Annotated in this window: 46 protein-coding genes (2 of these 46 only partly in view); 28 read left to right on the forward strand and 18 right to left on the reverse strand. The window is 44.9% G+C overall.

From position 1 onward, the window contains the following. Nucleotides 1–516, forward strand: the 3' portion of a protein-coding gene (locus tag R7P74_RS10935) for a carbonic anhydrase (protein ID WP_054702580.1). Its footprint begins 204 nt before the window's first position; the window shows 516 of its 720 coding nt (coding positions 205–720); the start codon falls outside the window, past its left edge; its stop codon occupies nucleotides 514–516. Nucleotides 517–588: 72 nt separating this feature from the next. On the opposite strand, the gene R7P74_RS10940 is transcribed toward R7P74_RS10935, so the two are convergent. Beyond that, complete coding sequence (locus tag R7P74_RS10940) at nucleotides 589–1,692, reverse strand: mechanosensitive ion channel family protein (RefSeq protein ID WP_213914758.1); 1,104 nt, start codon at nucleotides 1,690–1,692, stop codon at nucleotides 589–591. 301 nt (nucleotides 1,693–1,993) lie between these two features. On the opposite strand from R7P74_RS10940, the gene R7P74_RS10945 reads away from it, so the two are divergent. Further along, a complete protein-coding gene (locus R7P74_RS10945; protein ID WP_005375109.1) occupies nucleotides 1,994–2,341 on the forward strand; it encodes a helix-turn-helix domain-containing protein in 348 nt (115 codons plus the stop codon). Between the two features lie 90 nt (nucleotides 2,342–2,431). Here R7P74_RS10945 and lldD read toward each other — a convergent pair whose 3' ends face one another. Beyond that, a complete protein-coding gene (gene lldD / locus R7P74_RS10950) occupies nucleotides 2,432–3,571 on the reverse strand; it encodes an FMN-dependent L-lactate dehydrogenase LldD (RefSeq protein ID WP_005383962.1) in 1,140 nt (379 codons plus the stop codon). A 315-nt stretch (nucleotides 3,572–3,886) separates the two neighbouring features. Then, the gene (locus R7P74_RS10955; protein ID WP_033906714.1) at nucleotides 3,887–5,578 is read right to left on the reverse strand and encodes an L-lactate permease; all 1,692 of its coding nucleotides are present in this window, start codon (nucleotides 5,576–5,578) and stop codon (nucleotides 3,887–3,889) included. Between the two features lie 162 nt (nucleotides 5,579–5,740). On the opposite strand from R7P74_RS10955, the gene R7P74_RS10960 reads away from it, so the two are divergent. Beyond that, entirely contained in the window at nucleotides 5,741–6,640 is a 900-nt protein-coding gene (locus R7P74_RS10960) for a LysR family transcriptional regulator (RefSeq protein ID WP_005375112.1), read from the forward strand. A 120-nt stretch (nucleotides 6,641–6,760) separates the two neighbouring features. Then, the gene (locus tag R7P74_RS10965; RefSeq protein WP_318122839.1) at nucleotides 6,761–8,794 is read left to right on the forward strand and encodes a prolyl oligopeptidase family serine peptidase; all 2,034 of its coding nucleotides are present in this window, start codon (nucleotides 6,761–6,763) and stop codon (nucleotides 8,792–8,794) included. A 242-nt stretch (nucleotides 8,795–9,036) separates the two neighbouring features. Here R7P74_RS10965 and R7P74_RS10970 read toward each other — a convergent pair whose 3' ends face one another. Next, nucleotides 9,037–10,668 (reverse strand): ABC transporter ATP-binding protein, encoded by a 1,632-nt coding sequence (locus tag R7P74_RS10970; protein ID WP_151515315.1) that lies wholly within the window; start codon nucleotides 10,666–10,668, stop codon nucleotides 9,037–9,039. A gap of 85 nt (nucleotides 10,669–10,753) precedes the next feature. Further along, nucleotides 10,754–11,251: a hypothetical protein gene (locus tag R7P74_RS10975; protein WP_005375116.1), complete on the reverse strand. Its 498-nt coding sequence runs from the start codon at nucleotides 11,249–11,251 to the stop codon at nucleotides 10,754–10,756. Nucleotides 11,252–11,438: 187 nt separating this feature from the next. On the opposite strand from R7P74_RS10975, the gene R7P74_RS10980 reads away from it, so the two are divergent. The 3 genes from R7P74_RS10980 (at nucleotide 11,439) to R7P74_RS10990 (ending at nucleotide 17,100) form a co-directional block, all read left to right on the forward strand. Beyond that, nucleotides 11,439–13,799, forward strand: a complete 2,361-nt coding sequence (locus tag R7P74_RS10980; protein ID WP_054574916.1) for a Lon protease family protein — start codon at nucleotides 11,439–11,441, stop codon at nucleotides 13,797–13,799. A gap of 293 nt (nucleotides 13,800–14,092) precedes the next feature. Beyond that, nucleotides 14,093–15,721, forward strand: a complete 1,629-nt coding sequence (locus tag R7P74_RS10985) for a methyl-accepting chemotaxis protein (protein WP_005375120.1) — start codon at nucleotides 14,093–14,095, stop codon at nucleotides 15,719–15,721. Nucleotides 15,722–16,119: 398 nt separating this feature from the next. Beyond that, complete coding sequence (locus R7P74_RS10990) at nucleotides 16,120–17,100, forward strand: porin (RefSeq protein WP_025768571.1); 981 nt, start codon at nucleotides 16,120–16,122, stop codon at nucleotides 17,098–17,100. Between the two features lie 122 nt (nucleotides 17,101–17,222). Here R7P74_RS10990 and R7P74_RS10995 read toward each other — a convergent pair whose 3' ends face one another. After that, nucleotides 17,223–17,969, reverse strand: coding sequence for a flagellar brake protein (locus R7P74_RS10995; RefSeq protein ID WP_042521645.1), 747 nt, complete (start codon nucleotides 17,967–17,969; stop codon nucleotides 17,223–17,225). A gap of 127 nt (nucleotides 17,970–18,096) precedes the next feature. Here R7P74_RS10995 and R7P74_RS11000 point away from each other — a divergent pair, with 127 nt between their 5' ends. After that, nucleotides 18,097–18,384, forward strand: a complete 288-nt coding sequence (locus tag R7P74_RS11000) for a GNAT family N-acetyltransferase (protein ID WP_225473182.1) — start codon at nucleotides 18,097–18,099, stop codon at nucleotides 18,382–18,384. Further along, nucleotides 18,381–19,358, forward strand: coding sequence for an ecdysteroid 22-kinase family protein (locus tag R7P74_RS11005; RefSeq protein ID WP_225473311.1), 978 nt, complete (start codon nucleotides 18,381–18,383; stop codon nucleotides 19,356–19,358). The genes R7P74_RS11000 and R7P74_RS11005 overlap by 4 nt, the downstream gene beginning before the upstream one ends. A 46-nt stretch (nucleotides 19,359–19,404) precedes the next feature. Here R7P74_RS11005 and R7P74_RS11010 read toward each other — a convergent pair whose 3' ends face one another. After that, a complete protein-coding gene (locus R7P74_RS11010) occupies nucleotides 19,405–19,905 on the reverse strand; it encodes a GNAT family N-acetyltransferase (RefSeq protein ID WP_225473183.1) in 501 nt (166 codons plus the stop codon). A gap of 394 nt (nucleotides 19,906–20,299) precedes the next feature. Between R7P74_RS11010 and napG the strand changes: the two genes are divergently transcribed. The 4 genes from napG to R7P74_RS11030 all read left to right on the forward strand — a co-directional run bounded on the left by napG (nucleotide 20,300) and on the right by R7P74_RS11030 (nucleotide 23,793). After that, complete coding sequence (gene napG / locus R7P74_RS11015; protein WP_151515318.1) at nucleotides 20,300–21,070, forward strand: ferredoxin-type protein NapG; 771 nt, start codon at nucleotides 20,300–20,302, stop codon at nucleotides 21,068–21,070. Further along, entirely contained in the window at nucleotides 21,070–21,924 is an 855-nt protein-coding gene (gene napH, locus R7P74_RS11020; RefSeq protein ID WP_225473184.1) for a quinol dehydrogenase ferredoxin subunit NapH, read from the forward strand. Before napG ends, napH begins: the two co-directional genes overlap by 1 nt. Before the next feature lie 199 nt (nucleotides 21,925–22,123). Continuing rightward, nucleotides 22,124–23,305: an MFS transporter gene (locus tag R7P74_RS11025; RefSeq protein ID WP_005375129.1), complete on the forward strand. Its 1,182-nt coding sequence runs from the start codon at nucleotides 22,124–22,126 to the stop codon at nucleotides 23,303–23,305. 206 nt (nucleotides 23,306–23,511) lie between these two features. Further along, nucleotides 23,512–23,793, forward strand: coding sequence for a YrhK family protein (locus tag R7P74_RS11030; protein WP_025768568.1), 282 nt, complete (start codon nucleotides 23,512–23,514; stop codon nucleotides 23,791–23,793). Between the two features lie 122 nt (nucleotides 23,794–23,915). Here R7P74_RS11030 and R7P74_RS11035 read toward each other — a convergent pair whose 3' ends face one another. From R7P74_RS11035 to deoD, 9 genes are all read right to left on the reverse strand, one after another. Further along, the gene (locus R7P74_RS11035; protein ID WP_138939430.1) at nucleotides 23,916–24,755 is read right to left on the reverse strand and encodes an energy-coupling factor transporter transmembrane component T family protein; all 840 of its coding nucleotides are present in this window, start codon (nucleotides 24,753–24,755) and stop codon (nucleotides 23,916–23,918) included. After that, nucleotides 24,752–26,491: an ABC transporter ATP-binding protein gene (locus R7P74_RS11040; RefSeq protein WP_318122840.1), complete on the reverse strand. Its 1,740-nt coding sequence runs from the start codon at nucleotides 26,489–26,491 to the stop codon at nucleotides 24,752–24,754. The genes R7P74_RS11035 and R7P74_RS11040 overlap by 4 nt, the downstream gene beginning before the upstream one ends. Nucleotides 26,492–26,497: 6 nt before the next feature. Beyond that, on the reverse strand, nucleotides 26,498–27,046 hold the full coding sequence (locus tag R7P74_RS11045) for an ECF-type riboflavin transporter substrate-binding protein (RefSeq protein WP_005375133.1): 549 nt from the start codon (nucleotides 27,044–27,046) through the stop codon (nucleotides 26,498–26,500). Between the two features lie 335 nt (nucleotides 27,047–27,381). Then, nucleotides 27,382–28,512, reverse strand: a complete 1,131-nt coding sequence (locus R7P74_RS11050) for an HlyD family secretion protein (RefSeq protein WP_005375134.1) — start codon at nucleotides 28,510–28,512, stop codon at nucleotides 27,382–27,384. After that, nucleotides 28,512–28,892, reverse strand: a complete 381-nt coding sequence (locus R7P74_RS11055) for a DUF3302 domain-containing protein (protein WP_005375135.1) — start codon at nucleotides 28,890–28,892, stop codon at nucleotides 28,512–28,514. The genes R7P74_RS11050 and R7P74_RS11055 overlap by 1 nt, the downstream gene beginning before the upstream one ends. Before the next feature lie 244 nt (nucleotides 28,893–29,136). Then, a complete protein-coding gene (locus tag R7P74_RS11060; protein WP_053307917.1) occupies nucleotides 29,137–30,720 on the reverse strand; it encodes a GGDEF domain-containing protein in 1,584 nt (527 codons plus the stop codon). Beyond that, nucleotides 30,704–32,188 (reverse strand): hypothetical protein, encoded by a 1,485-nt coding sequence (locus tag R7P74_RS11065; protein ID WP_213871255.1) that lies wholly within the window; start codon nucleotides 32,186–32,188, stop codon nucleotides 30,704–30,706. The genes R7P74_RS11060 and R7P74_RS11065 overlap by 17 nt, the downstream gene beginning before the upstream one ends. 166 nt (nucleotides 32,189–32,354) lie before the next feature. Further along, a complete protein-coding gene (locus R7P74_RS11070; protein WP_005383936.1) occupies nucleotides 32,355–33,824 on the reverse strand; it encodes a hypothetical protein in 1,470 nt (489 codons plus the stop codon). 70 nt (nucleotides 33,825–33,894) lie between these two features. Then, entirely contained in the window at nucleotides 33,895–34,605 is a 711-nt protein-coding gene (gene deoD / locus R7P74_RS11075) for a purine-nucleoside phosphorylase (protein WP_005375140.1), read from the reverse strand. A gap of 398 nt (nucleotides 34,606–35,003) precedes the next feature. Between deoD and R7P74_RS11080 the strand changes: the two genes are divergently transcribed. Genes R7P74_RS11080 through R7P74_RS11095 form a run of 4 tightly spaced genes read left to right on the forward strand, consistent with a single transcriptional unit; the run spans nucleotide 35,004 to nucleotide 39,115 of the window. Next, nucleotides 35,004–35,954 carry a YbgA family protein gene (locus tag R7P74_RS11080; RefSeq protein WP_138939428.1) on the forward strand — a complete coding sequence of 317 codons (951 nt, stop codon included), beginning with the start codon at nucleotides 35,004–35,006 and terminating at the stop codon, nucleotides 35,952–35,954. Further along, nucleotides 35,944–36,744, forward strand: coding sequence for a MerR family transcriptional regulator (locus tag R7P74_RS11085; RefSeq protein WP_033906723.1), 801 nt, complete (start codon nucleotides 35,944–35,946; stop codon nucleotides 36,742–36,744). The genes R7P74_RS11080 and R7P74_RS11085 overlap by 11 nt, the downstream gene beginning before the upstream one ends. 22 nt (nucleotides 36,745–36,766) lie before the next feature. Beyond that, on the forward strand, nucleotides 36,767–38,182 hold the full coding sequence (gene phrB, locus R7P74_RS11090) for a deoxyribodipyrimidine photo-lyase (RefSeq protein ID WP_318122841.1): 1,416 nt from the start codon (nucleotides 36,767–36,769) through the stop codon (nucleotides 38,180–38,182). Between the two features lie 6 nt (nucleotides 38,183–38,188). Next, entirely contained in the window at nucleotides 38,189–39,115 is a 927-nt protein-coding gene (locus tag R7P74_RS11095) for a L,D-transpeptidase family protein (protein ID WP_005383933.1), read from the forward strand. A gap of 26 nt (nucleotides 39,116–39,141) precedes the next feature. Here R7P74_RS11095 and R7P74_RS11100 read toward each other — a convergent pair whose 3' ends face one another. Continuing rightward, nucleotides 39,142–39,396, reverse strand: a complete 255-nt coding sequence (locus tag R7P74_RS11100; RefSeq protein WP_005375145.1) for an Lpp/OprI family alanine-zipper lipoprotein — start codon at nucleotides 39,394–39,396, stop codon at nucleotides 39,142–39,144. 550 nt (nucleotides 39,397–39,946) lie between these two features. On the opposite strand from R7P74_RS11100, the gene R7P74_RS11105 reads away from it, so the two are divergent. From R7P74_RS11105 to R7P74_RS11130, 6 genes are all read left to right on the forward strand, one after another. Then, the gene (locus R7P74_RS11105; protein ID WP_318122842.1) at nucleotides 39,947–41,290 is read left to right on the forward strand and encodes a DEAD/DEAH box helicase; all 1,344 of its coding nucleotides are present in this window, start codon (nucleotides 39,947–39,949) and stop codon (nucleotides 41,288–41,290) included. A 324-nt stretch (nucleotides 41,291–41,614) separates the two neighbouring features. Next, complete coding sequence (locus R7P74_RS11110; RefSeq protein WP_318122843.1) at nucleotides 41,615–43,612, forward strand: prolyl oligopeptidase family serine peptidase; 1,998 nt, start codon at nucleotides 41,615–41,617, stop codon at nucleotides 43,610–43,612. Then, nucleotides 43,613–45,754, forward strand: coding sequence for a TonB-dependent hemoglobin/transferrin/lactoferrin family receptor (locus R7P74_RS11115; protein ID WP_318122844.1), 2,142 nt, complete (start codon nucleotides 43,613–43,615; stop codon nucleotides 45,752–45,754). A 9-nt stretch (nucleotides 45,755–45,763) separates the two neighbouring features. Further along, nucleotides 45,764–48,016 carry a proprotein convertase P-domain-containing protein gene (locus R7P74_RS11120; protein WP_318122845.1) on the forward strand — a complete coding sequence of 751 codons (2,253 nt, stop codon included), beginning with the start codon at nucleotides 45,764–45,766 and terminating at the stop codon, nucleotides 48,014–48,016. A gap of 25 nt (nucleotides 48,017–48,041) precedes the next feature. After that, complete coding sequence (locus tag R7P74_RS11125; protein ID WP_213969291.1) at nucleotides 48,042–49,493, forward strand: Lcl domain-containing protein; 1,452 nt, start codon at nucleotides 48,042–48,044, stop codon at nucleotides 49,491–49,493. 1 nt (nucleotide 49,494) lies between these two features. Next, nucleotides 49,495–50,070 carry an Lcl C-terminal domain-containing protein gene (locus R7P74_RS11130; RefSeq protein ID WP_053307911.1) on the forward strand — a complete coding sequence of 192 codons (576 nt, stop codon included), beginning with the start codon at nucleotides 49,495–49,497 and terminating at the stop codon, nucleotides 50,068–50,070. Between the two features lie 108 nt (nucleotides 50,071–50,178). Here the strand turns inward: R7P74_RS11130 and R7P74_RS11135 are convergent, their stop codons facing one another. Beyond that, nucleotides 50,179–51,822, reverse strand: coding sequence for a methyl-accepting chemotaxis protein (locus R7P74_RS11135; protein ID WP_213969292.1), 1,644 nt, complete (start codon nucleotides 51,820–51,822; stop codon nucleotides 50,179–50,181). Nucleotides 51,823–52,153: 331 nt separating this feature from the next. On the opposite strand from R7P74_RS11135, the gene R7P74_RS11140 reads away from it, so the two are divergent. The 5 genes from R7P74_RS11140 to R7P74_RS11160 all read left to right on the forward strand — a co-directional run. Beyond that, nucleotides 52,154–52,975 (forward strand): phosphate ABC transporter substrate-binding protein, encoded by an 822-nt coding sequence (locus R7P74_RS11140; RefSeq protein WP_318122846.1) that lies wholly within the window; start codon nucleotides 52,154–52,156, stop codon nucleotides 52,973–52,975. Nucleotides 52,976–53,075: 100 nt separating this feature from the next. Continuing rightward, nucleotides 53,076–54,008, forward strand: a complete 933-nt coding sequence (gene pstC, locus R7P74_RS11145; RefSeq protein ID WP_005375154.1) for a phosphate ABC transporter permease subunit PstC — start codon at nucleotides 53,076–53,078, stop codon at nucleotides 54,006–54,008. Between the two features lie 22 nt (nucleotides 54,009–54,030). After that, a complete protein-coding gene (pstA, locus tag R7P74_RS11150; RefSeq protein WP_005383923.1) occupies nucleotides 54,031–54,894 on the forward strand; it encodes a phosphate ABC transporter permease PstA in 864 nt (287 codons plus the stop codon). A gap of 60 nt (nucleotides 54,895–54,954) precedes the next feature. Beyond that, on the forward strand, nucleotides 54,955–55,704 hold the full coding sequence (gene pstB / locus R7P74_RS11155; protein ID WP_005375156.1) for a phosphate ABC transporter ATP-binding protein PstB: 750 nt from the start codon (nucleotides 54,955–54,957) through the stop codon (nucleotides 55,702–55,704). A gap of 328 nt (nucleotides 55,705–56,032) precedes the next feature. Beyond that, nucleotides 56,033–57,671, forward strand: partial view of a sensor domain-containing diguanylate cyclase gene (locus R7P74_RS11160; RefSeq protein WP_005383921.1) — the 5' portion only. It continues 458 nt past the right edge of the window; the window shows 1,639 of its 2,097 coding nt (coding positions 1–1,639); the start codon lies at nucleotides 56,033–56,035; its stop codon lies off the right edge, out of view.

A 57,671-nucleotide genomic window follows, 5' to 3' on the forward strand; every position in this document is an offset into this window, starting at 1 on the left:
GGTAAGGCAATTTCACTGCTGAACAACGGTCACACTTTACAGACTGGTTTAGAAGGTAAAAACACACTCACCATTGATGGTAAAGAGTTTACGTTGAAACAGTTCCACTTCCATACGCCATCTGAAAACCATGTGGATGGTAAAGAATACCCACTAGAAGTACACTTTGTGCATGCCGACAAAGTAGGTCATCTAGCTGTTGTCGCGGTGTTCTTTAAACTGGGTGACGCGAACCCAGATTTAGCTAAGATGCTAGCTAACATTCCAACTAAAGATCAAGATGTTACCATCAAGGTTCCATTTGATGCGGATGCCCTTATCCCAAGTGATAAAGACTACTACCGCTTTAACGGCTCACTAACGACACCACCATGCTCTGAAGGTGTGCGTTGGTTGGTGATGAAAGAAGCACAAACTATTTCTCCTGAGCAGATAAAATCTTTTTCGGAAGTCATGGGGAAAAACAATCGCCCAATCCAACCGCTGAATGCACGTATGGTGTTAACGCAACAATAACCACTTCATGCGAAGAAAAATAAAAAGCCCGCTTAAACACAGCGGGCTTGATTATTTGGGTATTGGTGAGAACTAGAAGTCGTGATCTTCTTGCTCTTCCGCTTTTACCATTTGTATAGGATCAAGCTTAAGCGTCTGAGTAGGGAACGCGATATCTGCATCGTGTTCTTTAATGATGTTGATTACCTTAAGCAGTATGTCCTGCTTAACCTCATGGTATCTCACCCAATTCACGGTTTTAGTAAAGGTATAGATAAAGAAGTGCAACGATGATGGACCGAATGTATCGAAGTTGACGATAAGTGTTTGGCGTGCATCAATGTCTTTGTGATTTTTCAGCATTTCTTTTACCGCGGTGATAATTTGCGGCATTTTTTCTGCATCGTCGTAACGAAGTCCAATTTTTTCGTAGATACGTCGGTTCAGCATGCGAGATGGGTTTTCTACGACAATGCTGCTAAACACTGAGTTTGGTACATACAGTGGACGCTTATCGAAAGTTCGGATAATGGTCATGCGCCAGCCAATGCGTTCTACTGTCCCCTCTATTTGTCGGTCTGGAGAACGGATCCAATCGCCAACTTTAAATGGACGATCGAAGTAGATCATAAGACCTCCAAAAAAGTTAGACAGCAAATCCTTCGCCGCTAAACCGACGATCAAACCACCAACACCACCGAAGGTAAGTAGGCCCGATAGTGACAGACCAAATGCCTGCATTACGGTTAGAATTCCGACGGTAATAAAGAACAGGCGCGCGACCTTAGCTATCGCTTGTACTGTTGTTTCATCTCGGTTCTTTTGTTCGAGAACATGCTCTTCAACATTGGTAATGAGCCGCATAACGGTCCATACGAAGATGCTGATGATTAAAATCAGTTTCAGCGTACTTAACCAGTTTATTTTATCGTTGAGCTCGCTCTCTAATATGATGCCGATAGAGACGGTTGCTGGCCAACACCAAATGAGTGTACTGACTGGCGCTTTTAGCGCATCAAGCAACATGTCATCCCAGTGGAAGGGCGTTTTCTCTACGAGCGCAGCGAGGCGAGAGCGGATCAGCCGCCAAGCTATCCAAGCTATAAAGCTAGCGAGCGTAATGAAAAGGACGCTTCCACTCCAATTTTGATGAGACGTTTCAATGTAGCTTTGTAATTCGGTAAACCACTGTGGCATATGTAACTTATTTCTAGTGAACCATGGAAGGAAAGGTAGCAGATATTACTCCTTCACCCCAGTGATTTCCTTTAAATCATTTACTTATGTCTAAACCGCCCGAGATGGACTTTTCCTTCCAATGACAAGATAGTTACCTTTACGTTTTGCTGAGCGACCGCCGCATGCACGTTCAGAGGTATGCTAACAATGATTGAGGGTTGATATTTGGACGATCAATTATAACTTCTCTGACTTATCGCTAACATTTATCTTAAGTAAGTGTGAGAGTGTATTGGCTCTTGAATTAGCGGAGGCAGATATGGAATTTACAGAGCTGGATCGAAACGCGCTCTACGACATCTGGATGTCACAAAAAGCCAAAATGCACATCACTCAAATGGAAATGGCGAAGCGCCTTGGTTTGAGTCTACACGAGTTTTCTGGCTTGTTACGTGGTAATTCTCCACTGACGCTAGGTTTTGTAAAACAGCTATGCGAGCAGCTACATGTACGTCCTGGTCAGGTGATTCCGTCTTTGACGGAGCGTGATCTATCTGCATCTGGTACCGTTTATTTACAAAATCGTGTGACGGTGGATGGCGATATCAGTAACGTGTTTATCGACGGAAACCAAGTCGTGATCGAGTACGTTCACCAAGTTAGCTAGCTTGCTCGTCAAATTATCGGGTTGAAGAGCAATAAAAAACGAGCCACTGTTGGCTCGTTTTTTCGTTTCTGTTTTGCTCGCTTGCAAAGATTATGGGATTTTCACTAGCGAATCGCGTGAAAGATCCGCGATAGACTTCGCGCCAGTAAGCGTCATAGCTACACGCATTTCTTTGTCGTACAGATCCAGTAGGTTTTCAACGCCTGCGCCGCCTTGTGCAGCCAATGCGTACACAAATGAACGACCAAGCAGTGTGCAGTCTGCGCCCAGCGCGAGCATACGAACCACATCAAGACCAGTACGGATACCTGAGTCAACAAAGATCTTAAGATCGCCTTTTACCGCATCTGCAATGCTTGGTAGTGCTTTAGCACTTGAAAGTACGCCATCTAACTGACGACCACCATGGTTAGATACCACAATGCCATCCGCGCCGAAACGTACCGCATCTTTCGCATCTTCTTCGTCGAGGATGCCTTTGATGACCATAGGGCCATCCCAAAAGTCACGAATCCACTCAAGGTCTTTCCAGGAGATAGACGGGTCGAAGTTTGCGCCTAACCAGCCGATGTAATCTTCTAGTTTTGTTGGTTCGCCGCGATACGTTGAGATGTTACCTAAGTCGTGCGGTTTACCAAGTAGACCCACATCCAGTGCCCAGCTTGGGTGGCGCATCGCCTGGAATACACGACGCATGGCTGCGTTAGGACCACTCATACCTGAGTGCATGTCACGGTAACGTGCGCCAGGAACTGGCATATCAACGGTAAACACCAGAGTTGTTACGCCCGCAGCTTTTGCACGCTCAAGCACGTTCTTCATAAAGCCACGGTCTTTAAGCACGTAAAGCTGGAACCACATTGGACGTTCAATTGCAGGTGCGACTTCTTCAATCGGACAAACCGAAACGGTCGACATAGTAAACGGGATGCCTTTCTTCTCGGCCGCTTTTGCTGCTTGCACTTCGCCTCGGCGCGCGTACATACCAGTTAGACCAACAGGAGCTAGCGCGATTGGCATTGCCAGTTTCTCACCGAAGATCTCGGTTTCTAGGCTCAAATCTGTCATATCGCGTAGGACGCGTTGGCGAAGAGCGACATCACCTAAATCGTCAGTATTACGCTTCAGCGTGCGTTCGTCGTAAGAGCCGCCATCAATATAATGGAATAGAAACGGGGGAAGCTTGGCTTTCGCGGCAGCGCGGTAGTCAGTAGAAGCTGAGATAATCATAATGGTGTCCTAGCGGTTATTCTAAGCAAAGTTGTGGAGCAATTTGCTCTTTCGTTGAGTCTTCATCGCAAAGCAGTGAAGACATCAAAATGAGTATAGTTACCTATGGTTCACTTACGTTTGAATCGGTGATGTTGGTAACCCATTTACATAATTGGTTGAAAAATTTTATTAAATCACTCAATCAGTTATGCAAACTGGAAAGGGTGACACAGCTGTCGGGGGAATTGATGTAGCAAGCTAAATCAACATGTCGGGGTAGTAGTGCAGACAGCTGTGTCAAATTAGGCAGGGCTGTAAACCCTGCATTTCGCGTTACTTCATTAAGACATCTGTCATTTGGAAGCCATAAATCAGCACCAATCCAATAATGCCTGTCATTACAATGTAGTAGAACGTAGGGATAATCGTTTTACGCAATGTTGCGCCTTCTCGACCAAGCAAACCTACCGTGGCTGATGCGGCAACAACGTTGTGAATCGCAATCATGTTACCTGCGGCAGCACCGACGGCCTGGAGTGATACAACAATCACACTCGAAATAGACAACGTTTGTGCCACTTCGAATTGGAACTGGCTGAACATCATATTTGATACCGTGTTTGAGCCAGCGATGAACGCACCCAGTGCACCAACGGTGGCACTCAGCGCTGGGAACGCAGAACCAACAAGGTCAGAGGCGAAGTTTGCGGTTGTGACGGGCATACTTGCTAGGTCAGCACCGTTGATGCCTGAGTTGATAAAGATACGAACCATCGGAATGGTAAATACCAAGACAAAACCCGCCCCAATCAGTGTTTTGCTTGACTCGCCAAACGCTTCACGCAATGGCTTTACACTACCGCTTTGTAACATTGCAGCAAGTAGTGCGACAAACACCAGAATGCCTCCAGGAAGGTATAACGGCTGAATCGCAGCGCTAACGCCAGTCTCACCAAGAATGTTGCTGAACGACAAACTTACGCTTTGTACAAAGCCTTTCAGCTCAGGGCTTACGCGGCTTGCGACGAGAATAACTGCCAGCATTACATATGGAACCCAAGCTTTTACGATGCTCATTGGCTTGCCCGGATTGTCGTTTAGATCGACTTTTAGCGAGCCTAACCACTCTGCAGGCCACTTGTCTTCGCTTTCGAAATCCCACTTAGTCTTTGGTACTAAGAAGCCTTTTTTCGCTGCGGTAACAACGATAGACAGACCAACCAAACCACCGATAAGTGAAGGGAACTCTGCACCTAAGAAAACACCGGTTAACGCGTATGGAACGGTGAAAGAGATACCAGCGAATAGTGCAAATGGTAGAATATCCAGACCTTCACTCCAGCTTCTGTTCTTGCCGAAGAAACGTGTTAACATCATCGCCATTAATACTGGGATCATCGTACCTACGACTGCGTGAATGACAGCAACGTGCGCTGTGATATCTTGCAGGTACATTTCCCACGTTGCACCTTGTGCGGCCAACGACTCACTGATGTTATGGGTGTCTAAACCTTTGTTTACACCTACGATGATAGGCGTGCCTACCGCGCCGAATGAAACAGGCGTTGACTGAATCATCATGCCCATAAGGACAGCGGCTAGCGCAGGAAAGCCGATTGCAACCAGTAGTGGTGCAGCGATTGCTGCCGGGGTACCGAACCCAGATGCGCCTTCAATGAACGAGCCAAAGCACCAAGCAATGATGATGGCTTGTACACGGCGGTCAGCCGAAATATCGGTAAATCCATTACGGATTGTGGTGATCGCTCCAGTGTGTTTTAAAGTGTTGAGCAAGAAGATGGCACCAAACACGATCCATAGAACAGAGACAGTAATGCCCAGTCCTTGGAATACGGAGGCCAGTACGCGATTGGCTGACATATCCCAAAACATTAGTGCGATAGCGACGGTTAGACCGAACGCAACAGGCATGGCTTTTTTAGCAGGCCAGTTGAGACCAACCAATAAGATGGCGGCAACAACAATTGGCGAAAATGCCACTAGGGCAAGTAGGGTTTCACTCATTTGTACATCCTTCGTACGCTGACTTCTCGAACGGTGTCAATCCGCTGTAGAGGTGACTTTTTGTTGTAATGGTTTTGTTAATTTGGCGTGAATTTACTCCTTTATTTTTTGTTGATATAGGGAAATAATGAAAATAATTAATTCCAAAAGTGACATAATGGTATGAGAGCAGACGACTTAATCCTATTTTCTCAAGTAATCGAACTTGGCAGCTTTAGTAAGGTTGCAGAGGCAAATAACCTTACAAATTCGGTAGTTAGCAAAAGAATGGCGAGGTTGGAGGAAGAAATAGGGGCTCAGCTATTATATCGAACAACGCGCAAATTAACCTTGACCGAGGCAGGTAAGGTGTTACTCCACAGTGCTAAAAATGTGAAGCAGGCCACTCAGGAGGCTATGGATGCTGTTGCAGGCTTTGGAGAGAATGTGAGCGGTCATATAAAAATGTCCGTGCCGTGTATCTCTGGAGATTTGATACTTGCTGATGCTGTTGCCGAATTTTGTAACCTTCATCCGGGTCTGACCGTGGACATGTCATTGGATAATCGCTTTGTCGATTTAGTGGCTGATGGTTACGATTTAGTCATTCGAACTGGCTACCTAGCCGACTCTAGTTTGATCGCACGACATATTCTCGATTCCCAATGGGTGGTATGCGCGTCACCTTCTTATATTGCGAAAAATGGGAAACCGATCGAGCCGATTGATCTCACCACGCACAATTGTCTGCAATACGCTTACCAAACCACAGGTGCAACGGATTGGGAGTTTAAAGGAGAAGATGGCAATTACATCGTCAAAGTATCGGGCTGCTTTTCTACTGATAACGCGACCGCATTACGTAAAGCCGCTCTGGGCGGCCATGGTATTGCTTACGTCCCGCGCTGCTTGGTGTATCACGATATTCGTAATGGTCAACTGGTGGATATTTTTCCTGAATTAGTAGGTAAAAAGTTGGGTATCTACGCGGTGTATCCGTTTACTCGTCAACCACCGAACAAAGTGAAGCTGCTTATTGAGCACATTCGTGACCGGTACTTAACGATATCTCATTATTTCTAGGTTCTTCATAGATTTAAAACAATGTCGTTGAAATCAAAATTGGGTGCTCTAAGGTAATCACCGCAATAAAACGATTGAAGATAAACAACTTAATAAAAACAACGGAGTAACACGGACGTTATGCATTACCCAAAAACACGTAAAGATTCTGTCGTGGACACTTATTTTGGTCACGACATTGCCGACCCTTATCGCTGGTTAGAAGATGATCGAAGTGAAGAAACCGCACAATGGGTTTCGGGTCAAAATTCGGTCACGTTCGATTTCCTTGGTCAGATCCCGTACCGCCAACAAATCCGTGACTTAGTCGCGAACAGCCAAAACTACGAAAAATATTCCCAGCCATTTGTACGTGGTGACTACACCTACTTCTACAAAAACGACGGTTTGCAAAACCAAAGCGTATTGTATCGACGTAAAGGCGAGGGAGAAGCCGAGGTTTTCCTTGATCCAAATACTTTCTCCGAAGAGGGCACGACCTCTCTTGGCGAAGTCAGCTTCTCTAAAGACTACCGTTTGGTCGCGTATTCCATCTCGGAAGGGGGCAGTGATTGGCGTAAGATCTTTGTCATTGATACGGAAACCAAAGAACAGTTAGAGCCTGAGATTGTGGATGCAAAGTTTACGTCGATTTCTTGGCTAGGCAGCAAAGGCTTCTACTACTCAAGCTACGATAAGCCGCAAGGCAGTGAGTTATCTGCGCGAACTGAGCATCACAAGCTTTATTATCATGAACTCGGTACACCTCAGTCTGAAGATAAAGTGATTTTCGGTGAGTTGGATACGCAAGTTCATCGTTATGTGTCTGGTACCACGACGACAGACGATCGCTTCCTCATTATTTCTGGCGCAGAATCCACATCGGGTAATCGTCTGTTTTATATTGATTTACAGTCTGAGTTACAGACAATTGTGACGCTGCGCGAGACAACGCAAGGCGACACCTACTTAATTGATAGCCAAGACGCAACCTTGCTGCTTTACACCAACCTAGACGCGCCGAATGGCAAAGTTGTCAGTTACAACACTCAGACAGAACAATGGGCTGACGTGATTGCTGAACAAGAACAGCCGTTAGAAATCAGCAAAGGTGGCGGTTATCTGTTTGCGACTTATATGGTAGATGTGCTTTCTAAAGTGCAGCAGTTTAACTACCAAGGTGAGTGGATTCGAGATGTACAATTGCCGGGAGAAGGCACAGCTTATGGTCTGACGGGTAAAAAAGAAGAAACCACACTTTATTACACATTCACTAACTACGTGACGCCTCCGACGATTTTCTCATTTGATGTCGAATCTGGTGAATCGACACTGTTTCAGGAATCAAAGGCACCGTTCGATCGTAATGAGTATGAATCAAAACAGGTGTTTTACACCTCAAAAGACGGCACGCAAGTTCCGATGATCATTTCATACAAGAAGGACATTGCACTTGATGGTAGAGCACCAACCATGTTGTATGGTTACGGCGGTTTTAACATCAGCCTCACTCCAATGTTTTCTGGCAATGTAGCCAACTGGCTAGAGTTGGGTGGTATATACGCTGTCGCCAACATGCGAGGCGGCGGTGAATACGGTAAAGCCTGGCACAACGCAGGCACTCAGCAGCAAAAGCAAAACGTGTTTGATGACTTTATTGCGGCGGCGGAATACCTGATTGAAAACGACTACACTAGCTCGGATCGCCTAGCGATTCGCGGTGGTTCTAATGGTGGTTTGTTAGTTGGAGCGTGTATGACGCAACGCCCTGAACTATTCAAAGTCGCGCTGCCTGCGGTTGGCGTGCTTGATATGCTGCGTTATCACACGTTTACGTCTGGAGAAGGCTGGAAGTATGACTATGGCACGTCGGAGCAAAGTGAAGCGATGTTCCAATACTTGCTTGGTTACTCTCCTGTTCACAATGTAAAAGAAGGCGTGCGATATCCTGCTACCTTGGTGACAACTGCTGATCGCGACGACCGAGTTGTGCCAGCACATTCGTACAAATTTATTGCGGAGCTGCAAGACAAACAGCAAGGCGCTAATCCAGTATTGATACGCATTGATGTTAATGCCGGTCATGGTGCAGGAATGCCGCTGAGTAAGCAAATTGACCTCACCACAGACGTGTATGCATTTACGTTACATAATATGGGTATTGAGTCGATTTAATGCCCTAGTTGTTCGAAGCTTCTGAGAATAAAAAAATGCCGCGACACTGTCGCGGCATTTTTCATGGTTGGGGGAACTCAATTCATACTGTTTGCCAGTATTTGAGTCAGGTTGACTAAGTCTGACTCTTGAACCAACCAGTCTCGGCGGCCAAACCGAAAGGCAGCTACGCCATTCTTAAGACAAGATGAATTTATCACCTTTTCTTAATCCTAGTTTATGAATATGAAACTGTGATGAACCTAAGCCGCATTGTGCTGATTTTCACTGTTTTCAAGATCAAATGAGGCATCTATCAGTTTTTTCGTGTAGTCATTTTTAGGGTTTTGGAAAATCTTTTCGGCCGTACCTTGTTCCATGACCTCGCCCTTTTGCATGACTAGAACACGATCAGAGAGTGCTTTAACTACTGATAGATCGTGGCTAATAAACAAGTAGCCAATATTGTGTTTTTTCTGCAAATCTTTCAGAAGGTCAATCACTGTCAGTTGCACCGAGCGGTCTAATGCAGAGGTTGGCTCATCAAGCAGAATAAACGAAGGTTCAAGGATCAGTGCTCGCGCTATAGCAATACGCTGACGCTGGCCTCCTGAAAACTCGTGCGGATAACGGTTGATGGACGCGGGATCTAAGCGGACCTCACGGAGCACGTCGCGCGCTTTCTGCATACGTTCTTTTTTACTCAACATTGGTTGGTGGACAGTTAATCCTTCTGTGATGATCTCGCCGATAGTCATACGAGGAGAAAGCGAACCATAAGGGTCTTGGAATACCATCTGAACGTCTTTTTTCAGCTCAAAACGTTCTTTGTTTGTCAGCAAGGCCATATCTTGGCCTTTATATTCTATTTTGCCAGTTGAGGGCAGTAGACCTATCAAAGCTCGGCCGAGTGTAGACTTACCTGAACCGGACTCCCCAACGATCCCGAGGGTCTCTCCTTGTTTAAGCTCAAGAGAAATGCCTTTTACCGCTTCGAAGTACTCATTCTTGCTCGCAATAAAATGCGACTTTACCAAGAATTTGACTCGTATATCGTCGGCCTTTAAAAGCTGTGTAGCACTTTCGCTAATAGGCTCCTTACTGCCTTTAGGAATCGAGTTGATTAGCATACGTGTGTATTCGTGCTTTGGGTCCTCGAAGAGTGTTTGCGTTTCGCCTTCTTCGACGACTTCTCCTTTACACATCACAATGACACGATCTGCAAAGTGTTTTACGACGCCTAAGTCATGAGTAATAAATAGGATTGCCATGCCCATCTGAGCCTGAATTTCTTTAATCAGGTGCAACACTTCTGCTTGAACCGTGACATCCAACGCTGTTGTAGGTTCGTCGGCGATCAAAATATCGGGCTCGTTAATCAGTGCCATCGCAATCATGATGCGTTGCAATTGACCACCAGAAAATTCGTGTGGGTACTTGTTGTACGCTTTTTCTGGGTTTGGCATATGAACCAATTCAAACAGCTCTAACACCTTTGCTTTTGCTGTTCGTCTGTCGACCGGGCGGTGACACATGATGGCCTCAGCGACTTGGATACCCACCCGCATGTACGGGTTTAGTGAGGTCATCGGCTCTTGAAAAATCATGCCAATGCGATCACCGCGAATACTTTGCATTTCACGCTCTGTTTTATCCAAGATGGAGCTACCCTCAAACATGATGGATGAGCTTTCATGCACAATAGCGTTGTCTGGCAGTAGTTTCATCAGTGCATTGGTTGATACTGACTTGCCAGAGCCAGATTCGCCAACGATGGACAGCGTCTCGCCTGCTTTTAAATCGAAGCTAACATTCTTTACTGCATCGACGATCCCATCGTTTGTCGTAAAGCTGACTGATAGGTTGTTCACCGAAAGAATGGTTTTAGAAGACATCACAGATCCTTGTGGTTGATAAAGCAAATGATACTCAAGCAATGGACAGCACAAACCTAGCTGGCCTCAATGCTTGAGCTTTAGATTAATTATACAGGTGAGAAGGCGAAGATTTTGCCGAACTCATTGCTTGCAAATGTAAGAACTGCTCATGCGCGCGCGTTACGTGCTCGAGTTCTATCATCCATTGAGCATTACGTTGGGCAGAGCAAAATGCCGCCATGTGAGCTAACAAGTCTTCGCTCTGTTGACCAAGTAGGTGACCTACGCGCTCAATCAGTTCATGGCTCTCTAGCTGCAAAAATTGAAATAGCGCGTAAGTTTGATTGAGTATTGAGAACGCATCATGTTGTAAGCCGAGTTTGTTGAGAATCTCTGATTGCGTCACGCTGGCATCTCTAAGCCCCGTAATGAGACATACAAACTGGCAAGGTTTAGTTTGTGCGTTTTCTAGCGCTAAATGAATGTGGTTGGGTAGATTGTTGAGCACGTCGTCATATAAACGATGAGCTTCTGGCCAATGGCCTTGTTCCATCAGTTGCTCCGCTTTTAAGTAGCGCATCCAGCATTGCTCAATATTCATATCCATCTCCACAACATTTGATTTGTTTAGATATTAAATGAAATTGATTATCAATTGCAAGTGCGTGTTAATATCACTTATGTGTTCATAAAATGTCCAATCAATCTAGGGTGGAAGGTAAATCACTTAAAATTAAGCAAATAATCTCTACACTCAAATAACGAAAATAAGAAAAAAGGAAGTGGATATGGCAATACTAAGATTGGAAGCTAAGCAGCTATATTCTGTAGCAGATCTAGAGAATATGCCATGTAAGTCGACCAAGGAGTTACCTCCAATTGATGAAATCGTGGGCCAAGAGCGCGCGCAAAAAGCGGTCGAGTTTGCGATGTCCATCAAAGAGAAAGGGTATAACATCTACGCCATTGGTCAGAATGGGCTAGGTAAACGCACCATGATCTTGCGCTATCTGAATCGTCACCAGCACGATGCAGCAGCCCTGTTTGATTGGTGTTACGTTGCGAACTTTGAGGATACCCGTACACCAAAGGTATTAAAGTTGCCTTGTGGTATCGGAAATAAACTACGTGTTGATATTGAAGCTTTAATGGGCAAATTATTGAATGCTTTACCCCTAGCATTCGACAATGAAATGTACTTTAGCCGCGCTGAGCGATTAAAAAATCAATTGGCAGCTAAGCAACAAAACGAGCTGGATCGTATTAGTCGAGAGGCAAAAGAAAAGGGCATCAGCCTAACACTGACTACGCAGGGGGATTATCAGTTTGTCGCCATGAACGGTGATGAGCTTCATACGGAAGAGTCTTTTGATGTACTAAGCAAAAAAGAACAAGAGCAATTCAGCGATGCTATTGATGAACTCGAAGTGCGATTGCGCTCGATGGTTCGTGAGCTTACGGAGTGGGAAGAGACATACAGCGATAAAATCAAAAAGCTCAATGATGAAGTGACACTTGATGTGATTACTCACTTCATCAAAAAACTCAAAGTGGATTACGCGCAATATTCCGAAATCAAAACCTACTTAACTGAGCTGCAAAAAGATATTGTTGAAAACGCAGATATCTTCCTTGACCAAAGTGGCGAGCAAGGCGAAATTGCGACGGCATCCTTGGATAAAAAATTGCCACGTCGTTATAAAGTGAATGTCTTGGTAAGCCGTAAAAGCAGCGAATTTCCTATCGTTGTTGAAGAAAATCCCAACTATCATTCACTCTTCGGGTCGATTGAGACTGCCACTTTCAAGGGAACGGTGTTTACCGACTTCTCGCTGATTCGTGCAGGGAGCTTGCATAAGGCGAATGGCGGCGTTCTATTAATGGATGCTCAGAAAGTACTTGAACAGCCTTACGTTTGGGATGGTTTGAAGCGCGCATTGCGTGCTCGTCAATTGAGTTTTACGTCTCTAGAAAAAGAAGTCACATTGACGGGAGCGGTATCACTCGATCCTGAACCGATTCCGCTTGATATCAAAATTATCTTATTTGGTGATTACCGAACTTACCAATTACTCCAACATTACGATCCAGAGTTCAGCGAGTTGTTCCGTGTGACGGCAGATTTCGAAGACGAAATGAAACGTACGCCGGAGTCTGAGCTGCATTACGCGCGCTTTATCTCTAGCGTGGTGCATGACAACAATATGCTGCATTGCGATCGCAAAGCCATTGCTCGGATCATCGAATACAGCTCACGTTTGTCTGGCGACCAATCCAAGCTATCTCTACATTCGGCTAATATCGCCAACTTGCTTCGAGAGTCGAATTACGTGGCTCGTCAAGCCAACTCCAACATGATCCGTATTGGTCATGTTGAAGAGGCGCTCAATAACCAAGAAATGCGAGTAAGCCGATTACGCGATAACGTAATGGAAACCTTTATTAACGGCACAACGCTGATTCGCACCGAAGGAGAAGCCGTAGGCCAAGTGAACGCACTTTCGGTATTGAGCACTAGTGACTACATGTTTGGTGCACCGAATCGCATCACAGCGACGACGTGTTACGGTGATGGGGAGGTTATCGATATCGAGCGCAGCGTGGATTTGGGGGGCAGTATTCACTCTAAGGGTGTGATGATTTTGTCTGCCTACTTATCTTCCGTATTTGGTAAAACGGCACGAGTGCCATTAACGACAACCATTACCTTTGAGCAATCTTATGGTGGTGTTGATGGTGATAGTGCCAGCATGGCTGAGTTATGTGCGGTTGTGTCTGCTTTTTCAAAGCAACCAAACCGACAAGACATTGCGATAACAGGGTCGATGAATCAATTTGGTCAAGCTCAGCCTATTGGTGGCGTAAACGAAAAGATCGAAGGCTTTTATGATGTGTGTGTAATTAAAGGTCGTCATGACGGGCAGGGGGTCATTATTCCGCGCTCTAATGTTCACAATCTAATGCTTCGTTCCGACATCGTGAAAGCAGTCGAAAAAGGCGAGTTTAATATTTGGGCGATTGACCATGTTACTGAAGCTATCGAATTGTTTACGGGGAAAGTTGCTGGTGAGCCAACCGATGAAGGCTCTTATCCAATCGATACCATTTTTGGCCTTGCTCAAGCTAAGCTCAATTCGTTGAGAAAATAGGCTGAAACCGTCCTAAATGTGAATGTATCTCATCATAAGTGATCATAATTTATCATAACGACAATATCCCGACGCCACTGTCGGGATATTGTCAATAACAGATTGAAAATGGAGAGTTTTTGTACTAGACAAAAGTGTGATCGACCTCTAATATTCGCCACTTGTTTATTCGTCTGGGATTTATCCCGTCGCAAGGAAGCATAGATATTCAAACTGCCGAAAAGTAACGTTGTTATAGGCACTGCTCGAGTTTGTTTGGATATAGACATCACGCATACAACTGAGGCCCTGTCATGCAGTTATCACTGAAAAATTTGTCAGTACGAACGCAAATTTTGGTTCCGGTATTATTTACCGCGATTGTTTTGTTTATTGCTCTTTGGATTACTAAAAACAATCTTCAAGCAGAGCAAGATGTTATTGCTTCCAACCAAGAATCTTTGGTTTTTCACAAAGACACATTGGCGAGTATTGACGACCAAATTTACCCTCTGCGCATAAGCGCGGTTTACGCTATTTACGATGCTTCTCGTCGTGAGAATTTTCTAACCGAATTGAAAGAAGGCTTAAAGCAAGTTGATGCCGATTTAAGCGCAATTGAAGCCCGAAACCTATTCCGTGACGATGCCGTTAAAGTTCGCCAAGCAATTGAATCCTATGTGCGATATTCAGAGCGCTCAGTTGCTTTCTTCAACCAATACGATCAAGGTTTGAAATCGGATAGCGAGTACCGTGCATTTGTCAAAGAGTATCGCAATGTTGGCCGAGAAATGGTCCAACAAATTAACACGCTATCAAAGCATGTAAACGAGCAAGCTGAACAATCTACTATCAGAAGTCATCAGCAAAATGAACGTGTGCAAAATAACGCTATGTTGACGGTTTTAGCGGTATTTGCTTTCTCATTGATAGGCGCTTGGTTCCTGTCTGGCATGATTGTTACACCAATCCAAAAGCTGCAAGAAGTGATGCGTCAGTTAGCAATGGGTAATCTATCAGTACGTGCAGATGTCGATGGGGACAATGAGATCTCTAAGCTGAGCAAAGATGTAAACCAAACCGCAGAGCAGTTATACAACACTGTGGACCAGTTAACCCGTATTAGTGAGGAAGTTGCATCTGCATCGACCGAATTAGCTGCGGTAATGACGCAAGCGGAAGCGAACGCTCAACAAGAGTTGGCGGAGATCGAGCAAGTTGCATCTGCGGTTAACGAGCTTGCAAGCACTGCGAATAATGTGAGTGATAACGCGACCTCTGCTGACGCAACCGCGCGTGAAGCTGATGGACTTGCTCAATCAGGTTTGGCTATCTTCCAAGAAAGTGCGGAAGCAAGTGCGCAAATGTCTCAAGCATTGAACGATGCAGCGCAAGTTGTTTTGCGTCTAAAAGAGCAATCTGTACAGATCAACGATGTTATTGAAGTGATTCGCGGCGTATCTGAGCAGACCAACTTGCTAGCATTGAATGCTGCGATTGAAGCGGCGCGAGCTGGTGAATCTGGTCGTGGTTTTGCGGTAGTAGCTGATGAAGTACGCATGCTAGCAGCGCGTACTCAAGACTCGACACAAGAGATCCAAACGATCATTGAAGAGCTTCAAGCGCAGTCTGGGCTGGCGAATGACAGTATGCAAGTCAGCCTTGATATGCTTAGCCGCAACAACGAGCTGACGCAACAAGCGAATGAAGCGTTGGTTGGAATTACCGAGTCGGTCGCCAACATCAACGATTCAAACACGCAAGTAGCAACCGCAGCCGAAGAGCAGTCTCAAGTTACTCAAGATATCAATCGCAACGTGGTTAACATGTCAGAGCTTGTAAACCAAAATGTAGCGGGCATCAGCCAGAGTGCAAGTGCGAGTACTGAGCTTTCATTACTTGCAGAGAAGCAGAAAGAGCAATTAAGTTTCTTTAAGCTTTAATTCATCATCTACTTATCAAATCTCTAAATCCCTGAGTGAATGCTCAGGGATTTTTTTTGTTTGTAATAATCGGATTTATTATCAATAAGTCTATCTAAAACAGTTAGTTAACAAGATTTTTTTGCGGGCAATATCACGTTTTGTGATATTGTTTTTACATTTTTTTCGTCAATTTTTTTTTGACGCGAACATTTTTTTTAACTCAACCGATAACTTGATGGTTGAGAGGTATTCATATCGTCATTTTAAGTGGTGTTTTCTTCTATAAGCGCTGTTTATTCAACACGTTGCGTGAAAAATAACAGCTGCTACTATGCCGCCAGTTTTCTCGTTGGTACAGAAAAGTCCTGTTTTTCTGGTGAGAAAACACATATAAAACAATGATATGGAAAATAACAATGAAATTAAAAACTTTAGCTGTAGCAGTGGCGCTAATGGCATCAGGATCTCAAGTTGTCGCTTCAGAACTATACAACCAAGATGGCACTTCTCTTGAGATGGGCGGCCGCGCTGAAGCGCGTCTTTCTATGATGGATGGTAAGGCAGAAGACCGTACTCGCATCCGTCTTAACTTCCTAGGCAAACAGGAAATCAATGAAAACCTATACGGCGTTGGTTTTTGGGAAGGTGAGTTTGTAACTAAAACTTATGATGTATTTGATTCTAAAGGTAACAAAGTTGGTGAGACAGACAGTCTTGAAACTCGTTACGCTTATGCGGGTCTGGGTGGCAAATACGGTGAAGTAACTTACGGTAAAAACGACGGCGCACTAGTGGTTCTTACTGACTTTACTGACATTATGGCTTACCACGGTAACACAGCAGCACTTAAACTGCCTGTTTCTGACCGTACAGATAACATGCTGTCTTACAAAGGCCAATTCGAGCAGCTAGCTGTACGCGCTAGCTACCGTTTTGCTGATCGCACAACAGATGCACAAGGCTTTACAGACAACGAGGAAGATGGCTTCTCTCTATCTGGTGTTTACGCGTTTGCTAACACTGGTTTTGAACTAGGTGCTGGTTACGCAGATCAAAACGACAGCGATGAGTTCATGCTGGTCGCTGCATACTCTGTAGGTGACTTCTACTTCGCTGGTAACTACACTGGCGCGGATATGGATGTTGCAGGTAAGACTTTTGATTACAAAGGCTACGAACTAGCCGCTGCTTACACTATGGGTCAAACTGTATTCACTTCTACGTTCAACAAAGGTGAACTAGAAGACGCAGATACTGTAGAAAACCTAGCTGTTGATGTAACTTACTACTTCAAGCCTAACTTCCGTGGCTACGCATCATACAACTTCGATCTAATGGATAACGAAGGCGCGGCTGAAAAAGATGAGCTAGCGCTAGGTCTACGTTACGACTTCTAAGTCATGACTCTTATCTAAGATACTGCCTTATTCTTAGTAAATAAAACCCCTTACTGAAAAGTAAGGGGTTTCTTGTTTTCTAGCACTTCAAAGCTTCTTGATAAGCGTAGGGGTTATAAAATCTATCTTTTTAGTGTGAGCTTAGTACCATCAAATTTGAGGTGACTGAGGAGGTTTTTAGCGTTGTTTTTACCAACCTCATCAAACTCCATTCCGTAGCGAGCATAGTGCGTTGATTTTTGTAAATTACAAATACGACCTCGCAACGGCGCTAGCATACGACTTTCTCCGGGCATCGTTAGATCTAATGAAACGTGGTCACCAACCTGAAGTGGTCGGCTCATTGGTGATGTTACAAAACGACAGCCACTACGAGATAAATCTCTTATTTCGCATTCAGTTCGATAGGCTTCTAAACAAACACGCGCTCTCAAATTTACTTCGTAACGCACTTCTTTGCGAAGCTGAAAGACCTGCATAGTGTTGGGTAGGTCTAGCACCAAAATTGGGTACGGATCGCCTAGTCGATGCTGTAATTGGGCCCGAAATGGGATAACGGCCCCTTCACCTCGATGAGAGTAGGCTTTTACATTGATCCAAAAGCCTTCTTGAAAATAGAACTTCAAGTCTTCATCGGAGATGTTCGGAACCTCTATCAATGCAGTATTATTTGAGTGACAGCCAACAAATGTGCTGGTTGTAATAAACTTTGTACCAACGGGGGTGGTGACGTTTAAGCTCACTTCACTGCCATGTTCGACCATTGCCATTGCATCGGTGCTATTTAATGTACTTGCCTGACGTTCTGGTGCCTTCTTGCTTTGCAGAGGTAGCTTGCCGTCTCTGGCAATTGGGCTCATATTTCTCATTATAATTGTCGTACCTGATGTAAGAAGGTAATCGCGTGAGGCGAAGCAGCACTCTCGCATGGTATCGATTTTATTCAGTGATATAGTTTGATTCAATCAATCTGTAACAAAAATTAGAGAGCAAGATATGCATAAAGTAACTCATGAAGCCACTCATGAAGCCACGAATAGTACATTCTGGGTTGATTTAGAGCAGGGCTATAAAGCCAAGTTAATTTATCAGCTTAAGGGTAATGTCATGCACATTACATCAACGGTTGTTCCTGAAGCACTGCGAGGTAAGGGGTACGGAAAAGTGATGATGGAAGCGGTGTTGCCAGAAATTGAGTCACTCGGTTATCAAATCAAACCAGTTTGCCCATATGTTATTCACTATATGGAGAAGAACCAAACGTGGTCACATCTGCTCGCATGATGAGTAACAACCACCAACGCTACCAAAATATTGGCCAGGAACTCAATCTAGGTAATTACCGCTCTGTAGAAGTCATACAATCGCTATGGGGAGGCTATGGAGAGTTAGTCCGAGTTACTTATTCTACTCGTTCGGTGATCATTAAGCATGTAAAACTCCCTAAGCCTTCAGAGCATCCTAGAGGCTGGAATACGGACCGTTCTCATCAAAGAAAGTTGCACTCTTATCAGGTGGAAGTGAATTGGTATGAGTATTTTTCCGGAGGGGTGGATACTCGCTGCCGAGTACCACAAGGTCTAAAAACGTTCCAATCGGAGAATGAATGGCTCATTGTGATGGAAGATCTCGCCGAGGTGGGCTTTCCAAAAGTCATCACAGATGCACAGCTAGAGCATCTACAAGCCTGCCTCACTTGGTTGGCGAACTTTCATGCGCGATACATCGATGTTCGTTCGGATAAGTTGTGGCATACCGGAACATACTGGCACTTAGCAACCAGACCCGACGAGCTTGAAGCATTGCAAGACACTGAGCTACAAAATGCGGCTCAATTGATTGATCAAACGCTTTCGCAAGCTAAGTTTAAAACACTAGTACACGGTGATGCCAAATTGGCGAACTTCTGTTTTGATGAAGAAGAATCAAACGTTGCTGCGGTTGACTTTCAATACGTTGGATGTGGGTGTGCAATGAAAGATGTGGCACTGTTTATGAGTAGTGCCGTTAAGCCAGAACGTTGTGCAGAGATGGAAGTTTGGGTTTTGGATACGTATTTTGCTCAGTTGCAACACGCGCTAATGGTCTATCAACCGAATCTTGACCCTAATGAAGTCGAGCGTGAATGGCGTCCTTTGTTTGCTGTGGCTTGGGCAGACTTTCAGCGCTTTGTGAAAGGTTGGAGTTCCGACCACTGGAAGATCAATCCCTACACAGAAGCATTGACTCGCAGAGCGTTGGCTTACTTACGAAAGTGAGTCGAAGTTTAAAAAGAAAAGCCTCCAATTAGTAGGAGGCTTTGTTTTATCTTTGGCCTGGTCTGATGCGCGCCATGTAATAGGTATTGATGAATTCACCATCACGGAAGGAACCGTCAATCGCTTCACCCTCAATTTGAAATCCATGCTTTTTATAAAGCCCAATGGCGGCGTCGTTATCGGCATTGACCTCTATCTGAATTCTTCTCACATTTAACCAGTTATCTGCTAGTTCAGTGACTGTATCTATCAATTTGCTACCAATACCGAGTCCATGGAAACTATCATGTACTCCGATGCCAAACGATGCCGTGTGCATCGTTCTTGGACGTAGAGAGTGGTGAAAGCCAATATTTCCGACGACTTTACCATCAATTTCAGCGACATAGCTATAAACACCATCAGGTATGTTTGACAATCTTTCCACCCACATCGCGAGCGAAGGCTTTGGGAGTTGCAGGGTTTCACGTTGTGCTTTTGGTTGTGAATAGATTTCTACGAGTGCCGCTGCGTCTTCGACGGTCGTTGGACGTACGATAATTTCCATGCCTCTCTCCTTCGCTTTTTAGTTTTAATTTTTAATCTAACCACAGTTTTCTTATTTGGATAGTGTTTTTTTATGTTTAATGGATAAATGCCTTTTAAATTAGCTTGTTATGATGTCTTTTTTTAATTTTCAGTAGTGATTTATCATCAAGTTGAGCGAATAGATTGCAAAGGTGTTGAATTATTGTACTGAGAATGGCGCGTACTGCAGAGTATCGTGGTGAATTTCATGTCGCAGTAAATAAACGCATTTAGTCAAACTGTGACGACGGCACTGTGCGTCAGTTGACTTGAATCAATAGAGGATGGGGTTACCTCCTATGAGGTATAGGGAAACGACACGTTTAGGGCTATTTATGCTTAACTTGATAAGGGAGTTTTGTTGAGGAAATAGCATGAAATCCTCTCAGTCTAAAATATCGCAAAGTCGGCGCCGATTTTTGCGTGATACAGCTCGGATTGCGGCTGGTGTTGGCGCAGCTGCGTGTGTATTGGGCTTACAATCGCTACAAAGCCAAGCTCGAGAAACCAAAGGTGTGCCTATTCGTCCGCCTGGTGCATTGCCGGAAGGCGATTTCGAATCAACTTGTATTCGATGTGGCTTGTGTGTTCAGGCATGTCCTTACGATACCCTGAAACTTGCGACATTACTTTCACCCGTCGCGACTGGCTCACCTTACTTTACTGCACGCGATATTCCCTGCGAAATGTGCGAGGACATTCCTTGTGTTGTCGCTTGTCCGAGTGGGGCGCTGGATCCGAAACTAACCGATATTGATGATGCTCGAATGGGTACAGCGGTTCTTATTGACCATGAAACTTGCCTTAACTGGCAAGGGTTACGATGCGACGTTTGTTATCGCGTTTGTCCGCTGATTGATGAAGCCATCACGTTAGAGATGGTTCACAACGACCGAACCGGCTATCACGCCAAACTTATCCCTACAGTGAATTCCGAAGTGTGTACCGGATGTGGTAAGTGTGAACAAGCGTGCGTGTTGGATGTCGCTGCTATTAAAGTTGTCCCGACGGATTTGGCGAAAGGCAAAGTGGGCAGCCACTACAATTTTGGTTGGAAAGAGATCGACAAACCACTCGAAAATATCCTCCCTAGTGAGACGCCTGTGCCGGAAGGTGCGCTTGAATCGCTAAAAGGAGGTAAGTAATGGCAAAGAATTTAGCTCAAAATGCTGGCAAAGAAGCGCTTGAAAAGCTTGGTTGGTGGCGCGCGCATCGGTTTTTGATTTTACGTCGGCTATGTCAGTTCACCATCATTGCGCTATTTATGGCTGGGCCGACGCTGGGAATTCTAACTGGTAATCTGTCATCAAGTATGTTGCTCGATACCGTGCCGTTAAGTGACCCGTTAATTGTGCTTCAAGCTTTGGCGACAGGGCATGTTCCGGAGTTTAATGCGTTGTTAGGCGTAGTGATTGTCGTGGTGTTTTACGCGATTTTGGCGCCGCGCGCATTTTGTGCTTGGGTGTGCCCGTTGAACACCGTGACAGACTTGGCGGCGTGGTTGCGTCGAAAGCTCAACATTAAAGCGAGCTATCGTTGGTCTCCCGTGATTCGTTATTGGCTGATCCCTGTTTTGATGTTGGGCAGTGCGCTGTCTGGCGCAATTCTTTGGACATGGTTAGATCCAGTGGCGGCACTGCATCGCGGGTTGGTGTTTGGTATGGGCGCAGGTTGGGTGTTGATCGCCCTGGTGTTCGTGTTGGATTTACTCTTGGTTGAGCATGGGTGGTGTGGGCACTTATGTCCACTGGGGGCTACCTATGGAGTGATAGGCCGAAAAAGCCTGTTGCGGGTTACTGCTGTTCGCCGCGAAGATTGCACCAAATGCATGGATTGCTTTTACGTTTGCCCAGAACCAGAAGTGCTTCGGCAGCCTTTGAAAGAGGGAGATCGTCGAGTTATGGATCAAAACTGCATTAGCTGTGGTCGTTGTTTGGATGTATGTCCAGAACATGTGTTTGAATTTAAAAATCGCTTATCAGTAAAAGTCATTGATTAAGCCACTGAGCACATTTACTCATGCTTTATTTCTCTTGATACTTGAACATCGCGCTTAGCCAAGGAGTTAAGCGCGATGTTTATCTTCATAACAATATTCCTCAGCCATATCTGCTTGCTCTGGGCTGAAAATAATAATGATATTGCGAATTTGTTACATTTAAAGCTATGATGATGCCTTCATATTTAAAGGAAACATCATGACTACCTCATCGCACGGCTGGAGAACGCCGCAAAATTTCCTCCTGTTAATTTCCATTATCGTGCCCATTGCTTTTTCTACCTGGATGGCGTTGTTGAACAACTTTGTTATCGAGAAAGCAAACTTTGATGGTGCCGACATAGGCCTATTGCAAAGTGTGCGTGAAATTCCGGGTTTTTTGGCCTTTACCGCCGTGTTTGTATTGCTGTTTATCCGAGAGCAACGCTTTATGCTCGTCTCTTTGGCGATGCTTACGCTTGGTACGGCATTAACAGGTTATTTTCCCACTTTGTACGGTCTACTTTTTACAACCTTGTTAATGTCCACCGGCTTCCATTACTTTGAAACACTCAAGCAGTCTTTGTCTTTACAATGGCTATCTAAAGAAGAAGCGCCAGAAATGCTGGGTAAGTTTATTTCTGTTGGAGCTTTGGCTTCTCTGTTTACCTACGGCGCCATTTGGGTTTCGCTCGAACAGCTCAAACTTGATTTTAAAACGGTCTACTTAATGGCTGGTGGTTTAGGTTTTGTGCTCATTTTGGTGATGGCATTTGCCTTTCCACAATTTAAGACAAAAGTACCTCAGAACAAGAAGCTCATCCTGCGTAAACGTTACTGGTTATACTATGCGCTTACGTTTATGAGTGGAGCACGCCGTCAAATTTTTACGGTGTTCGCTGGTTTCTTGATGGTAGAAAAGTTTGGTTACTCCGCCGCAGATATTACGTTGTTGTTCCTGATTAACTATGTCTTTAACTTCTTGTTTGCGAAGCGAATAGGCCGTTTTATCGGCGTTGTTGGTGAGCGCAAAGCGTTGATGTTTGAATACGTCGGTTTGATCTTCGTGTTTGTCGGGTACGGTTTGGTGCAAACGGCAGAGTGGGCGGCAGCATTGTATGTTGTCGATCATTTATTTTTCGCGTTAGCGCTTGCGATTAAAACCTACTTCCAGAAAATTGCCGACCCAGCAGATATGGCGTCGACCGCGGGCGTTGCGTTTACGATTAACCATATTGCGGCGGTTGTAATACCTGTTACGTTTGGTGTGATTTGGCTGGTTTCACCTGCTAGCGTATTTTACATCGGCGCTGGTATGGCAGCAGTGAGCTTGCTGTTGTCACTCAATATTCCAGCGAAGCCGGAAGAAGGCAACGAAACTCGCTTGTTGAAGTGGAGTTAAGTTGGCACTCACTATCTAATCATTAAAGCGAATACCTGTAATTAGACTCGCTGAAAAGGGTGCTTATGCGCCCTTTTCTTTTGATTGCAAATAGATAATCCCCCCAATGGTTGTCAATGCATGCTACGTCCGTTAGGGTTTAGAACTAAGTATTTCGAAATAACTTGGGCATAACTGACGCGAAACAATAAGAGGGGAGCTATACAGTGCAGATACATGGCAGAGAGTTGGATTTAGATCTAGGAAGCCGTCACATCGTTATTCAGCGCCGCTATGAGGCGTTAGGTGCTGCAAACGACCTACTCATTGCTATTTGGTTTTTAATTGGTAGCTTTTTCTTTTTGAATGATTCGTTGATTGAAAGTGGTACTTGGCTTTTCATCGTGGGCAGTGCGCAGTTGATCATTAAGCCCCTGATAAAACTGATGAGTTTAGTTCATGTTGGTCGTTTGAATAAGCAACTTTCTGGCACATCAGCGAGCCGCTGAAATTACCGCTTCTTTTGAATACTTGCAAGCAAGAAGCCAGCAGGCGAGTTATCGAGGGGAAAGACGGAAGATAACGTGGTCACAACACTAACCACGTTATGTTCAGTTTGAAGCTTCAGAATTTAAAACGGATACCAGAACAGTTGTGTGTCCATCACACGCTTGCTGATCGCAGCAATCACTATCACCGCAATCCCAGCCATGCAGATCATATCGGCTTTGGTCAGTGGTTTTAAGCTGTACCAAGTGCGAGAGGAGTGGCGGCCAAAACCACGTAGCGTCATCGCGTTTGAGATTTGATCGGCTCTGTCTAAACTAGAGAAAATCAGAGGTCCAAGAATCTTCGCGACGTTCTTCATACGAGTGAACAACGGAGCCTTCTTGCTCAGTTCTACTCCGCGTGCTTGTTGCGCGTGCATGATGTTAACAAAGTCCTTTTTCACTTCCGGCAAGTAGCGCAGCGTTAAGCTTACGGCATAGGCGATTTTGTAAGGCACACCCAAGCGGTTCAAGCTGGCTGAAAACTCCGTCGGGTGAGTGGTAAATACAAACACCAACGCGATTGGAAACATGCTGAAGTACTTCAACGTCACTGTTACTAGGTAAAACAATGTCTCTTGAGTGAGCGAGTAATTACCGGGTAACGAGAGTAAAACCGTTGATGAACCCATGAACTCAGTACCTTGTTGCGGTGCTAACGCGAACATAAACAGGGCATTGATCAGTAATACCGTGCCTGTACCGAATAACAGCGGTTTGTAGACATGAAAGGGCACTTTGGTCATTTTCAATAAGCCCAAACCCAGCACGATCAACAGCGCGATGATTCGCAAGTCAAATGTGGTCAATACCACCGTTACCCAAGCAATGAAAAGCAAGAACTTAGTAATGCCATTCAACTTATGAAGTGGCGATTGGGTATCGATGTAGTTGATACCAAACTTCATTTTGTTGTCTTTCATGCCACTGCTTTCTCTGGTTGGTTTACTTCGTCGCTTTTTTGTTGGCGGTGCGCTTTTTCTACATTGATAAAATGCTGCATAAAGCCATTGGTGCCCTCGATACCAACTTTCGTAGCCAACTCAAACAAACTTGTGGTAGTGAGGTTTGCTTGGTCTAGTAGCTCTGGACTGCTGAATACCTGCGTCATTGGTGCATCCGCGACTAATTTACTGTCTGCAATCACGATAGAGCGCGTGGTGTATTCCAGCACTAAATGCATGTCATGAGAGATGATCATCACGGTTACGCCCAACTCGCGATTGAGCTTTTCGATGAAACTCAGCATAGACGTGTAGTTTCGATAGTCCTGACCTGCCGTCGGTTCATCAAGGATCAGAAGCTCTGGTTCCAATACCAAAATTGACGCAATGGTTACGCGCTTTTTCTGGCCGTAGCTCAATGCTTCGATTGGCCAGTGACGGTATTTGCTCAAACCGCACAGCTCAAGGACTTCAAGTACTTTAGCTTCGATTTGTTTCTCTTCAACGCCACGATTACGGAGGCCGAAGGCCACTTCGTCGAAAATCATGTGATGGGAAATCATGTGATTCGGGTTTTGCATCACCACGCCCACTTTCTGGCTGCGCTCGAAGATGGTCAGTTCGTTAAGATCTTGACCATTCATACTCATTGAGCCGCTATCCGCTTCAATAACGCCCATAATCAGTTTGGTGATGGTCGATTTACCCGAGCCATTTTTGCCAAGTACAGAGACAAACTCGCCACGCTTGATGTCAAAACTCACGTCTTCTAACGCGTTTTTCTCACCGTCGTAAGAATAGGTGAGGCCACGGACTTCAAGCAAAGTCTCGGCTGGCGTTTTGGGCGGTTGTGCTTTTGAACCATCAAACCATGCTTGTACTGCCGGTTTATATTGCTCCAACGGTAAGGTAGTTAAGCTAGAAGGTTTTGCATCGCCCTCAATCGCGCAGCCTGCTTCTTTCAGTGCTGAAATATAAAGCGGTTCGCGGATGCCGTAATCTTCTAGCAGAGGCGACGCTAAAATTTCATCTGGCGTTGTATCGGCAATGATTTCGCCGCTTTCCATCAAGATAATACGGTCAACGGAGCAATGCAGAACGTCCTCAAGACGATGCTCAATAATTACGATGGTTTTACCCGTTTCGCGGTGTAGATCATCGATGATCTCGATGGTTTTTTTACCCGTTTTAGGGTCAAGCGCAGCTAGTGGTTCATCAAACAAAAGGATATCGACGTCATCGACGAGAATGCCCGCCAAAGAAACACGCTGTTTCTGGCCGCCTGATAAATCGTGGGGTGAGCGTTCTAGCATCTGTTCCAAGTCGACCATTTTGGCCGTGGCTTTGACCAATGGGTACATGTCGATATTTGAAGTTAGCTGGTTTTCCAGCGCAAATGCAATGTCTTCGCCAATGCTCAAACCGACAAATTGGCTGTCCGTATCTTGGAGTACGGTGCCAACTTGCTCAGTGTATTGGTGCATGTCGAAAGGGGCGGTGTCTTGACCATTGATGGTCAATGTTCCACTGGTTTCCCCTTTGATTGCGTGTGGGATCAGTCCGTTAAGACATTGCCCAAGGGTAGATTTACCACTACCACTTGGACCGATAATGACGATTTTCTCTCCTTTCTCTATCCTTAGATTGATATTTTTTAGCGTCGGTTTGTCCAGCGACTCATATCTAAAAGAGAAGTTAGAAAATTCGATTGTCATTCGACATTAAGCCTCTGTTAAGTTACGGCTTTGCTTGTTACGTTTAGCGACAGACTTAAGAATGAAGAAGCCAACAATAGCAATAAGAATGGTGTTACCGATCGCGATAATAGAAAGCTGGGTAAACACTTTAGTGAACGGTTCTGCGTATAAAATCGTGTCGAGGAATGCAGAGCAACCGTAACCAAATACGTTGCCTAATAGCGCAAGTACTACGAATAACGCGAAGTCTTTCATATTGAAATCACCTTTCTCCAAACGGTAGCGCGTTAGAGAAGGGAATAGACCGATAATCAAACCAACAATACCTGAACCAAGTACCCAAGTGAGCCATACGCCCCAACCTGCAAATAGGTCAGTAACCCAGTGACCAATAAAACCAACCAAGAAGCCAACAAGTGGTCCAAATAGTACTGAGAACAATGCTAATACTGCCATTGCTGGTTTTAGCGTTGTGTTTGCAAACACAGGGATGCCAAACATAGGTAAGCCGCCGATACCGTAAAGAGCAGCACCGATTGCAATAACCACAACAGTTTTAGCGGAAAGATTCATAGATAACCTCAGTTCAATAGTCGATTTTAAAGAACGTTCATTTATATTGTTGGAAAGCGTTAGTTATTTGATTGTGTAACATATATTCAAAACAACCAAGCTGCTTATTGTTTGCTCTATTTTTCTTCAGGAAATGTGTGATTTGATTCACGCATCCCTTTGACTGGCTTTGGTTTTAGCAAGCATTAAAAATAAGGCGCGCATTATACAGAATATTAATAAAAGTGGGAATGCTATCTATCTGGATGGCTAGAATGAATCAGGGGCTGATCGTCAGCCCCTGATTACACGGTTTGATGTTATTTTTACCAATAAATGAATGCGCTATATGTTCATTAATGGTCGAGGTATAAATAGTTCTGCCAGCTCTTCATACGAATAAGCACTTTGCGCATCACTGATACGTGAGTAAAGCTGTCTGAATAAACTGCAACTTCAACCGCAGTACCCATTGGCAGGTGGTATCCACTCAAGTCGTCGGTAATTTTCAGCTTCGCAAAAACACGTCCGCTCGTGCGCAAGGCATCAGTCCCAAGCAGAGCGCCTCGCGCTTGAATTTGGCTTTCACCAATGGCTGGAATCACGTCAATGACTTCGCCACGGAACACTTTGCCCGGAATTGCGCGGAACATAAATTCTGCTTCAAAGCCTGGCTTCAAGCGTTGTAATGAGTTCTGTCTGAATGCCGCGGTGTACGTAATGTCTTCGGTATGTACGAAGGTCATTGCCGGGGCAAGTGGCAACGGCACAGCCATAACACCAGGACGCAAAGCCAATTGCGTAACGTAACCATCGGTTGGCGCACGAACGACGGTTTGCTCTAGGTTAAACTCTGCTTTACGCAGCTCGGCAAGAAGTTGCGCGACTTGGGTATTTTCGCCTCCGATTTCAGAGTCCAGAGCGATTTGCGCTTGTTCTTGTTGCAAAATCGCAACGTCTAACATGGCTTCTGCCGCTTTATACGCTTGGCGTCGAGTATCCAAATCTTGTTCAGTAAACGCGCCACGATCAAAGCCCCTTTGATATCGGCTAAACTCCCTTTGTGCTTTATCTCTGTCCGCTTGCGCTTTCAATACAGCAGCTTCTGCTTCTCTTAGATCAGACTCTAAACCCAACGCACCTTGGCTTGCTTCTTTGACTTTCGCTTCAAGGCGAGCAACTTCTGCTTCAAAAGGCACAGGATCGATTTTGAAAAGAATATCGCCCGTTTTGAGCGGTTGGTTGGCTTGGACTGGCACTTCCACCACGCGGCCACGCACGCCAGAGACGATAGGCGTAGTCGGGAACACTTGGTTACCCAATTGAGTAAATGGGTGGTTGTAGTTCATAAGCAGCACGAGTGTGCCCACTAACACTACGCCGCCAAGTACGGCGGTTGGAACGGTCCATTTGTTTAGAGGAATATTGAAAATTTTAAAAATGGCAATACAAAGAGCTGCGTAAGTCAGAATCAGCAATAAGTCCATTATTCGTCCTCTTTACTTTGTTCAGGCAAAGGCTTTTGCTGAATCTTTTGTTGTTTCAACATCGATACTTCGTTTTTGAGTTCGTTGACTTCATCGATGAGTTCTTCAAGGCGGTGATGAATGTCGTGTGTTTCTTGTTCTAGTTGTTTAAAACCCCAGCCGCGTTCCTTGCGCCATAATGTTGCCCAGATCCATAAAAATGGCCACAGCGCATGCAAAGTGAAAAGGCTGACCCAGCCAGCGTAGTGAATTGCGTCTTGGTGCGGGTGCTCTCTCTCTTTGGCGATTTCATATGGAATATCATGGATGACAATGATTCCGTAAAAGATCACTAAAGCAACGAAGATGAGTAACCCAAGTGCAAAATAGTCTAGAAACATCTTACCTACCTGTGCGTATTGCGAAATGGAAAATCTACGTAAATTAACAATTTAAGTATTTGTCTTAACTACAGATGAATCAAGCGGTTTTTATGTAGGAATTATGTTTATGCGATGTAAGTATCCACTGATGTTTATTGGCAGCTAAGGTGTTGCTGAGTACTTATTTAAACAAGCAGTGAAGTGATATAGGAAGGATAAGTAAAAAGTATACTAAAGCCCCAGGTGTCAACCGGGGCATGGTTTAAAGTTCGGTACAGACTTGGTTTCTGCCATTGGCTTTGGCGCGATAAAGAGCTTTGTCTGCACGATAAAAAGTTCGCTGAGTATTCTCGCCTTCTCGATGCAAGGTAATCCCTATGGATACGGTCAGCCCCCGTTCACCAAGAATATCGTCCCAACCATATTGATAAATCCGTTCACGATAATTCTCGGCATGCATTTCTGCGCGTTCCAGTTGGGTATTCTCAAGGATCACGAGGAACTCTTCACCACCAAATCGTACGCACGATGCGCCTTTAAATCTGAAGTAGGACGCCAGTTCCTGTGACACACTTTTGATCGCTTTGTCGCCAACCAAGTGGCTTAGTTCGTCATTGATGGATTTGAAGTGATCGATATCGATGACCATCAATGCAAATGCAGTATCGTGCAGAAGTAGATCTTTTAGTTTAACTTCTAACCAGCGTCGGTTGTGTAAAGACGTAAGTGGATCGGTAAAGACGTCCTGCTGTAGCTGAGCAACAGTATTTTTATGCTGCTTGGTGGTTTCTTTTAGTTCTTTGTTTTCTAGCTCTGACAAAATGAGTTTGAGTTGTAACTCAAAGCGTGAAAGTCGGCGTAGTTGAGCAGACCCTAACTCACCGATCGGAATATGTTTTACAAGATCAGATTCGATTCTATGCGCTTTTTTTTCACAATTTAATGCTTCTTGATACAACCCTTGAGAGGCGTAAACTTGACTCATCGCGTTATAAAAATGCTGAGTAACGATAGGAGATAGCTGCTTTTGAATCCTTTTACTGATGGAGTCCAACGTTAAATTAGCTAAAGAAGTGTGCCCTACACCGTTTAGACAATACGCAGTCTCAATTTTGACCATCGTGGATAACCAGTATGTCGTGGCACTACCCGTTGTATACTGAACATTCGAAATAGCCAGCAACGCATTGGGGTAGTCTTCTTGCAGACGATGTAATTTGGCTCGGTAGAGGTGAATTTGTGCGGCGAGGTTTTTATCACTGACGAGAATGCTCAGTTCTTCACATTCACTCAGCAACTCTTTGGCATCTGCGGTACGGTTTAAGCTGATATAACATGCAAGCATGTACAGCTTGTAACGAAGGCGTAGGGATCGACTGCCAATAGCGTGATCGATAGCATCTATTTTTTGATAATAACGTAATGCACGTTGGTGATCCCCATAGGCATCGCACAAATTACCCATTCCAATAATGGCCAATACGTACTCATCAATATAGCCGTACTCGACGGCGATATTGGTTGAAGCAACATACTCGGTTAATGCCGCATTGTAGTCACCTACTTCAACTAAACGCTCACTCAAGCTTGCTTTCACTGAAAGAATATCTTCCACATCTTCTGGTAAAACAAGTAACTCAAGCGCTTGTTTCAATTCACTAATGCTGTCGTTGAGCTGTTTGATCTCTCTTCGATACTCGGCGCTAATGATATAGCAATGCGCTTTCTCTCGGTTTGTTGACGCAATATGTAACCCTATGTGTTCCCATAGCGTAATCGCTTCTTCACCTGAAACGGAAGAAGGATCGATACCTGCGTCAGTCACCTTGCTAAGCAGTTGTTCCATTCTTCATTACCTCAATATAACTTTCTTCGAGCTGTTCTAACGTGAATGGGAAGGTCAGGATATCTTGCAAATACAATATCGGTTTCGGGTCTTTGATTCCTCGTCGCTTCCATGGATAGATGTCTAACATCGATTGGACAGTGCGGTAGACCTCTTCTGCTGCTTGACCTTTTTCTGCAATTAACATTGCTAGCCTGTTACTGGAAATTCTCGAGATGAGGTCGCTAGAGGTTGTCAATGCATGAACGAGCTCGGTACAAACATCGAGAACTTCGGGGTTTGAATGCTGAATCATAATGATGGCGTGGTTAGAGCGTTTGAGCTCCGTTTTAAACAAAACTAATTGTTCCCACCAGTAGGTCTCAGAAACGACATTAGAGAACTGCTTTTCAGGGTCGTATTCGTGTTGAGAGCGAATATGATTGATCAGCTTACGTGCTCGCTGCTCTAGTTGGCGTTTAGAGCCTCTTGCTTTATCCATGCTGATTCGGTGAGTTTGTTCTTTGAGCATTTTGAGTGCGTGCTTACGGTATTTCTTGAACGCGTTAAACGCAGACTCAAAGTCTCCTTGTTCTTCAGCGACTCGTGATTGTTGGAAGCAAATTTGGCTGAGTAGCTCACCGTGGTCGAAACTGAGTGCAGACTCTTCTGCTGCAAGTAGCAACTTGGCAGCGCTGTCTGTATTTTGGCGCAAAAGCTCAAGTCTTGCTCGGCTAATAAAAGAGTGTGCTTTCATCCAAACGAGGTCATGCTCAATGGCGAGCTGGTGGGCTTTTTGGGTGGCTTCTTCGGCCGCATCAAGGCGTTCTAGTCCAAGCAGTGCTAACCCTTTAAAGTCCCAGATCTCGGCTTGCCACGTACTGTCATCATGATCTTTTAATACTTCGGTTGCTCCATCCAGTACCGTAAGCATCTCGACAAACTTATTTAGTAAGTAATAGTCCCAAGCTAATAGGATGCGCGCTTTGCCTTCTAACCAAGCAATACGAACATTGTTTGCCACTTTAACGGCTAACTCATGAGTTGAAGCGGCAAGTTGGTGTTCATTAGTGATGCGCCATACATTACCAAGCCCAATTAGAGATTCGATTTGAATTTCAACATCATCAACAAGAGCAGATTGTTCGAGCGCATTAATCCAATATTGTTGCGCGGAATAATACTTTGCCTGCCCCCAATATTGGAGTGCAAAAAGATGGAGAATTTCCGGGAGATGATCGTCGGTTTCAAGCTGTGTTTGTTTGCTGTAAGCGTCTTTGACGAGTTTTAAGCCTTGTCGGTAATCCATTAGGCACCAACAGCATTGCGCCATGATGAGTAAGGCTTTGATCTCTCCGTCCACAAATAAAATTTGTTCCGCGCGGATACGATATTGCTGCGCAATATTAAAGGTATGTTTAGGGGCCGATTTTATTTGGCCTTTAAGCTTAGTGAGATCATCTTCTAGCTGAATTTGGTTTTTATCCAACGTTCACATCCATGACTATCGAACTGGAAATCACACCTAATATTAAGTGGTTAGATGCATGTTTCTTTACCAAAGCGATGCGGATAACGTTTTGGTAAACGATCAGGGGCCGTAATGTATACCGTTACAACCCCTAATTACTACATCTAAATTACCAATAGAATAGCTACGATAGGAGCTGTTTGATTGTCAAAGGTGCATCAGAGACTTCTAACCTTTGTGCAGCGGTAAGACCTTGTTTATCCTGATAGCACAAATTATGCCAAGCTCTGAATATATCTAAAAGAGGTAAAATACCAGCAGGTCGTAATTTGCGACGTGGCTCGTTAATGAAGCTTTCGAAAAGAATCTGAAAGCGGTTTTGATAAAACTTCACATGACGAGTTGTCGCAACGTTAAACCATTTTTCAGGCTCATTTTGATCGCCAGCGAGGTAGCAAATGCCTTTGTGGTTTTCGTTTTGACTAGAGATTGCCCAACGATCGCGCCACCAACTCATATAGGCGATATCGACTTTGCCAAAGGGAGTACTCATGTCCCAACTAGCGTCCTCTTCTACGTACATCAAGTCGACACTTTTCTCTTTAATGCGAGGTAAACAAACGCTCAGTGCAGCCGAACGTAGTAGGGGATCTTGAGGCATGTATAGAGATACACGTTTGTTTGGGCAGCACATATCAAGTACGTGCAAATAGTGTGCATATGAGGTGTATGGTGGACGGACTAATGCCCCTTTTGAAGGGTAATGAAATACAGATAGATTACCAAGAGGGTCTTCTACGTTACCGCGAGCCAAAATTGTTTGGTATTTTTGGTCAATTCGCTCTCTGAGGTGATGAGAAGGTTCCGCAAGCGGCTCACTTGCTTCCGCTACGTACTCCTGGGAAACAAAACGAGACACCTCATCGTAAGGGTTATGATCGAGCGTTGCGATTGGCTCTTCATCAGCGGAATAATTGACGTGCTGGCAAAGAATATAGCCAGAATGCGCTTCGCCAGAAACAATCCAATACACACCGTTATTGCTGTTCGGTTGCAATGCAATATAGTTTGAGGCCAATTCATAATGCGTTGCGTGGTTTACCCAGCGCGCATCAATGGTTGCCAGCTTACGGCGGCAGCGGCTAGCTATATGGTCAACATGATCGTAAAAGGTTTTTGGGTTAATACTAAGCTTGCGGCAGATTTCTCGTACTGAATATCCCGTAAACAACAAGCCCATCAAGTTCTCTTGAAATTGAAGCTTCTTGTTGGCACCAGACCACTTGTCGACAAAGGTACTTTGACACACTTTACAGCGGTAACGTTGGCGATCGCCACTGTAACCGAAAGCGTGATAGAGGTGTTTGTGAGTGTGGACAGAAAGTCCAAAGTTGTCGCAATCATCATTACGGCAAGCAGGCAACCCGTCACTGTGGACGTGCCGCAGGCGATGAAGTTCGTTCACGACATCGCGATTATTAAGTAAGGGGGGGAAAGCTCCACATTCACGGCATACCATCGCCGGACGCTTAGGGTTCGCATGTTGCAGAACGTAACGCTTTGCATCACTCAATCCAAAGTTGTCACACGCCAATGTTTTACAAAAGTTGAGTTGTAACCCATCTGCGTCTTTTGGCAGTTCGCCGTTAGACACAATCGCCCCCTCGGGATAATTCGGGCAGCCAGCATAACTCTGGCTGCAAATTATTACTTACTATTTGTTCTTAGATGTTGATTGCAGTTTCTAGTGCAACTTTCATCATGTCGTTGAACGACTTCTGACGCTCTTCTGAGCTTAGTTTTTCACCACGGATGATGTGGTCAGAAACTGTCAGGATAGTCAGTGCTTTCGCGCCTAGGTCAGCTGCTACGCCGTAGATACCAGCCGCTTCCATGTCTACACCTAGGATGCCTAGTTTTTCCATCTTCTCGAAGATGTCTGCTTCTGGTGTGTAGAACAGGTCTGCAGAGAATACGTTACCTACTTTTACAGGCACTTCCTGAGCGCGTGCTTGGTTAACTGCTTCTTCTAGAAGACCGTAATCAGCGATTGCTGCGAAATCGTGGTTGTTGAAACGGATACGGTTAACTTTAGAGTCTGTAGAAGCACCCATACCGATAACAACGTCCATTAGTTTCACGTCGTCACGTACTGCACCACAGCTACCCACACGGATAACGTTTTTCACGCCGTATTCAGCGATTAGCTCGTGTACGTAGATACAGCAAGACGGGATACCCATGCCGTGGCCCATTACAGAAACTTTTTTGCCTTTGTAAGTGCCAGTAAAGCCGAACATGTTGCGAACGTCACAAACTTGTTTCACATCTTCTAGGAACGTTTCAGCGATGTATTTAGCGCGCAACGGGTCGCCTGGCATTAGAACTGTTTCAGCGAAATCACCTGGTTGTGCGTTAATGTGTGGGGTTGCCATAAGTGCTCTCCAAAGTTTTGTTTTGATAAAACGCCTCTATTATAGAACGCTATTACCAATTCTGTTGAACTTGTTCGTTTTCGTTGAGGCAATAATATCGGGACGTACAGTAGCCCCTTGAGAGCTTAGTCACAAAAACCACGCATTTAGAAACTGTAACTACTATTGATAACCAAATCTGTTGAAATCAAAAGAGCAATCGATTTGCTTTTGAGCAGTTTGTCGATTGCGCGCACAAATTCTTTGTTTTTGGGCCAAACTTTTTTCTGACAGCTGGTTGATCGAAATACTTTCGAGTGAAGTAAAACGATTAAATTGTACAACTTATTTTCTTGTACAATCTGGAAAGGCTTGCTATAAGTTATACAACAAAACTTTTTGTATAGGGATGCGTCATCATGGAATCTTCGATCAAAGTAGGTATCAGTTCGTGTGTTTTGGGTGAACGAGTGCGTTTTGACTCTGGTCATAAGGTGAGCAACTTTGTGACTAAAGAGCTTAGCCCGTATTTTGACTTTATTTCGGTATGCCCTGAAGTCGGCGTAGGTATGCCAGTACCCCGTCCAACCATTCGTCTTGTTTCTAATGAAGAGCGTGTTGCATTGGTTGAAACCAAAAATCCAGAAAATGATCATACCGACAATATGCTCACTTACTCGGCCAATAAAGTAGATGAACTTCAAAGCGAGCAGCTTTGTGGTTACATCGTTTGTGCCAAGTCACCAACTTGTGGCATGGAGCGAGTCAAGGTTTACAGCAAGAACAGTGCAGCGAAAGAAGGTGTTGGCTTGTATACGCAAACATTGATGCAAAAAATGCCTTGGTTGCCTGTTGAAGAGGATGGCAGACTTAACGACCCTGTATTGAAAGAAAATTTTATTACTCGAGTATTTTGTCTAAATGACTTTTACGACTCGATGGATGGTGAGCCTACTCGTGGCAAAATCATCGACTTTCATTCGCGCTACAAACTGACGTTAATGGCACACCACCCAGAGTCATACCGCTCCCTTGGCCGCTTAGTCGCTGATGTCGCTAATTATGAAATTGAAGACTTTTACCAAGAGTATCGTTTAGGACTGATGAAGGCGTTAACGAATCGGGCTAGCCGCAAAAATAACACAAATGTGTTGATGCATTTACAAGGGTACTTCAAACGCTCACTAACTAAAGAAGAAAAAGAAGAGTTAGCGACAGTGATTCACGACTACCGTATTGGAATGCTGCCTCTGCTAGCACCACTTACGTTGATTAAGCATTACTTAAATACTTACCCAGACGAGTATTTATCAAAACAGAAGTTTTTAGAACCGTATCCGCAGGAGATGAGATTACGCTATGGTTTGTAGTTCAGAAGAAAAACTATACGCGATCCGAGATGTCGCAGAAATCACGGGTGTAAAACCAGTTACGCTGAGAGCTTGGCAACGAAGATACAACTTGATCCAACCTCAGCGAACTGAAAAAGGACACAGACTTTATCGCCAGCAAGATCTCGATACGATTCGCGAAGTCCAGAGCTGGCTCGCGAAGGGGATTTCGATTGGTAAAGTGAAGGGGCTGCTAGGAAAAAGCGCCGATGTCGAAGTCAAAAACGAGGTTCGCACACTCGAAGAAGTTGAAAACATGCTGCTTGCGCTGTCTACCCTGAATCGAGGAAAAGCAGAGAGTTTACTTGCCTCTGTTCTTAAAGAGTATCCACTAAAACTCGTTATTGATCAGTTTATTAGCCCAGTATTTGATGCGCTAGACATGGTGAAAGGATCGCTGCGATCTTTACAGGTAGGGTTATTTCAGACTTGTTTGATCACTCGACTTGCCCTTGTTATCGATTCTGAAAACAAAGCCGCTTCCAAAGGAAAGTGTCTGCTCATTAGCTTTGAACAAAACAGAGAGTCTGAGAGTTGGATTCAAGCAGCGAAGCTTTGCGAACAAGGGTATCACACGACTTTGATCGATAAGGTTGATGATGTTTCTGGTCTACTAGATCACGAGGTCGTTGAAAATGGTTCGTTTATCTACCTTTTCTCCAACAAAGCGCTAGCTGCTAAACAAGTAGCGTCCATCAAAATGCTTCACGCACAGTTAGGTGATCGGATGGGGTGCTCTGAAGTGATAGAGAAATTACACCTAACTTAGTAGACAAAAGATAGGAGCTACCATGGTTTTAGTATGGTTTCGACGTGACTTACGTACGTTAGACCACACGGCACTCAAAGCGGCGTTGGATTCAGGTCAGCCTGTCGTCGCTTGCTTTATCGCGACGCCAGAGCAGTGGCGGGAGCATCACATGGCGCCGATGCAGGCAGACCTCATTGCTCGTCGCTTAGCTTGTCTTAACGAGGAGCTTGAAAGCCTTAATATTCCTTTGTTGTACAAAGAGGTGCCGTCGTTTTCCGATTGTACAGATGTGATTAGTGGGTGGGCGGAAACACTTGAAGCCACGTCTGTCATGGCAAACATTCACTATGAGGTGAACGAACGAGAGCTCGATACACAAGTAAGTGAAGCGTTAGCTTCTCACGATATCGAATTTGAACTGTTTCATGACAAATGTGTGCACGCGCCAACGACGGTTCTTAATAAGCAAGGCGAATATTTTAAGGTATTTACGCCATTCAAGCGTGCTTGGTTAACGCAGTTCCATATGCCGACGGTAGTAAAACCTCACGAGCAAGCGCCACTCAATAAAAAGGTACTCGAACAATTAGAGTCGGCTCGATTTAATTCAAGCTTCACATTTAGCTATCCTCGAGAATCCAGTGAAGACTGGCTGGCTTCGACTAATGATATTTTGAAGCAGCTTAGGGAATTTGCACGGGAGCGCAGTGACGCGTATCAAAGCGAGCGAGACTTTCCAGCTATTGATGGCACTAGCCAACTGTCTCCATACCTTGCGATTGGCGCGCTATCACCAAGGCAGTGTATTGCTCGTTTGTATGCTGAAAATCAACAAAATGACCTTACAGAAGGGAAAGCAACTTGGTTAAGTGAGATCATTTGGCGTGAGTTTTATCAGCACCTATTGATTTTCGAACCAAAACTCGTCAAAGGCAAAGGATTTATCGATTGGGAGGATAAAATCCAGTGGTCCTATGATGAGAAAGCCTTTGAGCGATGGAAGACAGGAACAACAGGATACCCAATCGTTGATGCAGCAATGCGTCAGCTCAATCAAACAGGCTGGATGCACAACCGATTACGTATGATTGCCGCGAGCTTTCTTACCAAGGACTTACATATTGATTGGCGATGGGGAGAAGCGTACTTCATGAGTAAGCTGGTGGACGGCGATTTTGCAGCGAACAATGGTGGCTGGCAATGGTCTGCCTCTACGGGCTGTGACGGGCAGCCATACTTTCGTATTTTCAACCCGATAAGCCAAGGCGAAAAGTTCGATGCTAATGGTGAATTTGTGCGCCACTGGGTACCAGAAATCAAAAGTGTACCGAACAAATACATCCATAAACCTTGGACTTGGGAGGGCTTTTCTTTACTGGAATATCACAAGCCGATGGTTGATCACAAGACAGAAAGAGAGATAACCTTACAGCTCTTTAAAAGTGCCAAGGAATAGAGTGAAATGCTTAGCAAAAAGCGATCAATGAGTTTCGCAAAACGTACCCTGCTATCTGTGTCGTTATCTTTAGTGAGTGGTCTATCATTCGCTAAGATGTACGAATTACCAGAGGATGGAAGCCGTTTAATTGGTCGCCTTGAAAACCACGTCGTGCAAGAAGGCGAAACCATGGCAAATATCGCTAAGCTCTACGATGTGGGTATGCTAGGTTTAATGGCCGCAAACAAAGGCGTGGATCCCTTCTTACCAGAAGAGGGGCATGTTCTTACTATTCCGACACAGCTAATCCTCCCAGACGTACCTTATAAAGGTATCGTTATTAATCTAGCCGAGCTGCGCTTGTATTACTTTCCGAAAGGAGAGGATATTGTCCATGTATTTCCTGTCGGAATTGGCCGAATAGGGCGCGATACCCCAGTAATGACAACGCGTATCAGCCAAAAACGACCGAACCCTACATGGACTCCTCCAGCCTCTATTCGTGCCGAGTACAAAGCAAAGGGCATTGATCTACCAGCCGTTGTTCCTGCGGGGCCTGATAATCCACTTGGTATGTTTGCATTGCGTTTAGCTTACGGGAATGGCGAATACCTAATTCATGGTACCAACAAGGACTTTGGGATTGGTATGCGAGTCAGCGCGGGTTGTATTCGTATGGACCCAAGTGACATTGAGTGGTTATTTGACAAGGTTCGTAACGGCGAAGACGTTAACATCATTAATCAGCCTATCAAAATGACACTTGAACCTGACAGAAGTGTGTTCTTAGAAGCACATGAGCCTTTGACTCGTAGTAATGGCGAGAAAGATGAACTCAAAGTGCCGAAAGAGTTAAAGTGGTGGCTGGATGAATTCGGTATGAAAAACGTAAAGGCTAAAGCAGCAATCGCTGCACAGAATGGGGTTCCTGTCGAAATAACCGCGCCTTAACGGGCGTTAAGACGCGGTATCAAATCTTACTTAGTGTAAGACTGAGCGATGTTATCGATACGCTCGTTAGCACGCTCAGCTTCTTCTTGAGCAGCCATTGCTGCTGCGCCTGATTTTTGAACGTCAGATTGAAGAGCTTGTACGTCTTGGCTTAGTTGGCTAACTTGGTTGCTTAGTTCGTCTAATTTTGCTGCATTTGCTGTTGCTGCGTCATCAGAAGAAGCACAACCGGCTAGTAGAAGTACTGAAGTTGCTGCAGCTGCGATCAACGTTTTGTTCATATAAGAACTCCTTGCTTATAGTGAAAGTCTCGCCACCAACTATTATTTTATACAGTAGCGAGGTTAAATGTGGTTACATTTTATCAGTACATGATGTAGCAAAAGTCAAAAAAACCCAAGAATTTCATGGAGTACCTGACGTCAACTTTTACCTGAGCTTAACAAAGGTGAATAGTCTATCTTCTCCCTCGCTCTCACAACAGTTTTCATAGCAGGTGTATTTGCCACGTTCCTGATATCAATAATTTAGACGATATTGACACAAATGAAAGTTTATTGGCCCAAATAACTGCTATTTACGTCGTTTTGTTGAAGAATAGAAGACATATCTGAAAGGCCTTTCACTGAACTTCACGTTCAGATGCACATCAAAAAGGCTAGGGTTTACTCTGAACTGAGCCACAAATGATGTTTTACCGTCACCACAGGGAATTAGTTTGTGTGATCTCTATCTATACTCCTATGATTTGCGGTATTATACCGAGCTTTATTTTTTTGCTGCGTTAGAGCGGAAACGACACTACAGAGCGCTCAGACGCTGACTGATTTATTGGAGAATACTTTGCAATTTAAAGATCTAGGCCTAGACAACCGATTGTTGAAGAACCTAAAACACTACGATTTTAAAAAAGCGACTGACATTCAGCAGCAGGCGATTCCTGTTGCGATTGCAGGCAAGGATCTATTGGCATCTTCGAAAACGGGTTCGGGCAAGACTTTGGCGTTTGTATTGCCAATGCTTCATAAGTCTTTAAAGACAAAATCGTTTTCTGCGAAAGACCCTCGCGCGGTTATCCTTGCTCCTACTCGTGAGTTAGCGAAACAAGTATATGGTGAGCTTCGTTCTATGCTAGCTGGCCTATCTTATGAAGCAGCACTGATTTTGGGTGGTGAGAACTTTAACGATCAGGTAAAAGCTCTGCGTCGTTACCCGAAATTTATCGTGGCGACACCAGGACGTTTGGCTGATCACTTAGATCATCGTTCGCTTTATCTGGATGGTTTGGAAACGCTGATTCTTGACGAAGCAGACCGTATGTTGGATTTGGGCTTTGCACCAGAGCTTCGTCGCATTCATAAAGCAGCCAAGCATCGTCGTCGTCAAACGTTGATGTTCTCTGCGACATTAGATCATGCAGACGTCAATGAAATCGCGGCTGAAATGCTCAATACGCCAAAGCGTATTGCTATCGGCGTTTCTAACGAAGAACATAAAGATATTACGCAAAAATTTTACTTGTGTGATCACCTGGATCATAAAGAGGCAATTTTAGATCGTGTTCTTTCTGAGGCTGAATACCGTCAAGTTATTATCTTTACGGCAACGCGTGATGATACTGAGCGACTAACAGAAAAGCTGAACGAAAAGAAACTGAAGGCTGTAGCACTAAGTGGTAACTTGAACCAGACTCAACGTAACACCATTATGAGTCAGTTTGAGCGCGCAGTGTTTAAGATCCTTGTAACGACTGATGTTGCTTCCCGCGGTTTGGATATTGCAACTGTGACACACGTCATCAACTTCGATATGCCAAAGCATACTGAAGAATACGTACACCGAGTTGGTCGTACTGGTCGTGCTGGAAACAAAGGGGATGCAATCTCTCTTGTTGGTCCAAAAGACTGGGATAGCTTTAAACGTGTAGAATCATACCTACAACAAGATCTTGAGTTTTCAGTGTTCGAAGATTTGAAAGGTAAGTTTAAAGGCCTTAAGCCACCTAAACCAGATTTTCGCAATAAGAAAGCGACCGCAAAGAAAGCTCGCCCTCAAGCGAAAAAGTCGGCGAAAAAACCAGCTAAGCGTGACAAGAGCTTCTACAAAAACGTATCTGTGGGTGATGATGTCTTCATCCCTAAGAAAAAACCAGCGGCACCGAGCTCTGAAGAGTAAAAGCTGCTGTAGTTTCCCATTGATTTTAGTTCTTAAAAATCCGAGTGTTCGCACTCGGATTTTTTATGTCTGTCGCTAGGTGAAATAGCGTCTTTCCATACTCACTCGTTTGTCAGCTTTTATATTTGTCTGGTTGTATATAAACAGCATAGAACGCTAATTTAGGAAGTTATTAAGTTTTATTACCTCGGTTAAAGCAAACGTTTTTCCTCACACACTAGATAAAAATCTCACATGATTATGAAAATGATAATTGATCTCATTTTTATTTAAGGGCAGAATACGCGCCATTGTATTAATCCTATAAATGAATTCGCTCTCTATATGAAATTTACTCATGTTTTTTTAGGGCTCATAATTACCTCTAGTTCTGGCTTTGCTGCTGATGATTTCAACTGGCTTCGAGATGATGCTCGTAAAGATGAGCGAGTTCTTACCTACCTAACAGAACAAAACCACAAAACTGAACAGCACCAAAAAAGTTATCAGACGTTGACAAAAAACCTACTCACGCAGTGGGATACCATGGTGGCAGACAAAGGTGATAAGCCATGGTCGATCGTGAGTGGAAGAGAATGGACGCTAACGCGTCGCGATGGTCGTTACTTACTATTATCCCGTGCGAGTCAACATGCACCAGAAAACGTGGTGTTCGATTTCGATGAACGACAATCTGCGCATCAGTACTACCAACTTGGTCAATGGCAAGTGAATGGTGACACGCTCCTTTTCACGGAAGATATCGACGGTAGCGAACAATATCGTGCTGTGGTTGTTGATTTACTCTCCGGCCAATCTACGGAACTGGCGACGCACGTCGATAGTGGCGTATTGTTGTCACCTAACGGGAAAGTGGCATTCCTCGTTGCAAAAGAAAAGCGCACTCAGCGACCTCATCAGATCTTACGTATCTCCACTGAATCTTTGGCAAAAACAGTCCTATGGAATGAACCCAAGTCAGATTGGTTACTTTCTTTCTATCGTGCGGCAGATAGCCGTTATGCTGTGCTACAAAGCAACAACGAGTCAACAACAGAGCAGAAGCTTGTCGATCTAGAAACGGGCACTGTCTCAGATTCATTGCGAAAGCCTGAAGTGGGTGTGGAATATTACGCGGATGTGGCGAAAGGTTACATTTATCTTAAAAGCAACCTGGAAGGAAAGTTCGCCCTTTACCAAGCCGAACTCGCACCGCTTGGCGCAACATGGCAACGCTTTACCAATCCTCATGAGCCGCTTGAACAGTTCTACCTTTATGATGCAGGAGTTGTGGCACTTAGCAAGCCAAACAATGTGTCGACTTTGACGGTGTATTCTTACCAAGGTCAGGAAAAAGTGATACTGCCATTGGAACACGATGGTAATGTCGCTTGGCTAAGCACATTGGGCGATTTTGAATCAAACAAAATTCGTATCCGAAGCATGTCGATGACTACGCCTCCTCAGTGGGAAGAGTTCGATGTAAAAACGCTGAATAAATCCTTGTACTCTCAAGATGCTTACCAAGACTTTGATAGTCAGCGTTATGTATCCCAACGTATTTTTATTAAGCACGACGGCGTTTCTGTCCCTGTCTCTTTGGCGTATCGCAAAGACAAATTGCACCCACAATCTCCTGTGATGATTTACGGTTACGGCGCGTATGGTTTTACGATGAAACCGTACTTTATGCCTCAGGTTATCAGTTTACTCGACCAAGGTGTGATTTACGCTATCGCCCATGTCCGTGGCGGTGGGTACTTTGGCGATGAATGGCACGAGCAAGGCCGTGGTGTGCGAAAAGCCAATTCTATTGGTGATTTTGTCGCGGCCGCGAAGGCGCTGCAAACATTCGAACGTGGCAATAGAGAGGTTTTCGCCATCGGTTCTAGTGCTGGTGGCACGTTGGTGGCCGGAGCGGTTAATCAAGATCCTAAATTGTTTTCAGGTGTCGTACTTAAAGTGCCTTTTGTTGATGTGGTTGCAAGTATGTCGGATACCTCACTTCCGCTTACCACACAGCAGTATGGCGAATGGGGTAACCCAACCAAACCTGAACAATTGGCGTTAATGAAGGCGTACGATCCGATTCTCAATATCCATAAAGACGCTTACCCACCCATGTTGGTTCAAGTCGGTTTAATCGATCAGCGCGTGCCATATTGGGAGGGCGCTAAGTATCTCGCTAAAGTTTCAGCGTTAAGTGAGCGCAACGGGCCGTACTTGTTGCAAACTGATTTTAATTCGGGCCACCAAATGGACCCACGACAAGCGCAAGAACAACAAGCAAAAGAATACGCATTTCTACTATCACTCATTAAAACATCTAAAGCGGAGCAGTAAATGAAGCTTACCCCAGTGTCAGCGGCAGTACTTTCGGTACTTGCTGCCAGTCAAGTGCACGCCGAATCTAAGGTTTTCTCAATGGAAGAGGTGGTGGTAACCGCCAATAAAATCGATCAGCCATTGTCAAAAGTGGCAGGTAGTGTCGCGGTTATCACAAACGAGCAAATCGAAGAAAGAGGCGAGACCGAGCTATATGACGTGCTGCGTAACGAACCTGGTGTAAGCGTGACGGGCGGTGCAGGACGTCCGCAAAACATTACCATCCGTGGTATGACGGGTAACCGCATTATGATCGTTCGTGATGGCATTCGTTCTGCGGATGGCTTCGGTGCGAATGACATTAATGATGCAGTTGGGAGAGATACTTTTGATTTATCCAATTTTGAATCGCTGCAAATCATTAAAGGGGCAAGTTCTTCGGTGCATGGCTCTGGCGCGATCGGCGGTGTGGTGATTTTAGAATCCAGTCAGCCGGGTGATTTCTTAAAAGACAAAGACTTCTACACCGATGTTTCCGGTACTTACACCGATATCAGCAACAAGTACAAAGGCACGAGTAATCTAGCTTTTCGTTCCGGTGATACAGAGAGTTTGTTTAACGTTTCATACTGGCAAGGACAAGAGACACGTAACTTTGATGAAGATTTGTATAACCGCGACCTCGATGGTTACAGCGGTGCTTATACGATCAACCACTTTTTCAATGAAGAGGTGATGTTGAAAGCCAAAGCGGAACTCTACACCCAGAACCAAGAGCGTTTGGAGGGTTCACCGTCCATTCAACCTGATGGAATTTGGCATATTGAAGACTTTGCTGAGGATGAAACCACGGAAGAGTACAGCGCTTATATTGGTGCAGAGGTGACTCCGATTAATCCAACTTGGTTCGAAGAGTTGGATACCAAAGTTTACTGGCGTCACACCGAAGTGGTGGAAGACACCAACCGTTTAATGCGCCAAGTGGATCACAATGGTTTGATCACCAAGCGTCGCGAGCTGGAACACAAAACCTTCATTGACGAAACAATTGGCTTCCGTGGCGATTTCACCAATACGATTTATGCAGCAAATGCTGAGCACCAATTGGCTTACGGTGTTGAGCTTTCTACAGACTATTACGAGCGCACAGATAGCGACTCCAAGATTGATTGGAACGGAGTAACACCTTCGACCAAACAACCTTTCGCTCCTGCTCGTGCTTATAACATTGGCTTGTATGTCCGAGACATGGTGGAACTGGATAAATGGACCATCACAGGTGGCCTACGCTTTGATGCGCACCGTCTCACGCCAGACGGTGCGGGTGAAGTGGGCGGCTTCCCATTAAAAGACATGGATAGCTCAGAGGTATCTCCAAGTCTTTCGGTTTCTCGTGAAATGTTTGCCAACAACATCGCTTATGTATCTTATAACCATGGTTACCGAGCTCCGGAATACGATAAAGCGTATGGCTTCGTAAGCCACGACTTTGTGCCGCTCACGCCGTTTGTCATTGCACCAAACATGGATCTAGAAGCTGAAACTTCCGACTCATTTGAAATCGGTAACAAGTTCGATAACGGTCGTGCGTATGTCTATGCGTCTTTGTTCTACAACAAGTTTGAAAACTTCATCGACGTTGTGACCACGGGCTTTGACTCAAGCAATGGTAATTACATTAAACAATACCAAAACCTAGATGGTGTCGAGACGTATGGCGCAGAGCTTTCTGCGGGTTACGCGCTCACCAAACAATGGGACATCAGCACTAAGTTTGGCTACGTAGATGGCAAAGACGCGGAAGGTGAATACGTTCGAAGCATTACGCCATTCGAAGGTAACGCTCAACTGAAATACGCCGACCAAGACTTCAATGCTTACGTGGCTTGGAACTGGGCCGCGGCAATGGATCGCGTTCCTAAATGCCAGACCACGCTTGGTCTAGCGACAGATTGCGCGCAGACAAGTGCGTGGAATACGTTTGATATTGGCGCAACTTACCACGTTTCCAAAGACCTTCGTGTTAGCGCAAACATCATCAACCTGTTCGACAAAGAATACATCCGATACCAAGACGTAGCGGGTATCGCTGAGGAAAGTAAGCGTTACTCAACTGAGCCTGGGCGCTACTTCACGCTAAATGCAAAATACGAATTCTAGGACGAAATCATGAAGCTAAAACCATTGGCGTTTTCGCTGCTTATTGCTTGTACCCCTGCGGCACAGGCTGCAGAGTGGGATTATCCCGCAACGGACTCTGTGGTAACGAATGAAGCGCAAGCGAAAACTTATCTAGACAGCCACTACTCGGAAGCGGGCGAGTTTAAGTTCCGTTACAAAACCCAGTCTCAGCTTGGTGAGCATTACAATTTTGATGTTTGGGTAAACGGTGAATATCAAGCACAGCGCACCCTCGTAGTAACAACCGATAAAAATCATCACGTTGTGCGAGTGTTTAAGAGCCTTGAAGATACGATCATTCGTAACGGCAAACCAACAGTTGCAATGGAATTGGAATCACCTCGCCAACTGCAAGCACAAGAGCCACCTGCTTTGAGCTCTGGAAGTCTGGTTGATGTTGAGGTTTCTTTGTTCAACCCAGATCTTCGCACCATGCAACAGCAAGCGGCACCAGAATCGACGTGGTCAGCACTATCCGATTACCCTCAGCCGATCGAGTACGTCACCAAGTCGATTGAGGTTTTACAGTCCGGCGGTAAGTTCTATTTGTCTAACCCAAGATTGAAGCAAGTGGATGCGACGGGCTTATTTGCAGCCCCAACACCTGGTGAAGCGCCTGTACTCGATACGTTGGACTTTCTCAGCGCAGAAGGGGTTCAAGCATTTGACAGTGTTGATGAGATGCAAAGCACCGAGTTTGGTGACAATGCGTTCCCACAGTTGATGGCTTTTTATCATCTTGATAGCTCGATCCAATATCTGACAAGCCTGACTTACGACTTGTTTGACGAACCGCTTCGTTTTGACGCTCGCGGTTTATCAAAAGATAACTCTACTTACTATTACGGTCCGAAAGCACTCATGCTGGGTGTCGGTGGTGTTTCTCCGGATGCAGTCGATGCTGATGTCGTGATACACGAGCTTGGGCATGGCATTCATTACCAAATCGTACCGGATTGGGCGTACGGTCACACTGGTGCTATCGCAGAGGGTTTTGCTGATTACTGGGCGGGCAGCGCGAGCTACCGCACTCAATATTTGGATGCTTCGCGTCGTGGTCAAGAATTCGAGTTAGATACGGTGTTCAACTGGGACGGTGTGTTCGGAACACGCAAAACAACTCGTAGCTTATGGAACCAAAGAGCACGTTACTTCGAGAGCTCAGAGTACCCAGCGCACGTCAGTGTGGGCGGTGAACTAGGTGACGAGCTATGGTCAACGCCGCTGTTTCAAGCGCTTAAAGCATCGGTTGAACGATACGGTGATGATACCGATAGGGTGTTCCGCGAGTTTGACGCCATTGTTCTTGAAGGTATGTACGGCATTGGTCGTGGCGTGAAAATGCATGATCTGGCGGAGTCGACCGTGTTTGCCGCAAACACCTTGTTCCCAAATAAAGACTACGCCCAATTCCTGACGGACAGCTTCAACAGACACAACTTACTTAAAGCGCCTCTTCGTGTTCGCTATGACGCTCGATACATCGCACAAGGTCAAGACGTTGGTTTGAGCCTGAGCCAAACTGGCCGTGAAGCGAACATCAAAGGGCAATGGCAGCTAAACAACGCATCTGTTTTCGACTTTGATGAAACGCTTTCTGACTCGGCCTCAATGAAGGTGGCGTTACCAAGCGGTCTAACATGTGGCACGCAATTCGATTCTTCTATTTCATTGGATTATCAATTTTCTGAAGGCCTAAAGATTCACCAGTGGAGTGAAAAGGTGATGCTGGTTAATGGTACGCCAGAGCTCGATATCCAGCCTCAACCAGTGAACTCCGCTTTGCCGGAACAGGGCGACAGACTGTTCTCTCAGACGCTATCGGACAAGTCACGCACGATTGATGATTCGTTTGCGGTTTACCTGAACATCGAACATGACTCACTGCAAGATCTGCAAGTGACGCTTGTGTCTCCACAAGGCAAATCGGTCGTGCTACTTAGCCATCAATCAAGCAATACCAAAGGATTTAAAGGTTACTTCACCGCTCAGTATGACGAGGAGTTACAAGCACTTGTCGGTCAACCGAGTTGGGGTACTTGGCGTCTCGAAGTGTCTGACCGCGTGTCAGGGAACTCTGGGGTGTTGAAAGAGTGGGGTGTGAGTCACTTTGCTCAGTATCAGTGTAGTGCTGATACCACTAAAGAAAGCAGTGGCGGTGGTTCAGGTGGCAGTGGTTCGCCTTGGACCTTGTTAGGACTTTTCCTGCTTTCAATGGTGAGAGTGATTCGCTCTCGTTAATTAAAATCAAAAGAAGATAAAATCTATGAAGTTTCAATATTCTTTCGTTGCTATGTCACTAGCCCTTGCTGGCTGTGGCGGAGGTTCTGGTGGTGACACGTCGGCACCGACCTATGATGTAGCTGGCACCATCGTTTCTGCAGGTACACTTCTTGATACGCCAGTATGTATCGATTTAAACCAAAACTACGTTTGTGATTCCACTGAACCGAGTGCTAAAACGGATAATGCCGGTAAATTTAGCCTGACTTCAAGCGACAAAAACGTACTAACCAGCACCATTCTTGCTCAAGTTGATCAAGGTTCAAACCAAACGTTGCGTCTTGCGGCTCCGGGTCAAAATTTAGCAACGGGTAACACGGTCAATGGTGTAACAACGTTGCTCGCGGGTCTTGTAATTGACGGTAAAACCGTTGCTCAAGCTGAAGAGATTGTGAAAGCGCAACTCGCCGATGCCGGCGTTTCTCTTTCTGGTACGGTGATGTCTAACGCAGAAGCTAGCGAGCTAGACAAGCTAGAGCAAAACACGGTTGTGCTATTAGCTGCGATGCAACCAAAGCAAATGATCAAAGGCGTAGCGCTGCTTGCTCAAAGTCTTAGCTTCCAAGGTAAATCGTTGGCCTCTGATCTTCTGTCTGAAGCGGAAGTAAGTGCATTTGCTGAAGAAATTGTAGCGGTTGCTGAACAAACGGTTGGTAGTAACGATACGGGCGCCGTTCTTTATTTTGCTGAAGGAGCAGCAGACGTTGCTGAGGTTCAAGCGTCTTACCCTGGTCAAGATGCGGAATACGGCTTCGACAAAGAGGACAAGCAAACGTCGACAGGCGCTGGCTTTAAGTTCGTTAAGCTAGATTCACAAGGTGCAGCTTTAGCTGCAGATGCGACTGAGTGGGCTTGTACTATGGACGAGCGTACTGGTCTTGTTTGGGAAAACAAGAGTGCGGATGCGAGCTCGGTTCAATTTAAAGATCGCCTATTTGCGTTTGAGTCTGAAACATTTAAGCCATTTAGCAAAGATGTAGAGCTTGCAGGTTGTAAAGACGCTGGTGATGAAGTTTGTACCACTAGCCAATATGTTGAGTACATAAACAAACAATCGTTATGTGGAATCAATGGTTGGCGCTTGCCTACTTACCGTGAAACATATGACTTATTAGATTTTGGTGAACAAACGCGGTTCGCTCCGAACGAGGAATATGCGCCACACAACGTGTATGGTTTCAATGTTAAATACTTCCCACAGCAAACGATAGGCAGTCCTTATTTAGAGTATGGTGCGTTTTGGCATAGCGACTTTACGTTTGTGAATACATCATCACAGCTCGTTGATGCTGAGGTTTATTTTCCTGCAATTATCTCTCGGGGCGTAGATAGAGGCACTATTTCACTCGTCGATATTCGCTCAAGCAACACAAGTGCAGACGCCGATGACTCATACCAATTCCCAATCCGTCTAGTAGCAGTAAAGGGCCAATAAGATGAAGAAATTAATAACTGTACTATCTCTTGCTTTGGCTTCTCAAACTGCAATGGCTGCACAAGAGTGTTCTACTGACTTTGCTAAAACGGCACCTAACACGCGTTATACATATTCTGATAACGGTACCGTAACTGACTTAAAAACAGGTCTTACATGGATGCGCTGTCCAGTTGGTATGACATGGAATGTAGGAAATCAAGAATGCCAGGGGACGCGATCTACAATGTCATGGCAACTCGCTCTCTCCACAGCCAAACAAATTCGTAATAAGGACGGCAACCATCCTCTTCACAATTTTGCAGACAAAAAAAATTGGCGACTAGCAAATATCAAAGAGCTGGTATCTCTAACTGAGCGAGCTTGCCACAGCCCAGCCATAAATAGTACAGGGTTTGCTAGCGGCTATAGTCTGACAGATGGAGATGATGTTCTAGGGCGTTATGTCTGGAGCAACACACCTAATGGCGACGGTAAGCATGTTGCAACTTTTGATACGACTAATGGTGAGGTTTTCAATAGAGATCCGTTAAACTCAAGTTTCAAAAGTTCTCTCTTGTTAGTGACAGATGAATAATAATTATTACGTTAATAAGGGTTGATAGCTTTGCCTTTATGATAGGCTCCGCCAGTGCGGAGCTTTTTCTTTTCTAACCTTTGGAACTTATCGTGTTGAGCAGAGTATTTAAACTTGGAACTGCTTAAGCTGATGTTTTTGGTTTTCTGCTAAACCAGACAACTCTTGCGCTGCCGCGGCTGATTGAGTGATCCCAGTGACGTTCTGGCTCACCAGCTCATAGATGTTCGTTAAGTTGTTGTTGATATCAGCCGTGACCTGTTTCTGCTCTTCTGATGCGGTCGCAACTTGAGTGTTGATTGAGTTCAGATCGGCGATAGCATTACTGATATTAGCAAGTGATTGGCTAACTTCTTGTGTCAGAGCTTGGTTGTCTGACAACATGGCTAAGCTGGAATGCATACTTTCATTTGCGTGACCAGATTGTTGCTGTAGCTCTTCTATAATGGTTTGGATCTCTTTGGTGGACTCCTGAGTTCGTGCTGCCAGCATACGTACTTCATCGGCCACTACCGCAAAGCCTCGGCCACTTTCGCCCGCTCGTGCAGCTTCAATCGCTGCATTCAGTGCAAGTAGATTCGTTTGCTCAGAAATACCTTCAATCACTTCGATCACGCGACCAATGTGTTCTGATTGAGCTTTTAGTGAAGTCACGACGGCAGCGGCTTCGTTAAGTTGTTCCGCCATCTTTTCACTTGCGCGAGTGCTTTCCCCAAACATGCTTATACTTTGTGAGGTTAACGTACGTGCTTGATTTGATGCACTATCGGCTTCTTGTGCATTGGTCGATACTTCAGCTGCGGTCGACTCTAGCTGATTGATCGCCGAGGCTACTTGCTCAACTTCTTGCTTTTCTTGATCCGAGTTGACGCTGCTTTGAGTCATAACAGTTGCTAACTCGGTTGATGCTGATGCCACATCTTCACTAATGCGAACCAATGCGCTTACAGTTTCACGCAGTTTTTCTATGGTCTGGTTTACATCTCGAGCCAGCTGAGACACTTCGTTTTTCCCGATGGCTTCGGCCTTAACTAGTAGGTTTCCCTTCGCGACTTCCTGCATCGTTACTTGAAGGTTACGAATCGGCGCAACGATGTAGCTGGCGAGTACCCAACTAATAAGTGAAGCGGCACTCAAGATCACCGCAAGCGAGACGGCGCTGTAAGTTAGCGTGGTTGAATGTTGTTCGCCATTCGTTTCGACTTCATCGGTGACGATTTGATTCAATTGTTTAGATAGTTTGTCGATGGCGTTGATCATCGCTTCGCCAGCTAATCGATACTCAGCCATTGCAGATTCGTACTTTTGATTGAAATCAGAGGTGGTGTAATCAGAAGAGTGTTTAGTGGTGAGCAGAGGTGTCATGGTAACGCGAGTGAAATCAACATAGTGATTCATGGCCTTACGCATAGCATTGACTTCATTTTGAACGCCAGGGAGATTGTCGATGGAGTTAAGAAAATCGCGGTTTTTGTTTTGTCGCTCAGAAAGCTCTTGGTTGAGAGACTGAACATCTTCGGCTCTAAATAGACTATAAATGGCTTTGATGCGCATGGCGTAAGTGTTGTCTACGATGCCGCTAAGTTCCTCTTTGTGAATGATTAGCTTATGGGTGGAAGCCGAAACCTTATTGAATGCTTGATCGAGTTTACCGATTCCGACACTCAGTCCAATGATGAGTAATATAACTGTGAATAGAACAGGCAGAAAAACCTGAAGTTTAATAGAAAGCGTACTAAGAAATTGACGCATGAGATTGACCCTCTATCGGTTTGATTATTATCTTTTTTATAAATAAGCATTTCGATTTTAATTGTTACATTCGCCAAATCAATGAGTTACTCATATCTAATTGTTATGAAATGTACCAAAATCGATGGGGTTATCATCTTGAACATGAGGCAACGTTATAAAAACGTTACGTTCAAATTGAGAGAGGGATAAGTCGCGGAATTAATAGTTAGAAATGACAACGTGTCATAGAGGGTTCAACTAAGTGAAACACAACTGTCATATTCAAATTCTAAAGTGAGCACCGTTCAAGTGAAACACAACGGCAATAAAGCCACTTAAGGAAATTGTGATGAAAAAGACAGTAATCGGTGCAATCGCACTTCTAGGCGCAATGGCAGTGACTCCTGTTTCTGCTAAAGAAACTATCTCTGCAGTGGGTTCTAGCAGCGTAACTCCACTGATGGAAGTTTTCTCTGAAACGTACATGAAGAAGAACCCTAACGTATTTATCGAAGTTCAAGGTCCTGGTTCTTCAGCTGGTGTAAAAGCAGCGAAAAATGGTTCAGCAGACCTTGGTATGTCTTCTCGTAATCTAAAAGACTCTGAAAAAGAATCAGCACTAATCGAAGAAGTGGTTGCTCGTGATGGTATCGCAGTGGTTGTTAACCCACAAAACAAACTGCCAGGTCTAACAGCCGAGCAAGTGACTGCAATCTACAAAGGCGAAGTATCAAACTGGAAAGAAGTCGGTGGTGCAGACAAGCCAATCGTAGCCATTACTCGTGACACGGCTTCTGGTACTCGTGGCGCATTTGAAGACATCATGTCTCTAAAAATGAAGATTTCTGGTAAGAAAGTATCAGCTATCTCTCAACGTGCTCAAGTTGCAAACGGTAACGGCGCACTGAAAACAATGGTTGCATCTAACCCATACGCAATCGGCTACATTTCTCTTGGTACTGTAGACAACACTGTTAATGCGCTAGCAATCGACGGCGTTGATGCAACGGTAGCTAACGTTAAAAACGGTTCTTACAAAGTAGCGCGTCCATTCCTTGTTCTTTACAAAGAAGGCAAGCCATCAACAGAAACGCAAAAATTCCTAGACTGGATGCTAACTGACGAAGCGCAAGCGCTAGTTGACCAAAAAGGTTACATCTCAGTTAACTAATCCCATTGGGACTCTAAAGTTTGCTCAGCCCAACGTTTAGGGCTGAGCCTTTTCTATCCATTGTGTTCAACGGCATTGCCCAGAACCGTGAGATTTTTAAATGACCATCGCAACAAATAGTGAAAAGCTTATGAATACTGACGCTAGAGCTATCAGCAAGTCAGGCCTACGCGAGAAGCGTCGTGTAGACTGGAAAGAGCGCATCTTCCACGGCTTGTTCCTAACGAGTGCCGTAATCGGCATTGTTTCATTGGCCGTTATTGCATACTTCATCGTTCGAGAGAGTATTCCGGCATTCCAAGAAGCAGGCGTATCGGGCATTGTCTTAGGACAAAACTGGTTACCACCTGCGCTTTACGGTGTCGCCACCATGATTGTGGCATCTATCGTATCGACGGCTGGTGCTGTCATTGTTGGGGTTCCAATTGGTGTTCTGACCGCCATTTTTATCGCTGAAATCGCACCAAAGCGATTAGCAGACATCATCCGTCCAGCGGTTGAGCTGCTAGCCGGTATTCCCTCAGTGGTCTACGGTTTCTTCGGTCTGGTTATTATCGTTCCATTGATTCAGAAGGTATTTGATGTACCTGCAGGTAATACTATCCTTGCCGGTATCATTGTTCTTGGTGTGATGATTCTACCAACGGTAATTACGGTATCTGAAACGTCTATCCGCGCTGTCCCTCGTACTTATAAAGAAGGTTCTTTGGCACTGGGCGCATCGAAAATCTACACCATCTTTAAGTTGCTCGTTCCAGCGGCTCGATCAGGCATCATGACAGGTGTGATACTGGGTATCGGTCGTGCATTGGGTGAGACCATGGCGATTATCATGGTTATGGGTAACGCGCCGGCAATGCCAGAAGGCATCCTTGATTCGGCTCGTACACTAACTGCAAACATCGCTATTGAAATGTCTTACGCAAGTGGTGTTCACGCGAACGCACTTTACGCTACAGGTGTAGTACTTCTGGTCTTCATCATGTCGTTGAACGCTGTACTACTGTACCTAAACCGAGAAAAAGCGAAGTAATCGCTCGTTAAAGGTGACTATTATGGATCGCGCAAAACTGAAAAAAGCACGCCAGTTCAAAGATAATGTCTTTAACGCATTTGTCTGGATCTCGGCAGCACTAACGGTAGGTTTTTTGTTCTGGATTATCTGGTACATCCTATCAAACGGTCTACAACACGTAGATTGGAACTTCATTACTGATAACTATACGCGCACAGGTGAAGAGCACGGTATCTTCCCAATGATTGTGGCGACCATTTACATGGTTATCGCTTCTATCGCAGTGGCAGCGCCACTCGGTATCATGACGGCAATCTACTTGACCGAATACGCGAAAGTGGGCAGTCGTTTGGTGAAAATCATCCGATTCTGTACCGAGTCATTGGCGGGTATCCCGTCGATCATTTTCGGCCTGTTTGGTATGACTTTCTTCGTGGCGATTCTTGGCCTTGGCTTCTCGATTCTGTCGGGTGCATTGACGCTAAGTATCCTAATCCTGCCAGTGATCATCCGTACAACGGAAGAAGCGCTGATGGCAGTACCACAAACGTACCGTGAAGGCTCTTATGGCCTCGGTGCTTCTAAGATTTACACTATCTGGCGTTTGATTCTTCCGAGCGCAATGCCAGGTATCTTAACCTCGGTCATTCTAAGTATTGGTCGTGTCATTGGTGAGTCTGCTCCAGTATTCCTGACAGCAGGTATGGTTGCACGTATTCCGGATTCTTTATTGGATTCAGGTCGTACGCTAACCGTTCACCTATACAAACTGACTACCGAACTGTTTACCGTTGAAGAATGGAATCAGGCTTACGGTACGGCAACAGTGCTTATCGTGGTTGTTCTCTTGATCAACATGGTAACGAAACTGATTGCTAGACGTTTTAACACCGCAACTTACTAACAACACTAATTAAGAACGCACGTTAAAAGACACGAATTCAAGAATTAAGAGATTAAGACAATGAACAAATTTGATATTGAAAACCTAGACCTATTCTACGGTGACAACCAAGCACTGAAATCGATCAACTTACCAATTCCAGTTCGCCAAGTAACTGCACTTATCGGCCCGTCAGGTTGCGGAAAATCAACGCTTCTACGCTGCTTGAACCGAATGAATGATCTAATCGAAGGCGTGAAAATTACAGGTAAATTGGCGATGGACGGCGAAGATATTTACGGCAACATTGATGTTGCTGACCTTCGCATCAAAGTCGGCATGGTATTCCAAAAGCCAAACCCATTCCCGATGAGCATTTACGAGAACGTGGCTTACGGCTTACGTGCTCAAGGTATCAAAGACAAAAAGACAATTGATGAAGTGGTAGAGCGTTCGCTGCGCGGTGCTGCACTTTGGGATGAGGTGAAAGATCGCCTTAAATCACACGCATTCGGTCTTTCTGGTGGTCAGCAGCAACGTTTATGTATTGCACGTACAATCGCGATGGAGCCGGATGTGATTCTGATGGATGAACCAACGTCGGCACTTGACCCAATTGCGACACACAAAATCGAAGAGTTGATGGAAGAGCTAAAGAAGAACTACACCATCGTTATCGTGACTCACTCAATGCAACAGGCGCGTCGTATCTCTGACCGCACTGCGTTTTTCCTAATGGGTGAACTGGTCGAGCACAACGATACGCAAGTGATCTTTAGCAACCCTCAAGACGACCGTACTCAAGGCTACGTAAATGGTGATTTCGGTTAATCCACCGTATTTACAAGCATAACTAAATAACTATAAGCGATGGTAACTTTGCCCCTCTTGATGAGGGGCCTTTTTCTTTTTAAGTCGTGGGCTTATAACGCCTACCAACACAAAAAATCTTGTAAATAAGCATAACTTTCCTCCCCAGTTTATAAAGCATGTAACTTATGTGAAACATGGCTTTAAAAGTGCTGAAGAGCTCTCGAATGTAACACTAAGTCTGATAATTTTGCGAATGACTTAACAGCTCAAATTTGAACGTATTGATTGCATATCATGGCCTAAGTAGTTTTTTATCGAGGATAAAAAAGTAGATTAGGTTGGTAGGGTGAGTTTAAGAAGTTTTACAAGAAAAGTGTCTTCAACGAGGGACCATCGGTTGCTAGCGGAGGCAATCTTTGATCATTTAGAGAGTCTGTTCTCCCCTCAAGCCCTCGCTATTTTTGAAGATCCTTCAATTAACCCTCGTCATTCAATGAGCTTCTCTCGCGGAGAGCTTTACCCAACCCAAAACTATCCTGAGACATTCTGGGAGTGGGCAAGTCAGTTTGACACCTCTGAAAGCATCATACCTCTGGCGATCAACACTTGTAATTGGAATCACACCCGAGATTTAGGTGGTGATAGTTACATTATGATGCTCGACAACACGCCTATCAAACGTACCTACCTACTGATTCAATCTGTACATGCTCGCACAGCACATAATATCTATGAAGAAAGTTACGACGCAATGCAACTCGCAGCGGCGCGTTGGCAATGTATTCGTGCTGAAAAAAATGCCTCGAAAGAGATCAGGCACAGAGATATTCGTGAAGCGCAATATGTTGATGAAATTAGCCAACGCGAGCGCTTTATCGAAAATATGAAGTTAGTTCAGCAAGTTGCACTCGAAATCTCTAATCCTGATTCTTTAAAGGACTTGTACTACAAAGCCGTCGAAGCGTTACGTGAACGACTTGGGTTTGATCGCTCTACACTGATGCTTCTCGATATGAAAAAGCGTAGCTTCAGTGGTACATACGGTACGGATGAGTCAGGAATTACGATTGATGAATTTCACACACAATATGATTTACACCAACTTAGCGAGGAGTATATCACCGCGTTATCTAGCCTTGAGAGCAACTTAGTTATTGTAGAAGACGCGCCAATATACACAGCAGGCAAGGTCATCGGGCAGGGCTGGAATGCGATGTTGATTTTACGCGATGGCAATGAACCGTTTGGGTGGTTCGCGCTAGATAACTTTATTCATCGTAAGCCGATAACGGCATATCAAAAACAGATGCTGGACTCGTTTGGTTCACTCTTCTCTCAAATTTACATTCGTAAGCGCCAAGAACAAAACGTACGCATGCTGCATTCAAGCATGGTTGAGTTATCACGTTGCACTACTGTCAGTGGAGTATGCAAATCGGCCGTCACTTTCGCCATTAAAAATCTTGGTATTGATCGAATGGCGGTGTTTTTAACTGATGAAAATTGCTCTTACATGCAAGGAACGTGGGGTACCGATATTCAAGGTAATGTGGTGGATGAATCTTACTTCTTTGGAGAAACCCAAGATTTCTCTCTTATAAATCTGGCTCGCTCAATGCCAAACGAAGTCGCATTTGAAGAATCAGTGCCTATTTATCATGACTGTAATATTGTTGGCTTTGGTTGGGCTGCGATGACGGTATTGACTTCAAATAGCAGTGGTCCTATCGCCTTTATCGCTGTTGATAATTTGCTGACACGTGCGCCCTTAACTTCTCAGTTACGTGAAGTGATTCGTATGTTCGCGTCCAGCTTAGCTGAAGTATTGCAACGTACTCAAGCTCAAGAGGCGATTCGCGAACTAAACGAAAACTTAGAGCTGGAGGTTCAGAACCGAACAAAAGAGTTGGAGGAAGCCAATCGACAGCTTGAGGTACTTTCTAAGCTCGATCCTTTGACGCGTCTTGGTAATCGCCGCATGTTAG

It is taken from the genome of Vibrio sp. 2033, assembly GCF_033339735.1.

Bases quoted from the DNA above. Each gene is read 5' to 3' on its own strand.
- R7P74_RS10990 (WP_025768571.1), top strand. From the start codon at position 16,120: ATGAAATTAAAAACTTTAGCTGTAGCAGTGGCGCTAATGGCATCAGGA.
- R7P74_RS11050 (WP_005375134.1), bottom strand. From the start codon at position 28,512: ATGGACTTATTGCTGATTCTGACTTACGCAGCTCTTTGTATTGCCATT.
- R7P74_RS11100 (WP_005375145.1), bottom strand. From the start codon at position 39,396: ATGAACAAAACGTTGATCGCAGCTGCAGCAACTTCAGTACTTCTACTA.
- R7P74_RS11135 (WP_213969292.1), bottom strand. From the start codon at position 51,822: ATGCGTCAATTTCTTAGTACGCTTTCTATTAAACTTCAGGTTTTTCTG.
- R7P74_RS11095 (WP_005383933.1), top strand. From the start codon at position 38,189: ATGCTTAGCAAAAAGCGATCAATGAGTTTCGCAAAACGTACCCTGCTA.
- pstA (WP_005383923.1), top strand. From the start codon at position 54,031: ATGGATCGCGCAAAACTGAAAAAAGCACGCCAGTTCAAAGATAATGTC.
- R7P74_RS10975 (WP_005375116.1), bottom strand. From the start codon at position 11,251: ATGAATATTGAGCAATGCTGGATGCGCTACTTAAAAGCGGAGCAACTG.
- R7P74_RS11115 (WP_318122844.1), top strand. From the start codon at position 43,613: ATGAAGCTTACCCCAGTGTCAGCGGCAGTACTTTCGGTACTTGCTGCC.
- R7P74_RS11045 (WP_005375133.1), bottom strand. From the start codon at position 27,046: ATGAATCTTTCCGCTAAAACTGTTGTGGTTATTGCAATCGGTGCTGCT.
- R7P74_RS11040 (WP_318122840.1), bottom strand. From the start codon at position 26,491: ATGACAATCGAATTTTCTAACTTCTCTTTTAGATATGAGTCGCTGGAC.
- phrB (WP_318122841.1), top strand. From the start codon at position 36,767: ATGGTTTTAGTATGGTTTCGACGTGACTTACGTACGTTAGACCACACG.
- R7P74_RS10985 (WP_005375120.1), top strand. From the start codon at position 14,093: ATGCAGTTATCACTGAAAAATTTGTCAGTACGAACGCAAATTTTGGTT.
- napG (WP_151515318.1), top strand. From the start codon at position 20,300: ATGAAATCCTCTCAGTCTAAAATATCGCAAAGTCGGCGCCGATTTTTG.
- R7P74_RS11055 (WP_005375135.1), bottom strand. From the start codon at position 28,892: ATGTTTCTAGACTATTTTGCACTTGGGTTACTCATCTTCGTTGCTTTA.
- R7P74_RS10965 (WP_318122839.1), top strand. From the start codon at position 6,761: ATGCATTACCCAAAAACACGTAAAGATTCTGTCGTGGACACTTATTTT.
- R7P74_RS10945 (WP_005375109.1), top strand. From the start codon at position 1,994: ATGGAATTTACAGAGCTGGATCGAAACGCGCTCTACGACATCTGGATG.
- pstB (WP_005375156.1), top strand. From the start codon at position 54,955: ATGAACAAATTTGATATTGAAAACCTAGACCTATTCTACGGTGACAAC.
- lldD (WP_005383962.1), bottom strand. From the start codon at position 3,571: ATGATTATCTCAGCTTCTACTGACTACCGCGCTGCCGCGAAAGCCAAG.
- R7P74_RS10995 (WP_042521645.1), bottom strand. From the start codon at position 17,969: ATGAGAAATATGAGCCCAATTGCCAGAGACGGCAAGCTACCTCTGCAA.
- R7P74_RS11025 (WP_005375129.1), top strand. From the start codon at position 22,124: ATGACTACCTCATCGCACGGCTGGAGAACGCCGCAAAATTTCCTCCTG.
- R7P74_RS11120 (WP_318122845.1), top strand. From the start codon at position 45,764: ATGAAGCTAAAACCATTGGCGTTTTCGCTGCTTATTGCTTGTACCCCT.
- R7P74_RS10980 (WP_054574916.1), top strand. From the start codon at position 11,439: ATGGCAATACTAAGATTGGAAGCTAAGCAGCTATATTCTGTAGCAGAT.
- napH (WP_225473184.1), top strand. From the start codon at position 21,070: ATGGCAAAGAATTTAGCTCAAAATGCTGGCAAAGAAGCGCTTGAAAAG.
- R7P74_RS10960 (WP_005375112.1), top strand. From the start codon at position 5,741: ATGAGAGCAGACGACTTAATCCTATTTTCTCAAGTAATCGAACTTGGC.
- R7P74_RS10955 (WP_033906714.1), bottom strand. From the start codon at position 5,578: ATGAGTGAAACCCTACTTGCCCTAGTGGCATTTTCGCCAATTGTTGTT.
- R7P74_RS11085 (WP_033906723.1), top strand. From the start codon at position 35,944: ATGGTTTGTAGTTCAGAAGAAAAACTATACGCGATCCGAGATGTCGCA.
- R7P74_RS11125 (WP_213969291.1), top strand. From the start codon at position 48,042: ATGAAGTTTCAATATTCTTTCGTTGCTATGTCACTAGCCCTTGCTGGC.
- R7P74_RS10970 (WP_151515315.1), bottom strand. From the start codon at position 10,668: ATGTCTTCTAAAACCATTCTTTCGGTGAACAACCTATCAGTCAGCTTT.
- R7P74_RS11130 (WP_053307911.1), top strand. From the start codon at position 49,495: ATGAAGAAATTAATAACTGTACTATCTCTTGCTTTGGCTTCTCAAACT.
- deoD (WP_005375140.1), bottom strand. From the start codon at position 34,605: ATGGCAACCCCACACATTAACGCACAACCAGGTGATTTCGCTGAAACA.
- R7P74_RS11060 (WP_053307917.1), bottom strand. From the start codon at position 30,720: ATGGAACAACTGCTTAGCAAGGTGACTGACGCAGGTATCGATCCTTCT.
- R7P74_RS10940 (WP_213914758.1), bottom strand. From the start codon at position 1,692: ATGCCACAGTGGTTTACCGAATTACAAAGCTACATTGAAACGTCTCAT.
- R7P74_RS11035 (WP_138939430.1), bottom strand. From the start codon at position 24,755: ATGAAAGACAACAAAATGAAGTTTGGTATCAACTACATCGATACCCAA.
- R7P74_RS11140 (WP_318122846.1), top strand. From the start codon at position 52,154: ATGAAAAAGACAGTAATCGGTGCAATCGCACTTCTAGGCGCAATGGCA.
- R7P74_RS11110 (WP_318122843.1), top strand. From the start codon at position 41,615: ATGAAATTTACTCATGTTTTTTTAGGGCTCATAATTACCTCTAGTTCT.
- R7P74_RS11000 (WP_225473182.1), top strand. From the start codon at position 18,097: ATGCATAAAGTAACTCATGAAGCCACTCATGAAGCCACGAATAGTACA.
- pstC (WP_005375154.1), top strand. From the start codon at position 53,076: ATGACCATCGCAACAAATAGTGAAAAGCTTATGAATACTGACGCTAGA.
- R7P74_RS11010 (WP_225473183.1), bottom strand. From the start codon at position 19,905: ATGGAAATTATCGTACGTCCAACGACCGTCGAAGACGCAGCGGCACTC.
- R7P74_RS11080 (WP_138939428.1), top strand. From the start codon at position 35,004: ATGGAATCTTCGATCAAAGTAGGTATCAGTTCGTGTGTTTTGGGTGAA.
- R7P74_RS11005 (WP_225473311.1), top strand. From the start codon at position 18,381: ATGATGAGTAACAACCACCAACGCTACCAAAATATTGGCCAGGAACTC.